At 34.9% G+C, this 57,671-nt stretch carries 56 protein-coding genes and 1 tRNA gene; 37 read left to right on the top strand and 20 right to left on the bottom strand.

Features of this window, described 5'->3' with window-relative positions; all coding sequences use genetic code 11:
- Nucleotides 1-63 precede the first annotated feature (63 nt).
- From BT156_RS17530 to BT156_RS17520, 3 genes are all read left to right on the top strand, one after another.
- A complete protein-coding gene (locus BT156_RS17530; RefSeq protein WP_072412067.1) occupies nucleotides 64-975 on the top strand; it encodes a sialate O-acetylesterase in 912 nt (303 codons plus the stop codon).
- 90 nt (nucleotides 976-1,065) lie between these two features.
- Nucleotides 1,066-2,424, top strand: coding sequence for an oxygen-independent coproporphyrinogen III oxidase (gene hemN, locus BT156_RS17525; RefSeq protein ID WP_072412129.1), 1,359 nt, complete (start codon nucleotides 1,066-1,068; stop codon nucleotides 2,422-2,424).
- Between the two features lie 3 nt (nucleotides 2,425-2,427).
- The gene (locus tag BT156_RS17520) at nucleotides 2,428-3,633 is read left to right on the top strand and encodes a hypothetical protein (protein WP_072412065.1); all 1,206 of its coding nucleotides are present in this window, start codon (nucleotides 2,428-2,430) and stop codon (nucleotides 3,631-3,633) included.
- 14 nt (nucleotides 3,634-3,647) lie between these two features.
- On the opposite strand, the gene BT156_RS17515 is transcribed toward BT156_RS17520, so the two are convergent.
- Nucleotides 3,648-5,018 (bottom strand): PQQ-dependent sugar dehydrogenase, encoded by a 1,371-nt coding sequence (locus BT156_RS17515; RefSeq protein ID WP_072412063.1) that lies wholly within the window; start codon nucleotides 5,016-5,018, stop codon nucleotides 3,648-3,650.
- A 217-nt stretch (nucleotides 5,019-5,235) separates the two neighbouring features.
- Between BT156_RS17515 and secD the strand changes: the two genes are divergently transcribed.
- From secD to BT156_RS17470, 9 genes are all read left to right on the top strand, one after another.
- Nucleotides 5,236-8,148 carry a protein translocase subunit SecD gene (gene secD, locus BT156_RS17510; protein WP_072412061.1) on the top strand — a complete coding sequence of 971 codons (2,913 nt, stop codon included), beginning with the start codon at nucleotides 5,236-5,238 and terminating at the stop codon, nucleotides 8,146-8,148.
- A 161-nt stretch (nucleotides 8,149-8,309) separates the two neighbouring features.
- Nucleotides 8,310-9,530, top strand: coding sequence for a TCR/Tet family MFS transporter (locus BT156_RS17505; RefSeq protein WP_072412059.1), 1,221 nt, complete (start codon nucleotides 8,310-8,312; stop codon nucleotides 9,528-9,530).
- A 147-nt stretch (nucleotides 9,531-9,677) separates the two neighbouring features.
- Nucleotides 9,678-10,445 carry a YHYH protein gene (locus BT156_RS17500; RefSeq protein WP_072412057.1) on the top strand — a complete coding sequence of 256 codons (768 nt, stop codon included), beginning with the start codon at nucleotides 9,678-9,680 and terminating at the stop codon, nucleotides 10,443-10,445.
- 100 nt (nucleotides 10,446-10,545) lie between these two features.
- Nucleotides 10,546-10,989, top strand: coding sequence for a toxin-antitoxin system YwqK family antitoxin (locus BT156_RS17495; RefSeq protein WP_170857339.1), 444 nt, complete (start codon nucleotides 10,546-10,548; stop codon nucleotides 10,987-10,989).
- A complete protein-coding gene (locus BT156_RS17490; protein ID WP_072412055.1) occupies nucleotides 10,961-11,605 on the top strand; it encodes an SCO family protein in 645 nt (214 codons plus the stop codon). The genes BT156_RS17495 and BT156_RS17490 overlap by 29 nt, the downstream gene beginning before the upstream one ends.
- A 77-nt stretch (nucleotides 11,606-11,682) precedes the next feature.
- Entirely contained in the window at nucleotides 11,683-12,018 is a 336-nt protein-coding gene (locus BT156_RS17485; RefSeq protein WP_072412053.1) for a Sec-independent protein translocase subunit TatA/TatB, read from the top strand.
- A 3-nt stretch (nucleotides 12,019-12,021) separates the two neighbouring features.
- Entirely contained in the window at nucleotides 12,022-12,588 is a 567-nt protein-coding gene (locus tag BT156_RS17480; RefSeq protein WP_072412051.1) for a phosphatase PAP2 family protein, read from the top strand.
- Complete coding sequence (locus BT156_RS17475) at nucleotides 12,585-13,406, top strand: tetratricopeptide repeat protein (protein WP_072412049.1); 822 nt, start codon at nucleotides 12,585-12,587, stop codon at nucleotides 13,404-13,406. The genes BT156_RS17480 and BT156_RS17475 overlap by 4 nt, the downstream gene beginning before the upstream one ends.
- Before the next feature lie 49 nt (nucleotides 13,407-13,455).
- Nucleotides 13,456-13,911 carry a tRNA (cytidine(34)-2'-O)-methyltransferase gene (locus BT156_RS17470; RefSeq protein WP_072412047.1) on the top strand — a complete coding sequence of 152 codons (456 nt, stop codon included), beginning with the start codon at nucleotides 13,456-13,458 and terminating at the stop codon, nucleotides 13,909-13,911.
- Between the two features lie 22 nt (nucleotides 13,912-13,933).
- On the opposite strand, the gene BT156_RS17465 is transcribed toward BT156_RS17470, so the two are convergent.
- Entirely contained in the window at nucleotides 13,934-14,407 is a 474-nt protein-coding gene (locus BT156_RS17465) for a 23S rRNA (pseudouridine(1915)-N(3))-methyltransferase RlmH (RefSeq protein WP_072412045.1), read from the bottom strand.
- Between the two features lie 31 nt (nucleotides 14,408-14,438).
- On the opposite strand from BT156_RS17465, the gene BT156_RS17460 reads away from it, so the two are divergent.
- Entirely contained in the window at nucleotides 14,439-15,395 is a 957-nt protein-coding gene (locus tag BT156_RS17460) for a YihY/virulence factor BrkB family protein (RefSeq protein ID WP_072412043.1), read from the top strand.
- A gap of 24 nt (nucleotides 15,396-15,419) precedes the next feature.
- Entirely contained in the window at nucleotides 15,420-15,794 is a 375-nt protein-coding gene (locus BT156_RS17455) for a hypothetical protein (protein ID WP_072412041.1), read from the top strand.
- Here BT156_RS17455 and nhaA read toward each other — a convergent pair.
- From nhaA to BT156_RS17395, 12 genes are all read right to left on the bottom strand, one after another.
- On the bottom strand, nucleotides 15,791-16,966 hold the full coding sequence (gene nhaA / locus BT156_RS17450; protein ID WP_072412039.1) for a Na+/H+ antiporter NhaA: 1,176 nt from the start codon (nucleotides 16,964-16,966) through the stop codon (nucleotides 15,791-15,793). The two genes, BT156_RS17455 and nhaA, sit on opposite strands and share 4 nt — an antisense overlap.
- Nucleotide 16,967: 1 nt before the next feature.
- Nucleotides 16,968-19,178, bottom strand: coding sequence for a RelA/SpoT family protein (locus tag BT156_RS17445; protein ID WP_072412037.1), 2,211 nt, complete (start codon nucleotides 19,176-19,178; stop codon nucleotides 16,968-16,970).
- Between the two features lie 114 nt (nucleotides 19,179-19,292).
- Nucleotides 19,293-19,658, bottom strand: coding sequence for a hypothetical protein (locus BT156_RS17440; protein ID WP_072412036.1), 366 nt, complete (start codon nucleotides 19,656-19,658; stop codon nucleotides 19,293-19,295).
- Between the two features lie 274 nt (nucleotides 19,659-19,932).
- A complete protein-coding gene (acs, locus tag BT156_RS17435) occupies nucleotides 19,933-21,870 on the bottom strand; it encodes an acetate--CoA ligase (protein ID WP_228430179.1) in 1,938 nt (645 codons plus the stop codon).
- 31 nt (nucleotides 21,871-21,901) lie between these two features.
- The gene (locus tag BT156_RS17430; RefSeq protein ID WP_072412125.1) at nucleotides 21,902-23,788 is read right to left on the bottom strand and encodes an AMP-binding protein; all 1,887 of its coding nucleotides are present in this window, start codon (nucleotides 23,786-23,788) and stop codon (nucleotides 21,902-21,904) included.
- A gap of 145 nt (nucleotides 23,789-23,933) precedes the next feature.
- Nucleotides 23,934-24,296, bottom strand: coding sequence for a response regulator transcription factor (locus BT156_RS17425; RefSeq protein ID WP_072412034.1), 363 nt, complete (start codon nucleotides 24,294-24,296; stop codon nucleotides 23,934-23,936).
- The gene (locus tag BT156_RS17420; protein WP_072412033.1) at nucleotides 24,293-27,004 is read right to left on the bottom strand and encodes an ATP-binding protein; all 2,712 of its coding nucleotides are present in this window, start codon (nucleotides 27,002-27,004) and stop codon (nucleotides 24,293-24,295) included. The genes BT156_RS17425 and BT156_RS17420 overlap by 4 nt, the downstream gene beginning before the upstream one ends.
- A complete protein-coding gene (locus BT156_RS17415) occupies nucleotides 26,997-27,191 on the bottom strand; it encodes a hypothetical protein (RefSeq protein WP_072412032.1) in 195 nt (64 codons plus the stop codon). Before BT156_RS17415 ends, BT156_RS17420 begins: the two co-directional genes overlap by 8 nt.
- Nucleotides 27,192-27,271: 80 nt before the next feature.
- Complete coding sequence (locus BT156_RS17410; RefSeq protein WP_072412031.1) at nucleotides 27,272-27,499, bottom strand: DUF6814 family protein; 228 nt, start codon at nucleotides 27,497-27,499, stop codon at nucleotides 27,272-27,274.
- Nucleotides 27,500-27,542: 43 nt separating this feature from the next.
- Nucleotides 27,543-29,123: an MFS transporter gene (locus BT156_RS17405; protein WP_072412030.1), complete on the bottom strand. Its 1,581-nt coding sequence runs from the start codon at nucleotides 29,121-29,123 to the stop codon at nucleotides 27,543-27,545.
- 281 nt (nucleotides 29,124-29,404) lie between these two features.
- The gene (locus BT156_RS17400; protein WP_072412029.1) at nucleotides 29,405-30,784 is read right to left on the bottom strand and encodes a porin; all 1,380 of its coding nucleotides are present in this window, start codon (nucleotides 30,782-30,784) and stop codon (nucleotides 29,405-29,407) included.
- 250 nt (nucleotides 30,785-31,034) lie between these two features.
- The gene (locus BT156_RS17395; RefSeq protein ID WP_072412028.1) at nucleotides 31,035-31,451 is read right to left on the bottom strand and encodes an IS1/IS1595 family N-terminal zinc-binding domain-containing protein; all 417 of its coding nucleotides are present in this window, start codon (nucleotides 31,449-31,451) and stop codon (nucleotides 31,035-31,037) included.
- A gap of 158 nt (nucleotides 31,452-31,609) precedes the next feature.
- Here BT156_RS17395 and BT156_RS17390 point away from each other — a divergent pair, with 158 nt between their 5' ends.
- The 8 genes from BT156_RS17390 to argH all read left to right on the top strand — a co-directional run bounded on the left by BT156_RS17390 (nucleotide 31,610) and on the right by argH (nucleotide 40,623).
- Nucleotides 31,610-32,209, top strand: coding sequence for a GNAT family N-acetyltransferase (locus tag BT156_RS17390; RefSeq protein WP_170857338.1), 600 nt, complete (start codon nucleotides 31,610-31,612; stop codon nucleotides 32,207-32,209).
- A complete protein-coding gene (gene argG, locus BT156_RS17385) occupies nucleotides 32,181-33,374 on the top strand; it encodes an argininosuccinate synthase (RefSeq protein ID WP_072412027.1) in 1,194 nt (397 codons plus the stop codon). Before BT156_RS17390 ends, argG begins: the two co-directional genes overlap by 29 nt.
- Before the next feature lie 59 nt (nucleotides 33,375-33,433).
- Entirely contained in the window at nucleotides 33,434-34,420 is a 987-nt protein-coding gene (gene argC / locus BT156_RS17380) for an N-acetyl-gamma-glutamyl-phosphate reductase (RefSeq protein ID WP_072412025.1), read from the top strand.
- A gap of 291 nt (nucleotides 34,421-34,711) precedes the next feature.
- A complete protein-coding gene (locus tag BT156_RS17375; RefSeq protein ID WP_072412123.1) occupies nucleotides 34,712-35,851 on the top strand; it encodes an aspartate aminotransferase family protein in 1,140 nt (379 codons plus the stop codon).
- 235 nt (nucleotides 35,852-36,086) lie between these two features.
- Nucleotides 36,087-37,046 carry an N-acetylornithine carbamoyltransferase gene (locus BT156_RS17370; RefSeq protein WP_072412023.1) on the top strand — a complete coding sequence of 320 codons (960 nt, stop codon included), beginning with the start codon at nucleotides 36,087-36,089 and terminating at the stop codon, nucleotides 37,044-37,046.
- A gap of 7 nt (nucleotides 37,047-37,053) precedes the next feature.
- The gene (gene argB, locus BT156_RS17365; protein WP_072412021.1) at nucleotides 37,054-37,848 is read left to right on the top strand and encodes an acetylglutamate kinase; all 795 of its coding nucleotides are present in this window, start codon (nucleotides 37,054-37,056) and stop codon (nucleotides 37,846-37,848) included.
- Nucleotides 37,823-38,905, top strand: a complete 1,083-nt coding sequence (locus tag BT156_RS17360) for a M20 family metallo-hydrolase (protein WP_072412019.1) — start codon at nucleotides 37,823-37,825, stop codon at nucleotides 38,903-38,905. Before argB ends, BT156_RS17360 begins: the two co-directional genes overlap by 26 nt.
- Nucleotides 38,906-39,318: 413 nt before the next feature.
- The gene (argH, locus tag BT156_RS17355; protein WP_072412017.1) at nucleotides 39,319-40,623 is read left to right on the top strand and encodes an argininosuccinate lyase; all 1,305 of its coding nucleotides are present in this window, start codon (nucleotides 39,319-39,321) and stop codon (nucleotides 40,621-40,623) included.
- Nucleotides 40,624-40,642: 19 nt separating this feature from the next.
- On the opposite strand, the gene BT156_RS17350 is transcribed toward argH, so the two are convergent.
- Nucleotides 40,643-41,188 carry a hypothetical protein gene (locus BT156_RS17350; RefSeq protein WP_072412015.1) on the bottom strand — a complete coding sequence of 182 codons (546 nt, stop codon included), beginning with the start codon at nucleotides 41,186-41,188 and terminating at the stop codon, nucleotides 40,643-40,645.
- Nucleotides 41,189-41,272: 84 nt separating this feature from the next.
- Nucleotides 41,273-41,734 (bottom strand): Lrp/AsnC family transcriptional regulator, encoded by a 462-nt coding sequence (locus tag BT156_RS17345; protein WP_072412013.1) that lies wholly within the window; start codon nucleotides 41,732-41,734, stop codon nucleotides 41,273-41,275.
- A 244-nt stretch (nucleotides 41,735-41,978) separates the two neighbouring features.
- Between BT156_RS17345 and BT156_RS17340 the strand changes: the two genes are divergently transcribed.
- From BT156_RS17340 to BT156_RS17310, 7 genes are all read left to right on the top strand, one after another.
- Entirely contained in the window at nucleotides 41,979-42,869 is an 891-nt protein-coding gene (locus BT156_RS17340; protein WP_072412012.1) for an aspartate carbamoyltransferase catalytic subunit, read from the top strand.
- Between the two features lie 89 nt (nucleotides 42,870-42,958).
- A complete protein-coding gene (locus tag BT156_RS17335) occupies nucleotides 42,959-44,032 on the top strand; it encodes a carbamoyl phosphate synthase small subunit (protein ID WP_072412011.1) in 1,074 nt (357 codons plus the stop codon).
- 107 nt (nucleotides 44,033-44,139) lie between these two features.
- Nucleotides 44,140-44,586 (top strand): IS200/IS605 family transposase, encoded by a 447-nt coding sequence (gene tnpA, locus BT156_RS17330; protein ID WP_072412010.1) that lies wholly within the window; start codon nucleotides 44,140-44,142, stop codon nucleotides 44,584-44,586.
- Between the two features lie 179 nt (nucleotides 44,587-44,765).
- The gene (gene carB / locus BT156_RS17325; protein WP_072412009.1) at nucleotides 44,766-47,945 is read left to right on the top strand and encodes a carbamoyl-phosphate synthase large subunit; all 3,180 of its coding nucleotides are present in this window, start codon (nucleotides 44,766-44,768) and stop codon (nucleotides 47,943-47,945) included.
- Nucleotides 47,946-48,065: 120 nt separating this feature from the next.
- Nucleotides 48,066-48,284: a hypothetical protein gene (locus tag BT156_RS17320; RefSeq protein ID WP_072412008.1), complete on the top strand. Its 219-nt coding sequence runs from the start codon at nucleotides 48,066-48,068 to the stop codon at nucleotides 48,282-48,284.
- A gap of 123 nt (nucleotides 48,285-48,407) precedes the next feature.
- Nucleotides 48,408-49,022 carry a hypothetical protein gene (locus BT156_RS17315; RefSeq protein WP_072412006.1) on the top strand — a complete coding sequence of 205 codons (615 nt, stop codon included), beginning with the start codon at nucleotides 48,408-48,410 and terminating at the stop codon, nucleotides 49,020-49,022.
- A gap of 94 nt (nucleotides 49,023-49,116) precedes the next feature.
- Nucleotides 49,117-49,698: a hypothetical protein gene (locus BT156_RS17310; RefSeq protein WP_072412005.1), complete on the top strand. Its 582-nt coding sequence runs from the start codon at nucleotides 49,117-49,119 to the stop codon at nucleotides 49,696-49,698.
- Between the two features lie 12 nt (nucleotides 49,699-49,710).
- Here the strand turns inward: BT156_RS17310 and BT156_RS17305 are convergent, their stop codons facing one another.
- Nucleotides 49,711-50,559 carry a pepsin/retropepsin-like aspartic protease family protein gene (locus BT156_RS17305; protein ID WP_072412003.1) on the bottom strand — a complete coding sequence of 283 codons (849 nt, stop codon included), beginning with the start codon at nucleotides 50,557-50,559 and terminating at the stop codon, nucleotides 49,711-49,713.
- Nucleotides 50,560-50,723: 164 nt separating this feature from the next.
- On the opposite strand from BT156_RS17305, the gene BT156_RS17300 reads away from it, so the two are divergent.
- Genes BT156_RS17300 through BT156_RS17285 form a run of 4 tightly spaced genes read left to right on the top strand, consistent with a single transcriptional unit; the run spans nucleotide 50,724 to nucleotide 52,805 of the window.
- Complete coding sequence (locus BT156_RS17300; RefSeq protein WP_072412001.1) at nucleotides 50,724-51,236, top strand: methylated-DNA--[protein]-cysteine S-methyltransferase; 513 nt, start codon at nucleotides 50,724-50,726, stop codon at nucleotides 51,234-51,236.
- A 29-nt stretch (nucleotides 51,237-51,265) separates the two neighbouring features.
- Entirely contained in the window at nucleotides 51,266-51,871 is a 606-nt protein-coding gene (locus BT156_RS17295; RefSeq protein WP_072412121.1) for a DUF2911 domain-containing protein, read from the top strand.
- A 50-nt stretch (nucleotides 51,872-51,921) separates the two neighbouring features.
- Nucleotides 51,922-52,449, top strand: coding sequence for a GNAT family N-acetyltransferase (locus tag BT156_RS17290; protein ID WP_072411999.1), 528 nt, complete (start codon nucleotides 51,922-51,924; stop codon nucleotides 52,447-52,449).
- Nucleotides 52,446-52,805, top strand: a complete 360-nt coding sequence (locus tag BT156_RS17285; RefSeq protein ID WP_072411997.1) for a cupin domain-containing protein — start codon at nucleotides 52,446-52,448, stop codon at nucleotides 52,803-52,805. The genes BT156_RS17290 and BT156_RS17285 overlap by 4 nt, the downstream gene beginning before the upstream one ends.
- An 85-nt stretch (nucleotides 52,806-52,890) precedes the next feature.
- On the opposite strand, the gene BT156_RS17280 is transcribed toward BT156_RS17285, so the two are convergent.
- Together BT156_RS17280 and BT156_RS17275 are read right to left on the bottom strand one after the other, a co-directional pair.
- On the bottom strand, nucleotides 52,891-53,634 hold the full coding sequence (locus BT156_RS17280; protein WP_072411995.1) for a dienelactone hydrolase family protein: 744 nt from the start codon (nucleotides 53,632-53,634) through the stop codon (nucleotides 52,891-52,893).
- Nucleotides 53,635-53,847: 213 nt separating this feature from the next.
- Entirely contained in the window at nucleotides 53,848-54,276 is a 429-nt protein-coding gene (locus tag BT156_RS17275; protein WP_072411993.1) for a type I restriction enzyme HsdR N-terminal domain-containing protein, read from the bottom strand.
- Between the two features lie 9 nt (nucleotides 54,277-54,285).
- On the opposite strand from BT156_RS17275, the gene holA reads away from it, so the two are divergent.
- From holA to BT156_RS17255, 4 genes are all read left to right on the top strand, one after another.
- Nucleotides 54,286-55,323 (top strand): DNA polymerase III subunit delta, encoded by a 1,038-nt coding sequence (gene holA / locus BT156_RS17270; protein WP_072411991.1) that lies wholly within the window; start codon nucleotides 54,286-54,288, stop codon nucleotides 55,321-55,323.
- 205 nt (nucleotides 55,324-55,528) lie between these two features.
- A complete protein-coding gene (gene trxB / locus BT156_RS17265) occupies nucleotides 55,529-56,470 on the top strand; it encodes a thioredoxin-disulfide reductase (protein ID WP_072411989.1) in 942 nt (313 codons plus the stop codon).
- 52 nt (nucleotides 56,471-56,522) lie between these two features.
- Nucleotides 56,523-56,891, top strand: a complete 369-nt coding sequence (gene crcB, locus BT156_RS17260) for a fluoride efflux transporter CrcB (RefSeq protein ID WP_072411987.1) — start codon at nucleotides 56,523-56,525, stop codon at nucleotides 56,889-56,891.
- Nucleotides 56,892-57,034: 143 nt separating this feature from the next.
- A tRNA-Ser gene (locus BT156_RS17255) sits at nucleotides 57,035-57,119 on the top strand.
- A gap of 245 nt (nucleotides 57,120-57,364) precedes the next feature.
- On the opposite strand, the gene BT156_RS17250 is transcribed toward BT156_RS17255, so the two are convergent.
- The coding region (locus tag BT156_RS17250) for a transposase (RefSeq protein ID WP_072411985.1) at nucleotides 57,365-57,671 on the bottom strand (307 nt) is incomplete at its 5' end.

Here is a 57,671-nt window from a genome sequence, read left to right as displayed (position 1 = left end):
CATATCTCTTTAAAAACGTCTTATTAAAACTTTCTTCAACTTAATTTTGGTTAAAATTTTCGCATGAAAAACTTTAAAATATTCTTTCTTTTACTAATTCCAGCTTTATTTTATACACAAAAAATTAGAGTTTTTATTCTGGCCGGACAATCCAATATGAATGGTTTCGGTTACAGTAAAGATCTTCCGAATGATTTGAAAAATTTTAAAGACGTCTATATTTTTCAGGGAAATTCAGTTCCGGACGGAGATTTGAATGGCGGAGTCGGAAAATGGGATGTTTTAAAACCCGGACATGGGACCGGATTTAAAACAGATGGGAAAACCAATGCGCTTTCAGACCGATTCGGTTTAGAAATCACTTTTGCGAAAAGAATGAAAGAACTTTTCCCGAATGATAAAATTGCCTTAATAAAGTATGCAAGAGAAGGAACTTCCATCGACAGCCTCGCAGCTGCTAATTTCGGATGCTGGGATGCAGATTTTAACGGAAAAAATGGAATCAACCAATACGATAACTTTTTAAAAACCGTGAAAAATGCTTTATCTGAAGCGGATATCGACGGAAACGGCAAAAAGGACGAATTGATACCTTCCGGAATTCTTTGGATGCAGGGTGAAGGTGATGCAAGTTTCACAGAAGAAATTGCCAATAAATATTACGATCACCTGAAAATATTGATGAATCAAATGAGAGCAACTTTATTAATCGATGATCTGCCTGTTGTGATCGGGAAAATCTCAGATTCCGGGAAGAATGAAGTCGGGAAAGTTTGGCCGACAGGGGAGTTGGTGCAATATGCTCAGGAAAAATTTGTGAAGAATGATAAAAATGCTGCAATCATCCGATCAACGGTGAAATATAATTACGGAAATGACCCTTGGCACTATGACAGTGCAGGTTACATCGATTTGGGAAAGAATTTTGCGGATGCGGTATTTAGACTCATTATAAATTTCGAAAAGAAACCCTAATATAATTCATGATTTAAAATTCATAAGTTATATTTAATTTTGCAATATGAAATTCCTTTTGGAGTTCCTTTTTTTAAATTTACATTTTCAATGAATTCTTTAATAGATAAATATAATATTCCGGGACCTCGTTATACTTCTTATCCTACTGTTCCTTATTGGGACGAGAGTACTTTTTCACCTGAAAAGTGGAAGGAAAGCGTTGTAAGGTCATTTAAGGAAAGCAATGCAGCGGAAGGAATTTCTATTTACATCCATTTGCCTTTCTGTGAGGCTTTGTGTACGTTTTGTGCGTGTCACAAGCGTATTACAAAACAGCATAGCGTAGAAACACCTTATTTGGAGAGTGTTTTAAAAGAATGGAAGCTTTATCTGGAGCTTTTTAATGAAAAGCCAAAATTAAAAGAACTTCATTTAGGCGGAGGAACACCAACATTTTTTTCTCCTAAAAACTTAAAAACTTTATTGGAAGGTATCTTTGAAAGTGTGGAAATTGCAGAACATCCTGAGTTTTCTTTCGAAGGTCACCCGAATAATACAACGAAAGATCATCTTCAGACTTTGTATGATCTAGGTTTCAGAAGGGTAAGTTTTGGGGTTCAGGATTACGATCCTAAAGTTCAGAAAGCGATCAACAGAATTCAGCCTTTTGAAAATGTAAAAAATGTGACGGAATGGGCTAAAGAAATTGGCTACAGAGGGATCAGTCACGATTTGGTTTTCGGACTTCCGCATCAGACTTGGGAAGCGATGGAACATACAATTCGTAAAACAATGGAATTAAAACCTGACAGACTTGCTTTTTATTCTTACGCGCACGTTCCGTGGGTAAAAGGAGTTGGACAAAGAGGTTTTGATGAAAATGACCTGCCAAGCGGAGAAGAAAAACGCCGTTTGTATGAAGATGGTAAAAAATTATTGGAAGATCTAGGATATATTGAAGTGGGAATGGATCATTTCTCTTTGGAGCATGATGATTTGTACCAATCATTAATTCAGAAAAAGCTTCACAGAAACTTCATGGGATATACTTCGAGCAACACTCAATTGATGGTTGGTCTTGGAATGTCTTCTATTTCTGATTCATGGTATGCTTTTGCTCAGAATGTAAAAACGGTTGAAGAGTACCAGAAGACGGTTGAAGAGGGTGAAATCCCTGTGGTAAAAGGGCATATTTTAAATGAAGAAGATCTGACTGTAAGAAGACATATTTTGAATTTAATGTGTCAGCTTGAAACAACTTTCGATGCTCAAAACTCTTTCCCTGAGCTGGAAAATGCTTTTGAAATGCTGACAGAAATGGAAAAAGACGAGTTGGTTGAAATTCATGATAATCAGATAAAAATTACCGAAAAAGGTAGAGCATTTACGAGAAATGTTGCGATGGTTTTTGACCTTAGAATGATGAGAAACAAACCTGAGACAAGAATTTTCTCAATGACGATCTAGTCTATGAAGGGGAAGGTTCTGCTTGCTTTACTTTATTTGTATGCACTGATTTTCAGTGTTCTTAAAACGATAAGATTTCCGAATGAGTGGTCAGAAGCGCATTGGCTGATCGATTATCGGTTCGGATTTATTAAAAGAGGTCTTGCAGGACAAATATTTGGTTTCTTTTTTCAGAAAAATGAATTTAATATTCTGTTGGTTTCAGCAGTAATATTGTTGATTCTTTATGGATGTATATACTTTATTGTCTTAAAACAGACGAATAATCTTTCGAAAAATATCTATCAAGTAGTATTTTATTTAGTTTTCTTTCTGTCGCAGTATATGGTTTTAAGTGCCCATATCATTGGTTACTTTGACCATATTGTTTTTTTATTGACGATATTGATTATTTATTTAATAAGAAAAAATCTGATCTTTCTTTCATCAATATTGGTCTGCATAAGTTTGCTGATTCATGAAATATCTTTTTTCCTGACAATTCCTATTTCTCTTTTTGCTTTAATTGTCGCAGAAATGTCCGATGAAAAATTTTCTTTCAAAGAAGCTTTTAATATAAAATTAGTCAAGAAAAGTGTTTTATTTCTGACGCTTCCTGTTGTTTTGATGTTCTTTTTGTCTTATTATCAGGAACTTTATGGAAAGGAGAATTATTTAAATTTGTTCAATTATCTTAATGGTTCAGGGTTTATTAAAAAAGATATTGCAGATCTGGTTGCAACATCGTACACTGAAAAATTTACACATTATTTAGAAACAGAGAGTAAAAGTTTTATTATAAAAATGATTTATCATAAATCTTTCGCTTTTAGTATTCCGATTTTGTTTTTACTGTTTATTGTTTACAGAGAATACCAAAGAATAGGTTTGCCTTTATTTTTTCTATTCATGATCGCTGTTTTTTTCCCACTATTACTTCATTTCGTTGCATGGGATACGTATAGAATCTGGGCTTTTCCTTATATGACGATGTTTTTGGGATATTGGATCTTGAATTTGAAATTTAAAAATAATGCAGATAAGCCGAAACAATTTCCTGTTGTATTAATGATAATTTCAGCGTTGGTAATGGTTTTCTTAGCAATAACTCAACCCGAATTATTTGATTTTGAAGTGGCAAGATTTTCTTTAATTGAAAGAATATTGATGGTAATTCCAATTCTTGCTGGATTTTGGTATTTTATAAAAGCCCCAAAAAGAATATTCTGAGGCTTTTAATTTTTTTATTTGATAATCAATTTCTGACTATAAGATTTAAGCTCCCCGGATTTTAAATTAATATAATAGACTCCTGCAGGAATTCCAGTAATATCAATGCTGTTATCGCTGTTGATCTTCGCATTTTCAAGAACTTTTCTACCTTCTGAGCTTATAATTTCGGCGGAAATATCTTTATCTTTCAAACCGTCAATAAAAACTTTTTTAGAAGCAGGATTCGGATATACTTTGATTTGCTTCAAGCTATTGTTTTCCTGTGTAGATAAAGACGTTTCTGTTTTAATTTTATAAATTTTTCCATTATTTACAGCCGCAACATAAAGTTCTTTTTGGTTGTCTTCCCCAAAAGTTGAGAAATTATTGCCCGCAAATGAGGTTGTCCATGTAATTGAATTTCCAGAATCTAAAACTCCAATCTGTGGAGTACAATAATCTGAAAAAAGATACTTCCCTTGAAGAGTAGGATAGGTCGTTCCTCTGTAAACGTAACCTCCGGTTATGGAGCATCTTCCCCCCGAATGATCATAAACGGCAACTGGGAAAGTCATTGTTGAAGCACTCTGACAGCCTGTCGTGTTGTAGGCTGTATTTCCTTCATAACAGCGCCATCCGTAGTTGATTCCGGCCTGTGTGAGCGGCATTCTGTTGATTTCTTCAATCTGTCCCTGTCCAACATCTGCAATCACCGCATTTCCTGTTGTAAGGTCAAAAGACCATTTCCAGGCATTTCTGAGTCCGTAAGCCCAGATTTCGTCTAAGCCATCAACAGTTGAGCCAATAAAAGGATTTCCTGACGGGATATTGTATGGTCCCGTTGCATTAACATCAATTCTCAACATTTTCCCTAACAGAGAATTTTTGTTTTGAGCATTGTTGTTGGGATCTCCACCGCTTCCGCCATCTCCGGTGACGATCCATAAATTTCCGTCTGGGGCAAAATGAATACTTCCGCCATTGTGATTGTCGAATGGTTTTGGAATATTCAGTAAGATCTTTTCAGAATTAGGATCTGCAACATTCGCATCGGAAGTTACGGTGTATCTCGCAACGATAATATTTCCTGCCGTGTTGTTGTAATACACAAAAAAATACCCGTTTGTCGAGTATTGTGGATGAAATGCCAAGCCTAAAAGTCCTCTTTCGCCGCCATAAAGAATTTTAGAACTGATATTTAAAAAATTCGTGGCGTTAATTGTCCCGTTTGGTTGAATAATTTTAATCATTCCGTTCTGCTGCACTACAAAAAGCCTACTGTCATTAGCATTTGTAATCTCGACCGGAGCCGTAAGTCCGGTGGCAAATTCTTCCAAAATAATTGTTTGAGAATTAAGGATTAAGGAAGAAAAAATACTTGCCGTAAAAAGTAATTTTTTCATAATATTTTGATATTTAGTGTGTTGAATTAAGTGAATGAAAATTTCGTACCAATCAAATTTTAGATATCATCATAATATAACAGAAAAATTGATAAATCTTAAATAGAAGTGAAATAGCCGATATATCTGAAAATAAACGATTTCTGTTCTTAAAAATTCATAAAATATCAAGAAAATCATTATATTTGCCGACTTAATTTAACGTAGTTATAACAAAATGCAAGGAAAAGGACTTATTACAATTGTTGCTATTGTACTAGGGTTAATTTGCTTAAATGAGCTATTACCAACTTGGTACGCCAGCAAAATTGAAAAGCAGGCGACTGCTGTTGCAGGAGACAATCCGGAAAAGTATCAGAAAGAAATTGCAAGACTTTCTAAAGATACGCTGAACCTGGGATTCACAAAACTTTATTACACTAAAGCCAAAGACAAGGAAATGAAACTTGGTCTTGACTTGAAAGGTGGGATTAACGTTCTTTTGGAGATCAACCAAAGAGATTTGGTAAACGATCTTACAAATTACTCTACAAATCCTGTTCTTATCGAGGCTTTAAATAAAACTGATGAAGCTCAGAAGAATTCTACAAAATCTTATATCGACAATTTCTTTGTTGAGTTTGATGCTGTAAACAAAGCAAAAGGAACAAATCTTAAACTTGCAGATCCGGAACTTTTCGGAAATACCAATTTATCAGAAATCAAGTATAATACTTCTGATGAGCAGGTAAAAAGCATTATCAAAAGAAGAATTGACCTTTCTGTAGGAACAGCTTTTGAGGTAATCAGAACCAGAATCGATAAAATGGGTGCGGTGCAGCCAAACGTTCAGAGAGTACCTGGTACGGCAAGAATTTCTGTTGAAATGCCTGGTATGAAAGATATCGATAAGGTGAAAAAAATGCTTCAGACTTCTGCAAAACTTCAGTTCTGGGAAGTACAGCAAGCTCCTGAAGTTTATCCTTATTTCCAAACATTAGCTACAATGATCGCTGTAAAAGGTGATTCTATGGGAGTTGCCAAGAATGTCAACTTCATGAACATCATGCAGGGAGGTAAGTCTATGAGTCAAAGCGCTGTTGGAAGTGTAAAATTATCTGATACAGCTACTGTAAACAAGATCTTGAACAGCAAAGTAGCGCAGTCTTTACGTCCTTCAAATATTAAATATACACAGTTCCTTTGGGGTTACAAGCCTGAAGCTACAGATACTGAAAGCTTAGTATTGTATGCAATCAGAGGTAACATTAGCCAAAAAGCTCCTGTAGACGGTGCCGTTGAAACTGCAAGCATTAGCTATGATGAGCTAAGCAGAGTAGTAGTAGACATGCAGATGGATTCTAAAGGTGCTAAAGAATGGAAAACATTAACTGAGAAAAACGTTGGTAAACCGGTTGCTGTAACATTGGATGGTAGAGTTTATACTGCGCCAAACGTTGTAGGTGCCATTCCGAACGGTAGAACTCAAATCTCGGGTAACTTCTCTCAGGAAGAAGCTAAAGAATTGGTTGACGTTCTAGGAGCGGGTAAATTACCTGCAGGTGCAAAAGTGGTTCAGGCTACTGTTGTAGGACCATCATTAGGACAAGAGTCTATTGATGCCGGGGTTATTTCATTTGCTATTGCATTCTTGATTATTATCGTTTATATCATTTTCTATTACGGTGGTGCAGGTGTATACGCTGTAATTGCAATGATCATTAACTTATTCTATATTTTCGGAATCATGGATTCCGGAGACTTTACATTAACACTTCCTGGTATCGCAGGTATCGTTCTTACAATGGCTATGGCCGTCGATACGAACGTAATTATCTACGAAAGAACGAAGGAAGAATTATTTGCAGGAAAGAGCATTTTAGAAGCTTATAAAGATGGTTTCAAACATGCATTAAGTGCGATTGTTGATGGTCACTTAACGACATTATTAACGGCAGGTGTATTATTCTTATTCGGAACAGGTCCTATTAAAGGATTTGCTTTAACGTTAGGAATTGGTATCTTGATGACATTCTTTACTTCAGTATTACTTTCAAGAGTAATGATCTTCTCTAGATTGAATAAAGGAAAACAACTTTCTGTTTGGACGGCTCCAACGAAAAACCTATTCAGAAATACTTGGATCGATTTTATAGGGAAAAGAAAATATGCTTATATCATTTCTGCTGTATTAACAGTTGTTTGTATTGGCTCAATTGCAATCAACGGATTCAAATACGGAATCGATTTTACAGGTGGTAGAAACTACGTTGTAAGATTTGATAAAGCGGTAAATGCTGAGGATGTTGAACAGAACTTAGTAAAAATATTCAAAACTGAAGACGGTAAAAACTCTTCTGTTGAAGCTAAAACTTTTGGTAACGACAAGCAATTAAAGATCTCTACAGATTACCTTATCGAAGACGAATCTTTAAAAGCTGACCAGACTGTAGAACAAAAATTATATGAAGGTTTAAAATCAAGCTTACCGGCAAATGTAACATTACATGATTTCAAATCTGCAGATAAAGAGCATGCAGGAATTATTTCTTCTGAAAAAGTAGGACCTACGGTAGCAGATGATATTAAAACTCACGGTGTTCTTGCAGTAGCTGCTGCTTTGGGAGGTATTTTCTTATACATCTTATTAAGATTTAGAAAATGGCAATTCTCTTTAGGTGCTGTTGCAGCATTGTTCCATGATGCGGTTATTATCTTGGGAGCTTATTCGTTGCTTCACAAGTATATGCCGTTCAACATGGAGATCAATCAGGATTTCGTTGCAGCGATCCTTACTGTATTGGGTTACTCAATTAACGATACCGTTATTATCTTTGATAGAATTAGAGAGTATTTAAGAGAGAAGAAATCTCTGACGTTAGCAGGATTATTTGATGACTCTATTTCTAGTACATTAGGAAGAACATTCAACACTTCATTTACAACGATCCTTGTAATTTTAGCGATCTTCATCTTTGGTGGAGACAATCTAAGAGGATTTATGTTTGCGATGTTGATCGGTATTGGATTCGGTACTTATTCATCCATATTCATTGCTTCGGCAATTGCGTATGACTTCCTTAAATCTGGAAAAGAAGATGAAGTACACGGAAAAACGACTACTTCTAAAGAAGTACTTGCTTCAAAATAAGTATTACTACAATAAATAAGAAAAAGCCTTTCAATTTGAAAGGCTTTTTTTGCATTAATATGGTATTATTTTAAAACTAATATCTAGCTTCTAAGATCTAACAACTAATTAATACAATTTAGAACCATTATTTTTCTCAATTTGATTATTTTTGCAGGATTATGGAAAATTCAAGGAAAAAAGCGGCCATAGGCTTTATATTTATAACGCTGTTGATTGACATTACAGGATGGGGAATCATCATTCCTGTTGTTCCCAAACTAATTGAGGAACTAATTCATGCAGACATCAGTGAAGCCGCTAAATATGGTGGCTGGTTGGGATTTGCGTATGCTTTTACTCAATTTATATTTTCACCGGTTGTAGGAAACCTGAGTGATAAATATGGGCGGAGACCTATTATTCTGATCTCCCTCTTTGGTTTTGCGGTGGATTATATTTTCCTTGCGTTGGCACCAACAATTTGGTGGCTCTTTTTAGGGCGGATCATTGCCGGACTCACCGGTGCCAGTGTCACAACGGCCAGTGCCTATATCGCAGATATTTCCACGGATGAAGATCGAGCGAAAAATTTTGGATTAATTGGAGCGGCTTTTGGCTTAGGGTTCATTATCGGACCTGTTCTTGGCGGTATTTTAGGTCACTATGGGGCGAGAGTTCCTTTCTATGCAGCAGCAGGTTTATGTTTGCTTAATTTCCTTTACGGATACTTCATTCTTCCGGAAAGTTTAGATAAAGATAAGCGTAGAGAATTTGATTGGAAACGAGCAAATCCCGTAGGTTCATTTAAGTTTTTAGGAAAGCATCCGGAAATTTCAGGATTGATTGTTGCCTTGATTTTAATTTATATTGCAGGACATGCCGTACAAAGTAACTGGAGTTTCTTTACCATGTATAAATTCAGCTGGACAGAAAGAATGGTTGGGATTTCCCTCGGAGTAGTCGGATTATTGGTTGGACTGGTTCAGGGAGTTTTAATTCGATGGACGACCCCGAGATTGGGTGAACATAAAAGTATTTATTACGGATTGGCATTATACGCACTCGGAATGTTACTATTTGCCTTTGCTACAGAAGGGTGGATGATGTTTGCTTTTTTAATTCCTTATTGTTTAGGAGGAATTTGCGGCCCGGCTCTTCAGTCCGTGATCACGAAAAGTGTTCCTGCAAACGAACAGGGTGAGCTTCAGGGAGCATTAACGAGTTTGATGAGTGCAACTTCTATTGTCGGCCCTCCAATGATGACGAATTTGTTTTATTATTTTACCCATGATGAAGCACCTTTTAAGTTCTCGGGAGCACCATTTTTCCTGGCATTTTTATTGATGGCAGCGAGTGTAGTTGCTACCTATTATGCTTTTCAAAAGAATAAAATAAAGTAAAAAGTATTAAAAAAATAAAGAAAAGGTGAATCAAGTTAATTGTTTCATCTTTTTTTTATTTAAAAAAGTGATATTTTATGTAAAATATTAAGTTAAATCTAATTTTTGTTGTGGTATTTTTATATATTTAGCGAAAATAACATAAATATGAAAATTTGCAGAATATTTTTAGGCTTAATTACAGTAGCCGTATTTGTTGGATGCAGTAATAGCGATGATTCAACGAGCCAGGAAAGTACTGATAATGGGAATAATTCGGAAGTTCCTGCGATTTATAAAAAGATTTACGGAGCATCAAGTATTACCTCAGACGGCACTTATGTTTACATAAAAACGAATGGAACGCCAGATCATAAAAGCGTTTATTATGCTACAAGCAATAGTCTGTATGAAAATTTTTCGGGAACAACTTTTGGAGGATATGTATTTTCAAAAAACCCGAATTCTATTTCAACAAAAAATTATACATTTAAAATTCCAATAAATCCTGCTTTGAATTCGGCACATTCAGCAACACCGCTTGGTCCGATTGGAGTCTCTCTGAACGGAGTTCCTTTTTTCAATCAATACGCGGGTCCAAATCAACCTTTATCCGGAGAAATTGTTTCTTTTGATCAATGGTGGGGACATCCTGCTCCGGGCGGAGATTATCATTATCATGTTGAACCAAAATATCTTACAACGGTAAAAGCATCAAAATCTGCATTGTTAGGCTTTTTATTGGATGGTTTTCCGGTGTATGGTCCTGAAGAAAATGGTTCTGCAGTTGCAAGTGCTTCATTAGATGCTTATCATGGGCATACTTCTGTGACAGCAGATTATCCGAGCGGAATTTATCATTATCACATCACAAGTACAGATCCTTATATCAATGGAAATGGATTTTATGGGACGCCGGGAACTGTTAGTAATTAGTTTTTTATTTCTTCTTTTAATTTCCTGTAAATCTTCTAATGAGAAACCGAAATATTTTAATTTCAAAGAGATTAATGTAGAAAATAAGAATGGCTTATTGATGAGTAATAATATATTATTCACGGGGGTTATTTACTCACTTTATCCTGATACAAAAGATACTGCGGAAGTAATGGGTTTTAATAATGGAAAAGAAAATGGAGAATGGAGAAGATTTTATCCAAATAAAAAATTAAAAGAACAACGGTATTTCGAGAACGGAATAAAAGTGAAAACGTTAAAAGAGTGGTGGGAAAACGGGAAAATGAAAATTTCAGGCTCTTTTCTTAAAGGTGAAAATAATGGAGAATTTAAAGAATGGAACAGGGAAGGAAGACTCATAAAACTCATGAATTACAAATTAGGATACGAAGAAGGAAGCCAAAAACAATTTTATGACAACGGAAAGATAAGATCAAATTACGTGATCAAAAACGGAAAACGGTACGGATTGTTAGGAACAAAAAATTGTGTAAATGTTACAGACAGTATTTTTCAGAAGTAGTTTTTTTGTATTATTGATCCTGTTTTCCTGTCAAAAACAGGAAGATAATTCTTTGCCATATTTTAATACTCCGGATTTTAGTCCACAATTTTTATCGAAAGAAGATGCTTTGAAGAAAATTACTCATGCAATTGCACCATTTTCGTTTACTGATCAGGATAATAAAATAATTACTGATAAAACAATTGATCATAAAATACATATTGCGAGTTTTATTTTTACTTCTTGTGGAAGTATCTGTCCAATAATGATTAAAAATTTAAGTGCTGTAAATAAAAAATATGAAAAAGATCCCAATGTGGTTTTCCTGTCTTTTTCTGTTACTCCTTGGATCGATACTCCAAAAAAACTGAAAGATTTTAAAAATTTAAATAAAATAAACAATCCAGACTGGCATTTTCTGACAGGAAAGAAAGGAGAAATTTATAAACTTGCCCGTCAATCGTATTTTGCGGAAGAAGATCTCGGTTTTACGCGTGACAGCACAGAGTTTTTACATACGGAACATATTATTCTTACAGATAAAAACAAGAAAATAAGAGGAATTTATAACGGAACTTTACAGACTGACATGGAGCAACTTATAAAAGATATTAAAGAACTGAAAGCCGAGTAATGATATGAAAAGCTTAATATTTTATTAAAACTTAATATTTCATATTCAGTTTCACATATCTTTTGTAATTTTGTAACATGGAATTAAGCTTTGGAGAAATGGCACTGATCGCAGTTGCGATTGTTGTATTATTCGGACCGGATAAACTTCCTTCGATAGCACGTGACTTAGGCTCGGGCATAAGAAAAATGCGTGGCGCAGTGGAAGATATCAAAACTGAGATAATGAAGGAAACGGATAACCCTGTTTCTGAAATAAAGCGTGAAATAGAGAAGGTAAAAGATGCCGCAAAAGAGTACAATCCAATGAAAGATATGGAGAAAGACTTCTTACCGAATCCTACCGAATCTAATGAACCAGCTAAGCTAAAGCCTGTCGATGACGAAACTCATGAAGGGCCTGTAAGCAGATAATCCATGGAAGAAATTATTCAGGAAGATAAGAAGGCTTTTTTGTTTCTCAATAATTTGGGAGATTCTTCTTTTGATCAGTTCTGGATGCTGATCTCCAGCACTTGGATCTGGGTTCCGCTTTACATTATATTTCTTTACTTTTTATATAAAAATTACAAACTAAGGTCTTTAGTTTTTATTCTCATATTCATAGTGATTGGAGCTACGGTTTCCGATCAGTTGGCTAGTGTTTTCAAATTCGGTGTGGCAAGATTAAGACCCTGTCATGACCCTACTTTAGAGCATCACATGAGAATCGTGAAATGTGGAGGGCAGTTTGGTTTCTATTCTGCGCATGCCTCCAACACCTTCTTTTTGGCAACTTATTTAAGTATTTTATTAAAAAAGAAACTCAATTGGTTTCCTTATGCTATATTTGTGTGGGCTGTGGTGGTAGCATACAGCCGAATATATTTAGGTGTACATTTCCCGATAGATATTTTGGTGGGGGCGTTTGTTGGACTTTTATTGGGAGTGATATTTGGTGCACTTGCCAAAAAAGTAATCAATAAACAAAATATAACCTCATGAAAAAACATTTATTAATTCTGGTATCAGCCTTTTCCTCATTGAATTTTTATGCTCAGGATGCTAAAATAGCTGAAGAATGCTTTAAAAAAGCAGACTACAAATGCGCAGAAGAGCAATATGCTAAACTTGCTGAAAAAGAACAGATTCAGAAATTTCAATCTGATTATTATAACAATTTAGGAACGTCACAGAGAAGACTAGGAAAGACTGCTTTGGCTTTTAAATCCTATGAAGCTGCTTTGAGAGCAAATCCTTTATCCGCTTCTGTTTATTCAAATCTGGCTTCATTAAACAGCCAGAGAGGAAGCAAGGCAAAAGCTCTTGAATACATTGATAAAGGGCTCCAGATAGAGCCTGAAAATGTTGACATGTATTTAACGCGTTCTAAAATCTATGAAAGTCAGGGGAAAAAAGAGCTGGCTTTAAAAGATTTAAATCAGATTTTAAGTTTTGCGGCAGATAATATTTATGCAAAAACAGGATTAGCCAATCTGAAAAAGAACAGCGGTGATCTGGAAGGTGCTTTAAAAGATTATAATCAGTTAATTTCCGAAAAGCCCGAATCTCTTTTGTACAACGGAAGAGCTGATGTTTATCTTAAAATGAAAAAATCTAAAGAAGCTCTTGTTGATGTTAATAAAGCGATTTCAATAGATCCTAAATTTTCTCAATCTTATGTTACAAAAGCTTTGATTTTGTTTGATACTGCAAAGCCAAAAGAAGCATGTACAACACTGGATAAAGCCGTAAGTTTAGGCTACGAAAAAGGTCTTCTCGCAGATTATTATGCAAAATGTACGGCAGCACCTGCAAAATAATTTACCCATTATGATAAGGTTTTCTCTGAAAAACCAGTAAAAATTAAATATGTTAAACATTGTTCTCGTAGAACCCGAAATACCAAATAATACAGGAAATATCGGACGTTTATGTGTAGGTACGGAAAGTAAATTACACTTAATTCATCCCTTTGGATTTGTAATTAATGATAAAAACCTGAAACGTTCCGGTTTAGATTATTGGGTTCATCTTGATGTTTCAGAATATGCAAACGTTGATGAATGGATTCAGCAGATACCGGATAAATCCCGCGTTTTTTTGATGAGTTCACATGCTGAGAAATCCTATTTGGACACTGATTTTCAGGATGGCGACTGGCTCGTTTTCGGAAAAGAAAGTGTGGGGTTAAATGAAGATGTTTTATCTCGTTTTGATAATCATTTAACGATTCCGATGTCAAATTTAATCCGAAGTTTTAATATTGCAAATTCTGTAGCCTTTGTGGTGGGTGAAGCAAAAAGACAAATTGGTTTAAAAGTTTAATATTTAATTAAATATCTGTAATTTAATCATTATGATAAGGTTTTCCCTGTAAAATCTGGTCTGCACGATACAACTGTTCAACGATAAATAACCGGATCATCTGGTGCGTGAATGTCATTTTAGATAATGACATTTTTTCGTTTGCTCTGGTGTAAATTTCTTCTGAAAAACCATACGCTCCACCAATTAAGATGTGAACTTTTTTCACCGAAGAGTTCATCCAGGTATCTATTTTTTGTGAAAACTCTCTACTTGTAAACTGTTTTCCTTTTTCGTCTAAAAGAACGACCAAATCATTTTTATCGATATGATTAGAGAATAGCTTGGCTTCTTCTTTTTTTAATAAATCCGGAGAAAGGTTTTTGGCATTTTTTACATCCGGAATTTCAATAATTTCAAAATTCCAGTGTTTGGGGAGGCGGGTAAGGTAATAATTGATCAAAGAAGTGATTTCTTTATCATCCGTTTTGCCAATGCAGAGTAAATTGATACGCATTTCTTATATTTGCTAGGCGCAAATATACTTTATGAATCTTAAAATTCCCACATTCATCCTAAAAATTCAAAAATTCTTTGATGATATACACATTCCCGTGTTGGGTATTTCGCTGTGGCAGATGTTTCAGATCTATATTACGGGAGTTTTTAAGGGTAAGATTGGACGAAAAGCGGCATCAATTTCATGGAGTTTTACATTAAGTTTATTTCCGTTTCTTCTCTTTTTGCTATCGGTTTTGCCGTATATGCCTCACTATGATAAACTTCAGTTTTATATTTTTGAAGTATTGATTCATAATATTTTTCCATCACATATGGAAAATGAAGTGAGAGGGTATATTGAAAATAATATTATTCCTAATATGAAGGGAATAAGTAATTTGACAATCGTTTTAGCTTTGATCTTTGCTACGAACGGAACTTTTTCCCTGATCAATGGGTTTAATGAAAATTCTGACGAAAAATTAACGGATGTAAAAGAATTTATCCTTTCATTTTTCATTACAATAGGCTTCATAACGATTGTTTTTCTGTCGCTTTTCGGGGTTTATTATGTGGAAGTTGTTATGAAATTATTCACTCCTGATGTTAATATTTCGTGGTTGGTAGAAAACCTCTCGAGCATCATTGGATTTGTTTCATTTCCATTATTTTATTTTATCCTTTTGACATTATTTTACTGGCTGGGAACCGTGAAAATTGCGAGATTCAGACAGGCTGTTCCTGGTGCAATTCTTACGACTGTTTTGTTTGTGGTTACGACTTACTTTTTTGCATTGTATGTTAAAAATATCGCCAGATATAACGTCTTATACGGATCGATCGGAAGTATGATCCTGCTGATGGTCTGGGTAAATGTAAACGTCTATCTTCTGTTGTTTGGGAATGAATTAAATATGGCTCTTAGAAAACTAAGAGTGGAGAAGTTGCTGTCTGATGAGCTTAAAAAGGAAGATTCACGTTGTTATTCTAAAGATAATGATTAAAAAACAGATGAAAATATAAAAACTATGAAATTAAAAATTAAATACCTACTAATCATGTTTCCATTACTATCGGTCTTTTCATGCCAACATGTTCTTGACGAAATAGAGCGGGATAAGCAGGAAGAAAACTATACCTCTCCTTACATGGGAAAATGGAGTGGAACCTATTCAGGAGATCAAAGCGGAACTTTAATTTTAAATATAAGTAAAAGCGGAACAATAGAAGGAACTAAAATTTCCCAAGGACACCAAGAGACCTTTCATTCAGGACTTATAGGCTCGTCGATAAATAGTGCCACATCTAATTCCGGATTTACTTTATATGGAAATTTAGAAAGTAAATCGGGAACATGGAAAATGGGTAGTTTAAACGGAACCTGGTCGGTAACAAAAAATTAATTCTCTATAACTTCTTTCTTTTTAGACCCCAAATTTAAAATAAGGTATCCTAAAAAAGCTGCCAAAAAAGAAGCAATTAAAATAGCAAATTTAGCATGATCCTGAATTTCAATTTCTCCTTTAAATGAAAGAAGTGCGATGAAAATAGACATCGTGAAACCAATTCCGGCTAAGAAACCTACGCCTATCATTTGGGTCCAAGAACTGTTTTGAGGGAGTGAACTTAGCTTAAATTTAATGGCGATTAGTGAGAATAGATTAATTCCTATTAATTTTCCTATAATCAATCCTCCAATTATTCCTAAACCTAAAGTGCTTGTTAAACCTTCGATCATTCCCTTATTAAAAGCAATATTGGTATTGGTTAAAGCAAATATGGGCATGATCAGAAAGCTTACAGGGAAATGCAATGTATGTTCTAATTTTTCCAAAGGTGAGATTTCTACGTTGGAAGCATTTGTCGGAATTGAAAACGCTAATAAAACTCCCGCAATGGTCGAATGAATTCCTGAATGATGTAAGAAATACCACAAAAATAGTCCCGGAATAATATAAAATATAATTTTGGTGACTTTTAAGAAATTTAATAAAAATAATAAAGCGGTTACTCCAAAAGATAGGAATAAATATGTCCAGTGAATTTGTTCTGTATAAAAAATTGCAATAACCAAAATTGCTCCCAAATCATCAACAATCGCTAATGCAGCAAGGAAAATTTTAATCGAATTCGGGATTTTGCTTCCCAACATGGAAATAATCGCCAATGAAAAAGCAATATCCGTTGCCATGGGTATTCCCCAACCGTTAGCGTAAGCTGTTCCTGCATTGAAAATACTGTAAATTGCTGCAGGAACCACCATCCCTCCGATGGCTGCGAAAATAGGAAGCGAAGCATTTTTAAAAGATGAAAGTTCACCTTCTACCATCTCTCTTTTAATTTCCAACCCAACCAAAAGGAAAAAAACAGCCATTAAACCGTCATTGATCCAAATGCTGACAGGGTATTTTAAATGAAAAAGACCGATACCGATTTCATTATCCAAAAAATGCTGAAAACCTTCTCCAGCCGAAGAATTTGCAATCAGTAACGAAATTAATACACAAAAAATAAGTATAATTCCTGATGACTGACTGTTGTTGAAAAATTTTTTAAAATATACAGATAAATTCATATTATGATTGTAATCGTCTCACTCGTGAAACTCCGTTAATATCTTTCAGTTTTGTGAATGTTTCTTCAAGCTGACTCTTGTTTTTAACCTCAAGGTTAATATTTCCTGTAAAGATTCCGTTGTTGGATTCAATAGACATACTTTTCATATCCATTCCCATAGAACCGCTTATGACAGCTGTAATATCGTTGATCATTCCCATTCTGTCGAGACCTTCGATCTCAATTTTCACTCTGTTCTGGAAGCTTTCAGCATTTACCCACTTCGCAGGAATCACCCTGTAGTCGTATTGCGCTCTAAGATTGATTGCGTTTGGACAATTGTCGCTATGAACTTTTATACCTTCCGAAATAGTAATAAATCCGAAAATTTTGTCTCCCGGAATTACCGTACAGCATTTTGCATAGGTATAATTCAGCTTTTCTTCATCTTTTCCGAAGACGATCATGTCAAGATTCTGCTCTTTTGGCTCTATATAAGCCGTATTTTTTGTCGGAGATTTTCTGAATCTTGAAAGTAAATTATTAAATACATTCTTACTTTCAATGTATTTTCTTAAACTGCTTGCATCCAGTTCGTTCGTCTGGAATTTCAGGAATAATTCCTGAGAAGTTTTTAAGTTAAAGAATTTTTGAAGTTTGTTGATTTCTTCATCATTAAAATTAATTTTTGCATGACGAAGTTTTCTCTGTAAAGTCTCTTTTCCTTCATCAACCAACTGATTTTTTTGAGAATTCAGATAACCTTTGATCTTTGATTTGGCCTTTGAAGTAACAACAAATTCTAACCAGTCAAATTTTGGTTTTTGATTCTGAGAAGAAAGAATATCAACCTGATCTCCATTTTGAAGAACATAAGAAATAGGAACCAATTTGCCATTGATTTTTGCGCCTAAACACTTCATTCCCAGATCGGAGTGAACTGAAAATGCAAAATCTAAAGCCGTTGCATTGGTCGGTAAGATTTTAATTTCCCCTTTTGGAGTGAAAACGAAAACCTCTTTTGAATATAAATTAAGTTTAATATTATCTAAAAGTTCAGACGTGGAAAGATCCTGCTGCTGCTCAAGAACATCACGGATTTCCGTTACCCATCTTTCAAAATTCTTATCGTCAGAGCTTTGTTTGTAACCTTCCTTGTATTTATAATGTGCTGCAACCCCTTTTTCTGCAATTTCGTCCATTCTTTCGGAACGAATCTGCACTTCAATCCATTTTTTATCAGGACCAAGAACGGTTAAATGCAAACTTTCATACCCGGTAGAGCGGGGCTGGGTGATCCAGTCACGCATTCTTGATGGATTACTGTGATAAACGTCTGTTACAATAGAATAAATTTTCCACGCTAAGAACTTTTCGTTTTTAGCATCAGATTTATAAATAATTCTAATCGCATAATTGTCAAATACTTCCTCGAAGGAAACTCCCTGTTTCAGCATTTTTCTGTAAATGGAAGAAATGGCTTTCGCGCGGCCTTTAATGGTGAAATTTAATCCTTCTTCCTTTAATCTCTCGGAAGCTTCTTTTTTAAATTCATCAATATATCTTTCACGGTTTTCTTTGGCTAGCTCTAATTTTTCCGTGATTTCGTTAAAAACTTCGGGATTATTATATTTTAAAGAAAGATCTTCAAGTTCAGATTTAATGTTATACAAACCTAAACGGTGCGCCATCGGAGCATAAATATAGACCGTTTCAGAAGCTATTTTCTTCTGTTTGTCGGGCGCCATGCTTTCCAACGTTCGCATATTGTGAAGCCGGTCGGCAATTTTGATCAGAATAACCCTGAAATCCTCAGACAAAGTAAGCAAAAGCTTTCTGTAATTTTCAGATTGTACGGAGATATTCTGATGATTCATGATGGATATTTTGGTTAATCCATTCACAATATTGGCAATTTTTTCTCCAAATATCTTTTTGAGATCTTCGTAAGTGTAATCCGAATCTTCGATTACATCGTGCAACAAGGCACAGGCAATGGAAGTTGCTCCCAAACCAATTTCTGTCGCTACGATTTTCGCAACGGCAATGGGGTGATAGATGTAAGGTTCGCCGGATTTCCTCCTTTGATCCTTGTGGGCATCTAATGCGATATCAAATGCCTTTCGGATAAGTTTATTATTTTCCTCATCCAAAGTTCTGTAGGTGTTCGAAATCAGATCCTTATATCTAGCAAGAATCTCTTTGTTTTCCTGTTCTAAATCGTAACTCATTTGTGTAAAAGCCTATATTTAAACGAAAATACGAAAATTTTCCGACTTTTCAAAGCATTAAAAAATCCGCAGAATGTTCTACGGATTTTCGGTTATTAGTATTTAATTTTGTTACTAGAATTTTACTTCAGAGTCAATACCGTGGCTTGAAGCTTTTATTTTTACATCAGGACTATTGTGTATTTCCGCTCTGTTTCTGGCGTCAATGAGCCTTTTGATATTGTTATAATCTGCCTGTTCTATATTTATATTTTCAAACAAATAAGTTTTTACTGCAGAATTCTGACTAAAAATGCTCTTTGCGTTGTCTATTTGATCTTTATCTTTTACACAAACACTCGTCATGTATTGAGGGTGATGATGTGTATCATTGAGATATACAATGTAATCCGAATTTCCAAATCCTGAATTTTCCAGATCAGTTTCGAGTTGTTTGTAATCGCTGTGATGTTCAAATAATCCAGCTAATATATTTGACATAAGCAATAGTTTTTAAATTGTACTTAAAGGTAATAAATAAATTTCATATATGTTGTATTTAATTTAATAAAATTAATATTATATTATTTTATCTATATTTAATTGTTAAAATTTATGAAACTGTCTATTGAATGTGCGTTTAAATTTTTGTTAATTTATAATTCAGGTTTTGGCTAAAGCCAATTGACCGGATTCTTAAAAAAAACGGGCTAAAGCCCGTTCCTATGGATGTTTTCGGTTAACTTTTATCTACCTTTAAAATCTCAATCTTAATTTATATTTTTTCGTTCTTAATTTCCTCCACAATTTCAGGATTTAGCAATGTTGAAATATCTCCAAAACTATTAAAATCACCTTCCGCAATTTTTCTCAAAATTCTACGCATGATCTTTCCTGAACGAGTTTTAGGAAGCCCGGAAACAAACTGAATTTTACCCAACTTAGCAATCGGGCCAATCTGATCTGAAATTAACTGATTGATTTCTTTTTTCAGATTTTCTCTCTGGCGGCTTTCTCCTGTTTCTTTTAAAACAACATAACCGTATAAAGCATTTCCTTTGATGTCGTGAGGGTAACCAACAATTGCGGATTCTGCAACAGCGGGATGTTGGTTGATACTGTCTTCAATCGGAGCTGTTCCTAAATTGTGCCCGGAAACAATAATAACATCATCCACACGGCCTGTAATTCTGTAATATCCAACTTCATCTCTCAAGGCACCATCACCAGTGAAATATTTCCCCGGAAAAGCAGTGAAATAAGTTTCTTTATATCTTTGGTGGTCGCCCCAGATCGTTCTTGCAATTCCCGGCCATGGAAAACGGATACAAAGATTTCCGGTAACCTGATTTCCTGTGATTTCATTGCGTTTATCATCCATTAAAACGGGTTGAACACCAGGAAGAGGTAGAGTAGCATATGTAGGTTTTGTCGGAGTGATGAAAGGGAGTGGTGAAATCATAATTCCGCCTGTCTCTGTCTGCCACCAGGTATCTACAATAGGACATTTTTTTCTTCCAACATGATCATTGAACCAATGCCAAGCTTCGTCATTAATAGGTTCACCAACAGATCCGATCACTTTTAATGAACTCAAATCATGTTTATCAACCCATTCTGCGCTTTCTTTCGCTAATGAACGAATGGCGGTTGGAGCGGTGTAGAATTGCGTAATTTTATGTTTTTCAATAACTTCCCAGAAACGGTCGGGCTCAGGATAAGTTGGTACACCTTCAAAAATTACGGTGGTAGCTCCGTTACAAAGCGGCCCGTAAAGGATGTATGAGTGTCCGGTGATCCAACCGATGTCTGCGGTACACCAGTAAATATCATTTTCCTGATAATTAAAAATATTTTTAAAAGTATAGGCAGTGTAAACCAAGTATCCTGCGCAGGTATGAAGCATTCCTTTTGGTTTTCCTGTTGATCCTGAAGTGTATAGGATGAAAAGCGGATCTTCTGCATCCATAATTACGGTTACAAAATCCGGAGAAGCTTTTTCGTAAAGATCAGCTATCCAATGATCTCTGCCTTCTTTCATTTTGATCTCGTTGTGAGTTCTTTTTACAACTAAAACAGACTCAATCGTTGGCGTTTTTTCCAACGCTTCATCAACAATACTTTTTAGATCTAAAACCTTGCTTCCTCTATAACTTCCGTCTGATGTGATGATCATTTTTGCTTCACAATCATTAATTCTGGACGCAACTGCGGCTGCCGAAAACCCTGCGAAAATTACAGAATGTACCGCGCCTAATTTTGCACAAGCCAACATTGTAACTGCTAATTCAGGAATCATTGGAAGATAAATGCAGACTCTGTCTCCTTTTTCGATGCCCATATCTCTTAAGATATTGGCTGTTTTGTTGACGCGAGTGTATAATTCGTTGTAAGAGATATGCTGTGCTTCTTCTTTCGGATCGTTGGGTTCCCAAATGATTGCGGTTTTTTCGCCTCTTTCATTTAAGTGCCTGTCGATACAGTTTTTAGTGATATTTAATTTGGCATTTTTAAACCAGATGATTTTTGCTTCATTCATATCGTACTTCACAACCTTACTCCATCTTTGATACCATACGAAGTTCTGATCTGCTATTTTGTCCCAGAATTTTTTAGGATTTTTAATAGAGTTTTTATACTCTTCAAAATATTGCGGAAGATCTTCTATTAAGTAATTTCTCATATCCCTTTCGTTTTTGAAATTTGAATTTATTTATAATTTAAATGTATGCTTAATTTCCTGTTTAAGCCCTATATCCCTCGATTTTTTGTTGAATTTCTTCAATGATTTTTTCATCATCAATCGTTGACGGAATCTGAAATTCCTTACCGTCTAATAATGTTCTGATGAGCTTTCTTAAAATTTTTCCGGAACGTGTTTTCGGCAAACGTTTGACAATCATCACATTTTTAAGACAGGCAACGGCACCGATTTTTTCACGAACCGTTTTTACAATATCTTTTTCTACTTCTTCTTCTAAAATTGTTGAACCATTCTTTAAAACAACCGTTGCAAAAGGAATCTGACCTTTCAGATCATCATCAATTCCAACAACGGCGCACTCTGCAACATCGGGATGTGACGAAACAATTTCTTCCATTTCTGAAGTTGAAAGTCGGTGCCCTGCTACATTGATCACATCATCAACCCGACCTGTGATGAAAATATAACCGTCTTCATCTTTTATGGCTCCGTCGCCAGAGAAATAATAACCTTTATATTGTGACAAATAGCTGTCCTGAAAACGCTCATTATCATTCCAAATTCCCAATAATGAACCTGGCGGAAGCGGAAGCTTTATAATTAAATAGCCTTCCTGATGAGCATCCAATTCGTATCCGTTTTCATCAAAAATTTTAATATCGTATCCCGGAATTGGTTTTCCGGCAGCGGCTCTTTTAATTTTATAATTATCATCAAACGTCATTAAGCCTAACATCGGCCAGCCTGATTCTGTCTGCCACCAATGATCGATTGCGGGAACTCCGATATGTTTTTCAAACCAATCCAAAGTGGCTACATCACATCTTTCTCCTGCCAAAAACTGTTTTTTGAAATGGCTTAAATCATATTTTTTCACCAGTTCTCCGTTCGGATCTTCTTTTTTAATGGCTCGAATCGCTGTTGGAGCCGTAAACATCGCAGAAACTTTATACTCGGAAATTATTCTCCAAAATGTTCCTGCATCGGGCGTCATAATGGGTTTTCCTTCGAAAATAATCGTGGTATTTCTATTAATTAAAGGTCCATAAACCGAAAAACTATGACCAACCGCCCATCCAAAATCCGAAGCTGCCCAAAAAGTTTCTCCCTCTTCAATTCCATAAATATATTTCATGGAAAATTTTAAAGCCGTGGCGTAACCTCCTGTGTCACGAGTAATACCTTTGGGTTTTCCTGTTGTTCCTGATGTATACAACAAATAGAGTGGGTGAGTAGATTCAACAGAAACACAGTCAGCAGGCTCTGATTTTTGAACCAATTCTTCATAATCAATTAGTCCATCAAACATTTCGTGTTGATTATCAATTAATTTTCTGTTGTAAACAATAATATTTTCAACTTTGTCCTGAGCGAGTTCAATTGCTTTTTCAACCAATGGTAAATAAGGAATTCTCTTGGTGATTTCTACTCCGGCTGTTGCTGTAATTAATGCTTTTGGTTTGCAATCGTCAATTCTTACCACCAATTCGTGAGGTGCAAAGCCTCCAAAAACAACATTATGAATCACTCCGATTCTTGCACAAGCCAACATTGCAAAAAGCGTCTGCGGAATCATCGGCATATAAACAACGGCTGTATCCCCTTTTTTCAATCCCAGAGAAACCAAACCTCCTGCCAATTTTGAAATTTCCTCTTTTGCCTGATTGAAAGTGTACTGTATTTTTTGTTTGGTAACCGGAGAGTCGTAAACAATGGCAATCTGTTCTCCAAAACCGTCTTCAACGTGTTTATCAATACACAAATAGCATATATTGAGCTTTCCATCGGAGTACCATTGGGTGTAATCATTTTGGTCTTTAGAAAGAATTTGTGTGGGAAATTCAAACCAGTTGATTTCCTGAGCCTGTTCCTTCCAGAAATTCTCTTTGTCTTCTATGCTTTGTTTAAATGAAATATCTGGGTTCATATTGATTTTTGTATTATTGTGTTTGTCTTTGCGAGGAGCGAAGTGACGAAGCAATCTCTTAATAATTTTAACTTCTGAATTTAAAACTTAATGGTTTAAATTTTGAGATTGCTTCACTTTGTTCGCAATGACGATGTGTAAAATTCTACTCAAACATTTCCTCAATCTGCTGCATCAGTTTTTTAATCGAATAAGGTTTCGTTACATAAGCATCAGCTCCCATTTTCAGACCTTTTTCAATATCTCTCGGATTGTTTTTCGCACTTAGAAAAATGACTTTTGTATCTTTTAATTTTTTGTCTTGTTTAATAATATCCAACGTGCTGTAACCATCTAGATTGGGCATCATGATATCGAGTAGAATGACGTCGGGAATCATTGTTTTTAAAAATTCCAAGACTTCTGTTCCGTCTCTTGCGATGTAGACATCATAGCCATTTTTCTTGAAACTGTATTCCAGCGACATTAAAATTTTGTGTTCATCATCTGCAATGATTATCTTTTTCATATTGTGTTTTGATTTTGTTCAACTTCATTTTTAATCTCTTTTATTTTTTTGGGAAGGGTGATGGTGAAAGTTACACCCAGTCCGCTGTTTTCTGCTTTTATGGTTCCGCCTTGAGCTTGAACTATTTTCTTCGAAATAGCCAATCCAAGTCCGCTTCCTGTCGGTTTTAGGATATTTTGGTTTTTCGACTGATAAAATTTATCAAATATCATTTCCAGGTCTTCTTCAGGAATATGTTTTCCTGTGTTGAAAATGGTGATGATCAATTGACTTTCCCTTTCAGATAATTTAGTTTGTATTGTTCCCTGGTCGTCTGTAAATTTTAAAGCATTTCCTAAAATATTCTGAAATAATTGAATCATCCTTGCTTCGTCATATTCATATAAAAACTGGTTCAGAAGATTGACCTCACTTATATGGATATCTTTCTGTTGAATTAAATGGAGAAGCGGATTTAAAGCTTTTTTATACGTTTCAATAATATTGTTTTGCCTGATATGTAAGGTGATTTCACCATGCTCCAATTTGTCCAGGTACAAAATGTCATTAATAATTTCACTTAATCTGTCGGATTCTGTGATAATATTATTTAAAAACTCTCTTTTAATGTCTAAAGGAATATCGTCGTCGTCGGCTAAAATTTCTCCGGCCGAACGAATCGCGGTAATTGGAGTTCTTAATTCATGAGCCACGGAATCCAGGAAATCGTCCTTCTGATGGTCTTTAATGATTAAACTTTCATTCGCTTTTCGCAAATCATCCGATAGTTTTTGGAGTTCATCCGACTGTTCGGTGAGCTTTTTATTTAAAGTAATATTTTCTTTAGATTCCTCTAAAATGTTTAAAACTTCCTTTAAAGATATTTTATCTTCTTTGGTTACACCTTCAATTAAAATTTTTGCGGAAGCTGTTCCGATTCTTCCTGCCAAAAGATTTTCAGAGAATTTAATGAACCTTGAATCGGCTGTTTCTGTCTGAGAATCAATATTATATTTTAAATTGAAAATTCTCAAAGCCTGCTCCGTTTTATTTTTACCTAAAAATCGTTCCAGAATATTTTTAATATCCGAAACATAAGCTGTTCCGCGCCAGATGAAAGCATTTTCGTGATTTTGAATGTATTTATCAATATCAACATATAACTCGGCGAAATTTCTTTCACGATAATTCCCCTTCACACTAACAGAAATGATGGCAAATAAAGCGGTATTTACAAGCATTGACCAAAAGAAAATCTGCGGAATTTTACTTAAAAAAGAGATGCTGAAAAAATCAAAAGCATTATATATTTCTCTCAAAGCTCCCTTTAATTCTTGATTATAGGAGAAATAATATTGTGGAATAATTAATCCAAAATAACAAATTGCTAATCCTGCCAGCAATCCGATAACTGCGCCTTTATAGGTTCCTCTTCTCCAGAATAATGCGCCGAAAAATGCGGGTGCCAATTGCCCGATCACGACAAATGAAATCAAACCAACAGAATCCAGTGAAGTTTTTAAAATAAAATATTTATAAAAGCCAAACGCCATGATAATCAATGCGAAAATGCTGAATTTCCTGATGTTGGTAATGTTTCTGGTATTCTGAATTTCATTTTCTGATTTAAATTTTCCCAACAAACCGTAAGGAATAATCAAATTGTTCGAAAGCATGATGGATAAAGTAATTGCCGAAATAATGATCATTGAAATACAAGAACTTAACCCTCCAAGAAAAACCAAAACAGTAATTAAAGTATTATCAAAATGTTGCGGTATTAAAATAGAGTAGAACTCCGGATTAACGTTTTGCCCGGCAAAAATCAATCTTCCTCCCCAAGCGATTGGGAAGATAAAAATGGTGAAAATCAATAAATATAAAGGGAAGAACCAAATAGCTGTTTTGATATGTTTTTCCTGTCTGTTCTCAATAATTGCTGTGTGAAATTGTCTCGGAAGAATACAGATTGCTGTTCCTGAAATCAAACAAAGAACCATCCAGTTCATTGCGCCTTCGATTCCGTTGAAGGTATTTTTTTGTTTAAAATCTTCAAATTTACTCGCCTTTTCATAAATGTCCGAAAAACCATCAAAAGCATAATAAATTACGAATAATCCCAAAATAATAATGAAGAATAATTTTAGAAAGCTTTCCAATGCAATAGCTGAAATAATTCCTAACCGTTTTTCTGAAGCATCAACATATTTCGTTCCGTAATAGGATGAAAATAAAGCAATTAAAATAACAACAAAGGTTGCATTGTCCGTCAGAATATTTTGTGACATAGCAGTTTCTGTCACCAAGTGAAAAGTTTCTGATATCGCTTTGATCTGTAACCCAATGTATGGCACAATCGCCAAAAGACAGACGATTGTAATAATTGCACTGAAACTTCTGCTGTTACCATATCTCAACGAAATAAAATCTGCCAAACTGCTTATTTTATTAACCCTTGAAATTCTTACAATTCGTGTATTAATGTAGATCCATGCAGGAATTACCATGATGGGGCCAATATAAATGGGAAGGTAATTGAGTCCGCTTGTAGCTGCAACGCCAATGCTTCCGTAGTACGTCCAGGCCGTGCAGTACACTGCTAAAGACAGCGCGTAGATGTAAGGATTGTTGATCCAGACTTTGCTTTTTTTCTTCTCCGCCAAATGAGCGACTAAGAACAAAAGTGCCAGGTAGATCAAAACAACGATAAATAACGCAAAACTACTCATCATATTTTTTTACGATTACAAAAGAAATAATAATGGAAATCATCCAGACTGCGAACACATAAATCAAAATCATCGGATAGCCCAAAACTTCCTTTTCACTGTTGAACAGCAATGAAATAGGAATGCTGAATGCAATCAAAAGTCCGATGCTCAGGAGGATTAATTTTTGTTCGTGTCTCTTTTTCATAAGTGATAATTAATAAATGATAATTGATAAATCGACGGTGCTTAACTCATCATTTATCAATTATCATTCATGATTTATGGTTAGACTTTATCGTCAGAATATTCTCCTGTTAAAGAATAGTAGCCGAAAATTGCTAATCCTCCGGAGATAATCGGCATCAAAACAAACAGAATAATGATCCCGAATACCAGATCTTCCTGCTTTCCTGAAGTGATCTTTGGGATTCCCATGACCGTTATTCCGAAATATCCCACTACAAGAGCAGCTACGATCCAGATAACGCCAAATATTTTTTTTAGTGTGTCCATTTTAGTAGTATTAAAATTAATAAAAAATTGAGTGATTCAATGCTTAATCGTGAATATTATTGTTCTTATTTTTAAGATATATCATTCCGATGATCAGGCAGACTGCAGCAACCCCGATCGGATACCAAAGTCCCTGAAGATACCAGGTCGGATGTCCTGCATCTTTCCCGACGGTTACTAAATAGGTTGCAACGGCAGGAAGAAGTCCTCCAAACACCCCGTTTCCAATATGATACGGCAAAGACATCGATGTATAACGGATTCTCACCGGGAACATTTCTACTAGGAAAGCGGCAATCGGGCCGTAAACCATCGTTACAAATATCACCTGAATGAATACCAAAAACACCAAATACCATTTTGTATTGTCGGCTAATTTCACGGTTTGAGAAACTTTTGGTTCTTCAGCTTTTCCGTCTTTCATCGCAACACCACTCGGTGCCCAATGAACAACACTGTCTTTTTTAATTAAAGTTCCGTCTGTGTACAATATTTCTTTATGGAAAGTGACAAGACTGTCTGAAGCGATATCTTTATGAATTTTCGCAGTTCTTTTTTCTGTAATTCCGTTGGCTGCGACAGTTTTGGCTTCAAGATTTACACTTTTAAACATAGCATCATAAATCGGTCTGTAGGCTAAGATTGCCACCAGCATTCCGGTCATCATTATGGCTTTTCTTCCTATTTTATCTGAGAGCCAACCGAAAAATACGAAAAACGGTGTTCCCATCAATAAGGCGGTTGCCATTAAAGAATCGACCTGTGAAGATTCTACATTCATTACTTTTTGAAGGAAACTCATGGCGTAAAATTGTCCCGTGTACCAGATTACCCCTTGTCCCATTGCAGCTCCGAATAATGCCAATAAGACAAATTTGAAGTTGTATTTATTTCCGAAACTTTCTTTTAAAGGGTTTTTTGAAGTTTTTCCTTCACTTTTAGCTTTGGCAAAAAGCGGAGATTCTTTCATGTTTTTTCTGATGACATAAGAGACTCCCACCATTAAAATCGAGATCCAGAAAGGAACTCTCCATCCCCAACCATCAAATTCTTCTGCAGAAAGGGTGTTTTTAGTAATTAAAATTACAATTAAAGAAATGAAAAGCCCTGCTGTTGCAGTGGTTTGGATCCAAGAAGTCCAATAACCTCTTCTGTGTGGTTGGGCGTATTCTGCAACGTAAGTCGCTGCACCTCCGTATTCTCCACCCAATGCTAATCCTTGTAATAATCTTAAGATTAAAACTAAAACAGGCGCAAGATATCCGATGGTTTCAAAACTAGGGATACATCCGATGAGGAAGGTTGAAAATCCCATAATTAATAAAGTAACCAAAAACGTATATTTTCTCCCGATAATATCTCCTAATCTTCCGAAGAATAGAGCTCCGAAAGGTCTTACCACAAATCCGGCAGCAAAAGTTGCCAATGTAGATAAAAATGCTGCGGTTGGATTGTCTGACGGGAAAAATTTCGTAGCTAAAACAACTGCCAAGCTTCCAAAAATGTAGAAGTCGTACCATTCTATCAATGTACCGAGTGATGAGGCAGTGATCACGCTCCAAATGGTGCGGTTTTTCTGCTTTTCGGTCATGTTTTCGTAAGTATCATGATGATTTTCGCTCATATTGCTTGATTTTGATGTTAGTTAAAATTGATATTGAGTTTTATAATTTATTTTTAATTTAACCACAAAAGAGACAAAAGATTAACACATTAGTTATTTTTAAGTTTATTATTAAACTGTCAATAAGAAGAACACATGAGTTTAAAAAATCTTCTTGTATTGAGCGGAGTCGAAATATTATTCTTTTGTAATAAACCTTTGTTTTCTAAATAGACGAATAGCTTTTGTATCTTTTGTGGTTAAGATTTTATTAGTTTTAAATTATATTAAGCTTGATAGTTTTATAAATAAATTTGAAATTGCACAATAAATTCTCCTTTAGAAGATGGACTTTCTGTCGGACTCGTATAAACAGGTCGTGTTGAATATTGTGTTGTAATTTTTGCGTGATGTCCGTCAATAAACCAGTTGGCTCCGACATCGAACTGTGAAGATGATTTTTCTAGAGCATCGAAACTTTTATGTGTGTAAGCTGCAAAAGGCTGAATTCTTACTTTAGGTTTTTCTGCCTGATTGGGTAACAGTAAACCAGCCTGTGCGTAGATAATATTACCTGTTCCGATGGTTGGCTGTAGGTTTCCTGTTCCTGCAATAGCTTTATCACCGATAAAATTAGGATCGGAAGCTGCGATATTCATAATGCCTAAATTTCTGATATAATTCGAACCGAATTGATAGTTGTAATAGCCTGCATAAGCTGAAACTGCCATTTTATTTTTAGCATTTCCCAAAGGAATATCTGCGAAAGCATCGACGGCAAGAAGCGTGATATCGTGTTTCTCTATGGTTGAATTAACGGAAGTTCTTGTTCCGTCCTTCTGGTGATAAAAGCCAGCTCCCAAATTGAAAACTTTTTTAGTCCCCAAATAAGAACCTACTTTAAAAGGAAGCGTATTTGATTCTTCATCAAGGAATTGATATTCAACATAACCTGCTTTTGAAAAATTAGGATTTCCGTTATTGTCAACTGCTACGGCTTTTGCGGGATCAGTTACATTTGCAGGAATTAAATCTGTTGCAAAAGGTTTATTTAAGCTAAAACGATATTCTAATTTGCCGTATTTTCCTTTGGCAAACATTCCTAATTGCCTTGCAAACTGATCAGAATTATCTATCAAAGGCCATGTGAAAATAGGGGAATCAACCGTCAGGAAATTCAATGTAGAAGCCATTGTCATACGAGAAAGTCCCATATAATAATGAAGTCCGGCTCCTAAAGATAAACTGAATTTTCCCGCTTCTCCAGGTAAAATAACTGCGTATTCGTTCCAGGCGTCATGAAAAAACATTTGAGGCTTTTTGCCGTTTCCATAACCTCCAGTTCCGGAAGTTCCCGAACCGCCTCCGTTGATAAATGTTTGATTATTAATCCCAAAATGAGCCAGAATCATATATCTTTTGGAAATCTGAGCGTATGCTAAAACACGTAATCGTCTGTTTCCTAAGCTCCAGGAATTGTCTGTTGGTTCGCCTCCAACCATGCTTCCTGGATTCATTTGGGTATTTCTTAACCAAAATTGATCCCATAAGATAAACCTGACGTATTTGTCGCCTTGAGGATTGAGGTTTAATTTAAGTCCGCCTCCGTAATCGTGGGAGCCTTGTGAGTATAAAGAATTACTGATTAGAGCTAATCCAATAAATGTGAGTATTTTCTTCATAAATTATCAATTTTTGGCGTTGTTTTTTGTGAAAGCCAAATTGTAATTAATAATTTGTTTACGAAAATTTAATATATATTAGTGGTAAGTTTATAGTTATGAGTTTTAAATTATGAATTATGAGTTCTGGAAGTGTTAAAATTTTTAATTATATTTGTTTTTAATATTTTGATTAATAATTTGTTATGTATTTAATATGATTGTTTGAAAAGCTTATAATTCATAATTTAAAACTCATAACTCTTTAACCTTATTTTTTAAAACGCTCCCATTTGATCAACATATATTTATCTGCAAACTGAGTAATAATAATTCCTGAATTTTTAAGATTTTCTTCCTTAGACATGTATTCAATCAATTCATTTTGTTTTAAAATTTTATATACAGGATGGAATTCAGAATGTGGTGGCCTTGTAATGTTATACTTTTTAATCCATGAACTAATTGTAACATGGGAAACACCAATAATTCTTTCTATTTCACGGAAACTTAAACCTTCAAGATAAAGCTGGAGTGCTTTTGTTACATAGTAATCGTCTATTTTTTTTCCTAATTTTTTTACGGTAAAATAATAATTACATTCCTTACAGAGGAACCTTTGTTTCTCATTGATGATTCCGCTTTTTACAATTTTATTGCTGTTGCATTTGGGGCAATTATTTTCCATATATAGTATTTTAGCAAATATATAATAAATTAGCAAAATTATATTTTCTTATAAAGATAATTTTACCTGCTAATTCTATTTAAACAAAAATAATATCTTTTTTATTTGGATTTTAAAGTTATTATGCTTTAAATTTGCCAAAAAATTCAGATAAATAAATGGAAATAGAAATTTCCTCATGCGAACATTTAATGTATGTGAGTGAAATACAGCAGGAAATGTATGATTCTGCACAGCGACGGGGAACGGGCATCGCAAAACGTTCCATAGAATATTTAAGTAAAAAGATTTCAGATGGTAATGCTGTAATAGCCACTGAAAACGGCGAATGGGTGGGGTTCTGTTATATAGAAACCTGGTCACATGGTCAGTTTGTGGCCAACTCAGGGTTGATCGTTTCTCCCAATTTTAGGAATAGAGGAGTGGCAACTTTGATAAAAAACAGAGTTTTTCAATTGTCTAGAGACAAATATCCGACTGCGAAAGTTTTTGGGTTGACAACAGGTCTTGCGGTAATGAAAATCAACAGTGATTTGGGTTACAAACCGGTAATTTATTCTGAATTGACACAAGATGAAGAATTCTGGAACGGTTGCAAAAACTGTGTGAATTATGAAATTTTAATGAAAAAAGAACGTAAAAACTGTCTTTGTACAGCAATGCTTTTCGTTCCTGAAAATAATAAAGTAAATGGTGTTGTAAATAATCAACCCGAAAATCAATATCAAAATGAGCAAGAAAGTAATCTTAGCGTTTAGCGGAGGTCTAGATACCTCTTACTGTGCCAAATATTTGAGTGAAACACTTGGATACGAGGTGTATGCAGTAACTGTAAATACCGGAGGTTTTTCTAAAGAAGAGGAAAAAGAACTGGAGAAAAAAGCCTTTAATCTTGGGGTAAAAGAATACAGGTGCGTTGATGCTCAGGAGGATTATTACAATTCTTGCGTAAAATATTTGATCTTTGGTAATGTCTTGAAAAACAACACGTATCCGTTGTCTGTAAGTGCTGAACGTACGATCCAGGCGCAGGAAGTTGCAAAATATGCCATTGAAATCGGTGCTGATGCGATTGCTCACGGAAGTACAGGTGCAGGAAATGACCAAGTTCGTTTCGACTTGATTTTTCAGGTAATGTGCCCGAATGTAGAAATTATTACGCCGATTCGTGATATGTCCTTATTTCGTGAAGAAGAAATTGAATTTTTGAAAAACCACGGCTATGAAATGGAATTCCAGAAAGCGCAATATTCTGTCAATAAAGGACTTTGGGGAACTTCAGTTGGCGGAAAAGAAACGTTGACTTCAAGAAATTATCTTCCGGAAGAAGCTTTTCCATCTCAAATTAAAGAAACTCAGCCTTCAGAACTGGAAATTGAGTTCAAAAATGGTGAAGTTGTAGCGGTAAACGGTGAAAATTTTGAACATTCAGTATATGCAATTCAGAAAATTGAAGAATTGGCTTCTGCGTACGGAATCGGTCGTGATATCCACGTTGGAGATACGATTGTTGGAATTAAAGGAAGAGTCGGTTTCGAAGCAGCAGCAGCGTCTGTGATCATCAAAGCGCACCATTTATTGGAAAAACATACGCTTTCAAAATATCAGCAGATGATGAAGTCTCAATTGTCTGATTGGTACGGAAACTGGCTTCACGAAGCACTTTTCTTAGATCCTGTGATGAGAAATATCGAGTCTTTCTTAGTTGATTCTCAGAAAACGGTGAGCGGAAAAGTTTTTGTAACGCTTCATCCCTATAGATTTATTTTAAACGGAATTGAATCTAAGCATGATCTAATGTCTGATAAATTTGGAAGTTATGGCGAAGCAAACAGAGCGTGGACGGGCGAAGATGTGAAAGGTTATACGAAAATCGTAAGCAATTCTTTAAATATATATCATCAGATTAATTCTGGATTTTAACAGAGAACCCGAAGGGTTCAATAACAGTAGCCATAGGTGAAACCTGTGGTAAAATAAAAATGATTGCGATTAATCAAAAAGAAATAAAAACAGCAGGAATAATCGGTGCCAACGGCTACACAGGAAGCGAATTAGTTCGTCTGTTGGCTTTTCATCCCAATGTGACTTTGAGTTTTTTATATAGTCGTTCGAATTCGGGGACAAAGATTTCAGATTTGTACCCGGATTTAGCGACGGTTTGTGAAATGGTTTTAACAGATCATCCTGAGGATGTTGATATTTTATTTTTATGTCTTCCTCACAAAGAAAGTCAAAATTGGCTGACTCAAAATGCTGTAAAAGAAGAAACGTTGGTAATCGATTTAGGAAATGATTTTCGTTTAGATGGGAATTTTGAAAACAGAAATTTTATCTACGGATTACCTGAAATCAATAAAAAAGATCTTTTAGGAGCGAAAAGTATTGCAAATCCGGGATGCTTTGCGACAGCGATTCAACTGGCCTTGTTTCCATTAGCTCAAAAAGGTTTGTTGAATGAGGTTTACACAACGGGAATTACAGGTTCAACAGGGGCGGGTCAGTCTTTACAGCCGACTACGCATTTCACTTGGAGAAACGATAATGTTTCAGCGTATAAAACTTTGACACATCAACATGTAGATGAGATTTTACAGCAGTTAGTTTCTTTTAATACGAATGAAATCAGTCTGAATTTTGTTCCATGGAGAGGGGATTTTGCGAGAGGAATTTTTACGAGTTCCACGGTGAAAACAGATTTAGAACTTTCAGATATTGAGCAATTGTTTAAGGATTTTTATGCAGATGAGCCTTTTGTAAAGGTAAGTGAAAAAGCAATTGATTTAAAACAGGTTGTCAACACCAATCGCTGTGTGATTCATATAGAAAAGAGTGGAAATGTCGCGGTTATTCACTCAGCGATTGACAATTTGTTGAAAGGAGCTTCAGGACAGGCAGTTCAAAACATGAATATTGCAATGGGTTGGGAAGAAAATTTAGGATTGAATTTGAAGCCTATAGCGTTTTAAATGTGAATGGTCAATAAGTCAATAGTGAATTTTTAAACTCAAAATAAAACCGACTTAGGAAAATGGAGCGTTAAGAAAATTGAAATTTAATCCGTTAAAAAATTCCCACTGTTTGAGCACGAGACAAATTCTCAATCAAAGAACAAATAGTCAATTCGTGCGAGTTTTGGGGATTTTAGAATTTAATTTAAATTTTTAGCGGAATTTTCCAGTCTTGAATTTTTGTTTCTTTTGTTTGACTACGTCGAATCTTCGATTTCAAGACAAAAGAAATTAATTAAAACAAAAAAAATGAATTTATTCAACGTATATCCATTATTTAACATAAATCCGGTAAAAGCTCAAGGATCATTTCTTTGGGACGATAAAGGAGAAAAATATCTTGATTTTTACGGAGGTCACGCGGTAATTTCTATCGGGCACAACCATCCGCATTATCAAACTCAATTAAAAAGCCAATTAGATAAAATATCTTTCTATTCAAACTCGGTTCAGAATGAATTACAGACTGAATTGTCGGGAAAATTAGGAAAACTTTCAGGTTTAGAAGATTACAATTTGTTCTTGTGTAATTCAGGAGCTGAAGCGAACGAAAATGCTTTAAAACTGGCTTCTTTTCACAACGGAAAAAGCAAAGTGCTGTATTTTTCAGGTTCATTTCATGGCAGAACTTCAGCGGCAGTTTCCGTGACAGATAACCCGAAAATTGTAGCTCCGGTAAATTATGACGAAAGATTCATCAAATCTGAATGGAATAACATAGAACAGCTTGAAGCAATTTTCGAAAAACAGGGAAGTGAAATTTCATCTGTAATTATTGAAGGAATTCAGGGAGTTGGCGGAATTATGATTCCAACGGTTGAATTTTTAACTAAAATTAAAGAATTATGTGAAAAACATGATGCTGTTTTGATTTTAGATGAAGTTCAGTCAGGTTACGGAAGAAGCGGATATTTCTTTGCTCACCAAGAGTTTGGTATTGAGGCTGATATCATTACAACCGCAAAAGGAATGGGGAACGGCTTCCCAATCGGCGGAGTGTTGATTCACCCTAAATTTCAGGCAAGCAACGGTTTGCTGGGGACAACTTTTGGCGGAAATCACTTAGCTTGTGTCGCTGCGATTGCTGTATTGGACGTGATGAAAGATGAGAATCTCATCGAAAATGCTCAAAAAATGGGCGAGTATATTGAAAACGAAATTAAAGATTTTCCACATATCAAAGTGATCCGAAGGAAAGGGCTGATGATTGGAATTGAACTCGACAGGGATTGCTCGGACGTGAGGAATAACTTGTTGTACAATCATCATATTTTCACAGGAAACTCCAAAGATAAGGCTGTGTTGAGGATTCTTCCGGCGCTTAACATTAAAAAAGAAGAAACCGATATTTTTATTAATGCTTTGAAAGAAGTATTGGAGCAAATTTAAACTTTGAAAACATTACGGTCTGTCGTTCTGAACGAAACGAAGTGTAGTGAAGAATCTCTTTTATAATATTAATAGATTCTTCCTTCGTCAGAATGACAAATGCAACTTTCAATTGCTGAGTGAAACGCCCTTGCGAACGTAAAAAATTTTTGTAGTTAAAAAAAGCTTTGCGACCATTGCGTTAAAAAACTCACCACAAATATGTAAGATAAAAAATCTTTAAAATCAATTCAAAATGAAAAAATTTACCTCTGTAAGCGATGTTGAAAACTTACAGGAAATCATAAAAAAAGCTTTACAAATTAAAGAAAATCCTCTTTCGGAAACCGAGAAAGGAAAAGGAAAAACAATCGGACTTGTATTTTTAAACTCAAGTTTGAGAACACGTTTAAGCAGTCAGATTGCAGCACAAAATTTAGGGTTAAATGTGTTAACTTTAAATGCAGCACAAGAAGCCTGGAATCTGGAATTCGCAGACGGAGCCATAATGAACGGAGATACCGTAGAGCACATCAAAGATGCGATTGAAGTATTAAATCAATATTGCGACATCATTGCAGTTCGTTGTTTTGCAGGAATGAAAAGCAAAGAAGATGATGTTAACGAAAGTATTTTAAGTCAATTTAAACAACATGCGAAAGTTCCGGTAATTTCTCTGGAATCGGCTACCCGTCACCCTTTGCAAAGCTTGGCAGACTGCATCACGATTACCGAAAACTGGAAAAAAGAACATAAGCCAAAAGTGGTTTTAACTTGGGCGCCTCACATCAAACCGATTGCTCATGCGGTAGGAAATTCTTTCGCAGAATGGATGCAGGAAATGGATGTGGAATTGGTAATCGCTAATCCTGAAGGATATGATTTAGATAAAAACTTCACAAAAGATGTAAAAGTAATCCATAATCAGGATGAAGCGTTGAAAGATGCGGATTTTATTTATGTGAAAAACTGGTCGTCTTTCGATGATTATGCCGCAATGCCTGAAGTAAAAGAAAGCTGGATGCTGACGAATGAAAAATTGGCTAATACCAATCATGCAAAAGTGATGCACTGCCTTCCGGTTCGTCGTAATGTAGAATTGAGTGATGAGGTAATGGATGGTGAAAATTCTATCATTTATCAACAGGCAAAAAACCGAATTTTCTCTGCGCAGGCTGTTTTCTCTGAAATTTTAGATGAAATTAATTCAAAATAATTAAATCATGCAAGAAAAGCTTTTTGTTGTAAAAATCGGCGGTGCTTTAATTGATGATGAGGAATTATTGAACGAATTTCTGAAGCAGTTTTCTGAAATTAAGGAAAAGAAAATTTTAGTTCACGGAGGCGGAAAATTAGCAACCACATTGGCGGATAAATTAGGCGTTGAACAAAAAATGATCAACGGACGAAGAATCACAGATAAAGATACGTTGGATATTGTGGCGATGGTCTATGCGGGGGGAATCAACAAAAATATCGTGGCTAAACTTCAGCAGAAAAAATGTAAAGCAATAGGATTTTCGGGAGCTGATGCAAATTTAATTAAAGCTAAAAAAAGAGAACACGCAGAAATAGATTTCGGATTTGTAGGAGATATTGAGAAGAAAAGTGTGAACAGGAAATTGATCTCAAAATTAATTAAACTTAAACTTGTTCCTGTATTTTCAGCAATCACTCACGACAAAAAAGGAAATCTCTTCAATACCAATGCAGACACGATTGCTTCGGTAATTGCTCAGGCTTTGTCTTCAAAATATGATGTTGAATTATTGTATTGTTTTGATAAATCAGGTGTTTTGGAAGATGTCGAAAATCCTGAATCTGTTATAAAAAATATTTCTGAAGAAGAATTTTCAACCTTAAAAAATGAAGGAAAACTTCACAAAGGAATTCTTCCCAAGTTGGAAAACGCTCTTGGAGCCGTAAAAAATAATGTAAATAAGGTATTCTTAATTAAAGAAACTGAATTGAAAAACCATATAGAAAACCATCATGCAGGAACTGAAATCTGTTTATAGTAAAGAAGAATTACTGAATAACGCAGTGGATTTGCTGAAAAAACTGATAGAAATTCCGTCATTCAGCAAAGATGAATATAATACGTCTGTGGAGATTGAAAACTTTTTTAAAAAGAACAATATTCCGACAAAACGTTTTAAAAATAACATCTGGGCGGTGAACAAAAATTTTGATGTTTTCAAACCGTCGATTTTACTGAATACGCATCACGACACGGTAAAACCGAATAAAGCTTACACTTTAGATCCGTTTTTAGCCATTGAAAAAGACGGAAAGTTATTTGGATTGGGAAGCAATGATGCAGGCGCTTCTCTGGTTTCGATGGCGCAGGTTTTTTTACATTTTTATGATAAAGAAGATTTACAATATAATTTAGTTGTTGCTTTGACGGCTGAGGAGGAGATTTCAGGTTTTGACGGAATTGAAGCTTTATTTCCCCAACTACCAAATATCGAGCTTGCCATTGTAGGGGAACCAACGCAGATGAATCTGGCAATCGCGGAAAAAGGACTTTTGGTTATTGATGGGGAAATGAAAGGCACTCCTTCTCACGCCGCTCATCCGAATAATGATAATTCGATTGTAAAATGTATGGAAGATTTACAGCAAATTTTAAGCTTTAAATTTTCTAAAGTTTCAGATTATTTGGGTGAAGTTAAAGTTACATTGTCTGGAATTCATGCCGGAGTTCAGCATAACGTAGTTCCGGAATCGTGTGCTTTTACTTTAGATGTTAGGGTTACGGATGAATATTCTAATGAAGAAGCGTTTGAAATCATTCAATCACAGATGAAATCAACTTTAACGGCAAGATCTTTCAGATTAAATTCATCAAAAATCGAAATGGATCATCCGTTTGTAAAGGCAGGTTTGGAAATTGGGAGGACAACTTACGGTTCACCAACTTCATCTGATCAGGCAATTATTCCGTGTACATCGGTAAAAATCGGTCCCGGTGACAGTAGGCGCTCGCACACTGCGGATGAATACATATATATAGATGAAATAAAAGAAGGAATTGAGATTTATATCCAGATTCTAGAAAGAGTTTTATAAAACGACTTCGGAAAATTAAGCGTAAAGAAAATTAGTTCTGTGAACGTTAAGAAAATTCTACTGTTTGAAGCGCGAGACAAATATTAAATTGAAAAACAAATATTGAATTCGCGCAAGTTTTAGAATTTTTAGAGAACAGAAATAATTTTTAGCGAAAGTTTCCAGTCTTGAAATAACATTCGCCGACTTTATGGAGGCAATTTTTGTTTCTTTTGTTTCAAGACAAAAGAAAATAAAGAATTTGATTTTAGTTAGTTTTTTACTGTTTTGACTACACTCAGCAGGCAATGAAGTTTGAAATATTTTTAATAAAGATTTATGCAAAAATTAAATTAGAAATGAAAGACTTGTACAAAATAATAATATTGTCCTGTTGAGTTGTCAGAACAAACTAAATTTTTAAAGAAAAAAATATGAAAAAGATATGGCAGAAGGATGACCTGGCCACCAATATATTAGTCAATAAATTTACAGTCGGGAAAGATCTTGACTTTGATGAACGTTTAGCAAAATACGATGTTAAAGGTTCTATGGCGCACTGTAAAATGTTGGCAGAAGTTGGAATTATTTCCAATGAAGAATCAGAACAGATGTTATCTGTTTTGGAAGAAATTTTGAAAGATATCGAAAACGGAACTTTTGAAATTGATAAAACTGCGGAAGACATTCACTCGCAGGTAGAGTCTGTCTTAATTGAAAAATTAGGCGATACAGGAAAGAAAATTCATACCGCAAGATCTAGAAATGATCAGGTTTTATTGGATATAAAACTGTATTTAGTTGATGAAATCCGTGAAATTACAGCGTTGACAGACGAATTCTTTCAAATATTAATCAAACTGGCGGATCAGCATAAAAATGTTCTGCTTCCGGGATATACACACTTACAAATTGCCATGCCTTCATCTTTCGGATTATGGTTTGGCGCTTATGCTGAAGCTTTGTTGGATGATGTTGAAATGCTTTTCTCGGTTAAAAACATCATTAATAAAAACCCGTTGGGTTCAGCCGCGGGATATGGTTCGTCTTTCCCGATCGACCGTGAGAGTACAACGTATAATTTAGGCTTCCAGTCGATGAATTATAATTCGGTTTACGCTCAAATGACGCGCGGAAAGTCTGAAAAAATGCTGTCGATGGCAATGGCAACTTTGGCAGGAACCTTGGGGAAATTTGCTTATGATGTTTGTTTATATTTAAGTCAGAACTTTGATTTTATAAGCTTTCCAAAGGAATTTACGACAGGAAGCAGTATTATGCCGCACAAGAAAAATCCGGATATTTTTGAATTGGTTCGTGCACGTTGCAATAGAATTCAATCACTGCCGAATGAGTTTATTTTATTGACGAATAATCTTCCTTCAGGGTATCACCGAGATATGCAGTTGACAAAGGAAATTCTTTTCCCTGCTATCGATTCTTTGAAAGAATGCCTTGAAATTTTAAGTTATACATTACCCAATATTCAGGTAAAAGATGGAATTTTGGAAGATGAAAAGTATAAATATCTTTTCAGTGTAGAAAAGATCAATGAAGAAGTGAAAAACGGAAGTTCATTCCGTGATGCCTATGTAAAAGTAGGGCAGGAGATTGAAAATAATGAGTTTGATTTTGAAATAGGAAACCTAAACCACACCCATCAGGGAAGTATCGGAAATCTTTGTTTGGAGAAAATAGAATATCAGTTTAATAAACTGAAAAATAAATTATTGGGTTGATTTTGACTAAGCGAGAGATTTATTTTTTACTTGAAATATATAATGTTCCAATTTGTGTAGATTTATCATAATCAAATAAACGTTTTTCAACCTGTCTTGGCGTTATATTCAGACTATTAGAAATTTGTCGTATAACTTCTAAATATTTTGCCCACTGTGTTAAAGTAAAGTTTTGCCCTTTAGGATTTTCTGTTACAAGTTGGTTTTTATAAAGTTGTCTCCAAACTCTTATGTCAATAACGGGATACTTTAATGGATTAGAAAACATTAAAATTGCAGATGCACTTGGATAATTTACTCCATTCAAAGCCGTCAGAATATGAATTTTTATTTTCTCATCTTCTTGCATTAATGCATATTTAGTAATTGTTTCAAAATCAGCGTTTGTATTTTTATCGTAATGTTTAAAAGGTCTTGGTGATTTCCAGTTTAAAATTTTCATTCCAAGTTCTTTTGTTAGAAATCCGTTTTTATTTATTGAATGAGCGAGATTAAAAATTTGTTCAGTCTTATTGTCTGATGTATCTGGAATTTCTGAAATGATTTGTATTAAATCTTCTTGCATTATCATTTAAATTGAAATTTTTGATTAGATTATATAGTAGGATATCTAATAATAAGAGGTGACTACGATTTGTAATTTAAATATTTATCCCAAATCAATCTTAAACTTAGTAGATTTTTTAACTTCGTGAAGAACAATAGAACTGTGATATTGCCCGATATTAGGGATATTTGAAATAATATTGACCGCAAATTCATTATAAGAGTTGATATCCTTTGCAATGATTTTCAGCATATAATCGTATTCGCCGGAAAGACTGATAATTTCCTGAACTTCATCATACTGCATGATGTTTTTCTCGAACGTTTCCAATACTTTTTTAGACTGTTCCTTGAGACGCACGTTGCAATAAACAACAATATTTAAACCCAGTTTTTCGCGGTTCAAAAGCCCTACATATTTCTCGATAATTCCTTGTTTCTCTAATTGTTTGATTCTTTCATAGGTCGGAGTGAAGGTAAGACCAATCTTTTCTGAAATGTCTTTCACAGAATAAGTAGAGTCCTCCTGAATGATGCTGAGAATCATTTTGTCTTTTAAGTCCATAAACAAGGTTTGAGTTTTAACAAAAATAGTATTTAAAAATGAAAAGTAAAGAATGATTAAAGTTTTTTAATTTATTTGAAACTTTGGTTTTGTCAGTTTCAGAATTTATTGTATCTTTGCACCTAATGAATAACACAGTATTTATATCATTAGAATTACCGGGCGTAGACGCCCTTTACGATATTTATTTATAGTAAGCGAAGATATTTTCTTCGCTTTTTTTTTGTGAAAAATTTAAGATATTATGTTTACTATTACAGAACTAAGCACCGAGAGAATCAACAGTATACTGGCTGAAGCGATGGCTTTTGCGAATGGAAAAACTGCCAAAATTGAAGGAGAAGTTTTTTGCTCAAATCTCTTTTTTGAGGACAGTACAAGAACGAAAACAAGTTTTGATATTGCCGAAAGAAAATTAGGATTGCAGGTGGTTCCCTTCGATGCATCTCACAGTTCGGTAAACAAAGGGGAAAGTCTTTATGATACGGTAAAAACAATTGAAAGTTTAGGAATAAACCTAGTTGTAATAAGAGACAAGAAAGACAGATATTTTGATGAATTAGAAAACATTAAAATTCCTGTCATCAACGGAGGAGACGGAACAGGAAATCACCCATCTCAATGTATGCTGGATTTGCTGACAATTTATCAGGAATTTGGAAAATTTGAAGGCTTAAAAGTAGGGATCGTAGGTGATGTAAAACACAGCCGGGTTGCCAATTCAAATGCTGAAGCATTAAGAAGATTAGGCGCAAAAGTTTACTTCTCTGGACCTGAACAATGGTTTGACGAAGGCGCTTTAATTAATGGAACATATCTTTCTGTAGATGAAATGATAAAAGATGTTGATGTTTTAATGTTGCTAAGAATACAGCACGAAAGGCACGATGCAAAAATGAGTTTCTCCGCTTCAGATTACCATAGAAAATATGGTTTGACGAAAGAAAGAGAAAAAGCGATGAAAAAAGAAGCCATCATCATGCATCCGGCACCTATCAACAGAGGAGTTGAGATTGATACAGACTTAGTAGAATGCGAACGTTCAAGAGTTTTCAAACAAATGCAGAACGGAGTCTTCGCAAGAATGGCCATTTTAAAAGAAGCCTTAGAAAAAGAAGGATATACTTTTAAATAAGCTAAATAAAATTAAGAAAAAAATAAATAAAATAACAGAATGCAGAAGTCTGACTTCTAATTTCTAAAATCTAATATCTAATTTAAAAAATGAAGAAAAAGTTAATACTGGAATCCGGTGAAGTGTTTCATGGAGAAGGTTTCGGAACAGAATTGGAGACTGCAGGAGAGGTGGTTTTCAATACCGGAATGACGGGTTATCAAGAATTGATTTCTGATCCATCATATTGCGGTCAGATTGTTTGTATGACTTATCCGCTGATCGGAAACTATGGAATTAATAGAGATGATTATGAGAGTATTGAGCCGGCTATCAAAGGTCTTATTGTAAAAGAAGTTTGTGATTTGCCTTCAAATTTCCGTACTCAGATTACTTTAGATGAATTATTTAAAAAGAAAAACCTTTCAGGAATTTCAGGAATTGATACAAGAAGACTGACCAGAATTCTACGTAATTCCGGAGTAGTAAAAGGCAAAATTGTAAATGCTGATGCCGACGAAAATGCAGTTGTAGCAGAATTAAAAGGCACAACATTCCCAACAAATCAAGTGGAAACAGTTTCTACAAAAACTTCTTATGCAAATCCGGGTAGAGGTTTGAAAGTTGTGTTGGTAGATTTTGGATCTAAATTAGGGATTATCAGAGAATTATCTCAAAGGAACTGCGACATCACCGTTGTTTCTCATAATACAACAGCAGAAGAGATTTTATTAATGGATCCGGACGGAATCATGTTGTCAAACGGGCCTGGTGACCCTGAAGACAATCAACAAGCGTTGGAAATGATCCGCGGATTATTAGGAAAAGTTCCGATCTTCGGAATCTGTTTAGGACACCAATTAATCGGGTTGGCTTGTGGAGCGAAAACTTTCAAGTTAAAATTCGGTCACAGAGGAGGAAATCACCCTGTTTTAGATTTAGAGAAAAACAAAGTAGCAATCACTTCTCAAAACCACGGTTACGCTGTTGATCAGGAAAGTTTGAAAGGGACAGATTTAATTGAAACACATATCGCGCTGAATGACAGAACAAACGAAGGTCTGAAACACAAAATTCACCCTTGTTTTTCAGTTCAGTATCATCCGGAAGCTAGTCCAGGTCCTGAAGATGCAAACTACTTATTTGATGATTTCATCACTTTAATGGAGGATTTCAAAAAGTAAATAAAGGAGAACCACGAAGTGGTTCAACAATAATAGCCATAGGTGAAACTTATGGAATGAAATAAAAATAACATGGATTGAAATCCGTGGAAAGAAAAATAAGAAAAATGTCAACATTTCGCCAAATATATTATCAGATTGTATTTAGTACGAAGCATAGAAAACCTGTGTTGAATATTGAACATGAAGATCAATTATATAAATATATTTGGGGAATTGTCAAGAATAAAAACTGCAAACTTTATAGGATTAATGGAATGCCGGATCATATTCATTTATTTACAGATTTACATCCATCAGTTTCTTTAAGCAGTTTTGTAAAAGATATTAAGGTTTCAAGCAACTTGTGGATAAAGCAAAGCGGACTTTTTCCTGATTTTGAAGAATGGCAAAGTGGTTACGGTGCATTTACTTATTCGGAAAGAGAAAAAGATGTGATCATGAATTATATTAAAAATCAAAAAGAGCATCATAAAACTGAATCTTTTGAGGATGAATATAAGAATTTGCTAAAATCTCATGGAGTTGAACTTGATGAAAAATATCTGTGGTAAATAATATTCAACCCATTTTATGGGTTGTTGGAATGATTTAATTATCCAATCCATAGGTTTCACCTACGGCTATTAAAATTCAGCCACTTCGTGGCTGTGCAAAGAGAAAACTGAACCATGAAATGGTTCAATAATAATAGCCACGGATGCAATCCATGGAATAATAAAAAAGAAAAAAAATGAAAAGAAACGACATAAAAACAATTTTAGTAATCGGTTCAGGACCAATCATTATAGGTCAGGCAGCAGAATTCGATTACGCGGGAACGCAGGCTTGTCTGTCTTTGAGAGAAGAAGGGTACAAGGTGATTTTGATTAATTCAAACCCTGCAACGATTATGACGGATGTTGAAATCGCTGATAAAGTATATATCGAGCCGATTTCACTTCAGTTTGTAAGTCACATCATCAGAAAAGAGCGTCCGGATGCACTTTTACCGACACTTGGTGGGCAAACGGGGTTGAATATGGCGGTAGAATTGGAAAAATCAGGAATTCTTGAAGAATGTAAAGTTGAGGTTCTTGGAACTAAACTTTCTGCGATCAACAGAGCGGAAGACAGAGATTTGTTCCGTGAATTAATGAGAGAATTAAATGAACCCGTTCCTGAATCCGACATCGTAACAACAGTTGAAGGAGCAATTAATTTTGCAAATGAAATTGGTTATCCGGTAATTGTTCGTCCTGCCTTCACAATGGGTGGAACAGGAGGTGGTATCGCTGCCACTGAAGCTGAGTTAAAAGAAATTGCAGAATTAGGACTAAAATATAGCCCGGTTACTCAATGTCTTATCGAAAGATCAATCGCAGGTTTCAAGGAAATTGAGTATGAAGTAATGCGTGATGCAAATGACAATGCGATTGTGGTTTGTAACATGGAAAATATAGATCCGGTTGGAGTTCACACAGGTGACTCGATCGTTGTTGCGCCTTCTCAGACACTTTCAGACAGAGAGTATCAGTTATTGAGAAATGCTTCATTAAAGATCATCAGAGCATTAGGAATTGAAGGAGGATGTAACGTACAGTTGGCTCTAGATCCACATTCATTCGAATATTATATCATCGAAGTTAACCCGAGAGTTTCTCGTTCATCAGCTTTAGCATCAAAAGCAACAGGATATCCGATTGCTAAAATTGCTGCTAAAATCGCAGTTGGATTAACTTTAGATGAAATTATGAATCCGGTTACAGGTAAAACATACGCTTGTTTTGAACCGGCTTTAGATTATGTAGTAACTAAATTCCCAAGATTCCCATTCGATAAATTTGAAACGGCTGACAGAAGATTGTCGACTCAGATGAAAGCAACGGGAGAAGTAATGGCAATCGGAAGAAATTTTGAAGAGTCTTTACAAAAAGCCGTTCGTTCTCTGGAAACAGGCTTGAGACATTTAGGCTTAAAAACAAAACAGGCTGCAGCTTTAACAGACGAGGATATCGAAAGAAGAATCAGAGTTTGTGATGACGAAAGATTGTTCATCATTTGTGACGCTTTAAGAAGAGGTTACGACTGGGAACAAATCGTAGAATGGAGTAAAATTGATAAATTCTTCATCTGGAAATTAAAGAAATTAGTTGATTTCGAAAAAACAATTGCCGCTCATAAATTCGACAAAGAAATTTTAATTCAGTCTAAAAAATTAGGTTTCTCGGATCAGAATATCGCTCACTTATGGGAGTCTACTCAAAGAGAAGTGTACAACTTCAGAAAAGAGAACGGCGTAATTCCGGTTTACAAAATGGTAGACACTTGTGCTGCTGAATTTGAAAGCGAAACCCCATATTTCTACGGAACTTACGAAGAGGAAAACGAAAGTATCGTTACAGATAAAGAAAAAATCATCGTTTTAGGTTCCGGGCCTATCAGAATCGGGCAGGGAGTTGAGTTTGATTACGCAACCGTTCACTCGGTTTGGGCGATCAAAGAATTGGGTTATGAAGCGATTATCATCAATAATAACCCTGAAACAGTTTCTACAGACTTCTCAATTTCAGATAAATTATACTTCGAACCTTTAACGGAAGAAGATGTAATGAGCATCATCGACCTTGAAAAACCAATGGGAGTTGTTGTTCAGTTCGGTGGACAAACAGCGATCAATTTAGCTGATAAATTGGCAAGTTACGGAGTGAAAATCCTAGGAACTTCATTGGAAGATCTTGACAGAGCTGAAAACAGAGATAAGTTTGAAAAAGCCCTTCAGGAAATGGGGATTCCTCAGCCTTTAGGAAAAACTTCAACTTCAAAAGAAGAAGCGATAAAAATTGCTAACGAAATTGGATATCCGGTTTTAGTTCGTCCAAGCTACGTTTTGGGAGGTAGAGCAATGGAAATTGTTTACACTGAAGCAGAATTAGCTCACTATATGGAGTTCGCTGTAGATGCAAGTCCTGATCAGCCGGTTTTAGTAGACCGTTATATCACAGGAAAAGAGGTTGAAGTAGACGCAATTTGCGACGGTGAAACAGTTGTGATTCCGGGAATTATGGAGCATATCGAAAGAGCCGGAGTTCACTCTGGGGATTCAATCGCAGTATATCCGCCACAAAATGTTACTCAGGCAGAAATCGATACTTTGGTAGATTACACTCAAAGATTAGCTAAAGGATTGAATGTGATTGGATTAATGAATATTCAATATGTTTTATTGGATGGTAATGTTTACGTGATCGAAGTAAATCCACGTTCATCAAGAACAGTTCCTTTCTTATCTAAGATCACGGAAGTTCCGATGGCCAACCTTGCTACAAAAGCTATTTTGGGTCAGAAACTGAAAGATTTAGGGTACAAAAACGGATTGGTTCCAAACAAAGAAGGAGTTTATGTAAAAGTTCCTGTATTTTCTTTCTCTAAATTAACGAAAGTTGATATCTCCCTAGGCCCAGAAATGAAGTCTACAGGAGAGGTTATGGGGAAAGATACAACGTTGGAAAAAGCATTGTACAAAGGATTGGTTGCAGCCGGAAGAAAAGTTCCGATGCACGGATCAATTTTGTTCACGGTAGCTGATAAACACAAGCAGGAAGCAGCTGATTTGGCAGCAAGGTTCCATGAAGTTGGTTTCAGAATCTGGGCAACGGAAGGGACCGCAAAATTCTTTGCAGAACAGGGGATTCCTTGTAAGATCGGATACAAAATCGGAGAGGACAGCGTTAACTTAATTGATCTTATCCAAAAAGGAAAAGTTCAGTATGTTGTCAATACCATGACGAAAGGAAAACAGTCTGAAAGAGACGGTTTCCAGATCAGAAGAATGAGTGTTGAAAACGGAGTTCCTTGTTTAACATCAATGGATACGGTGGAAGCAATTCTTAAAGTGATTGAAAGTATGAGTTTCAAAATGGAGACGATGTAATTTTCGAAACTAAAATATAAATTTAATCCTCGTAAGTTTTCTTGCGGGGATTTTTGTTCGATGAGAATTAAATATATAAATGTTTTTGTAAATTAGGTGGCATTAAAATAAAACTATATCATGAATGACAAAAATAATAAAGAATTATCACCTTGTATTATTTCATGGGGAAAATTTGCTTTGGATATAAAGTTAATTAAACCAAAAAATTCTAAAAAATGTACATTGGAATATTGGCAAAAGACTATAGATACAATTTTATCACAACCAAAATATCAATCCTTTGTGAAAAATAGAAATAAAGCAATTCAGAAATTTGGCTTTGTATGTAAATTATAATTATTGTTTTCAAGTAAATTCGAAGCTTTAAAAGATATAAATACTTAAAACGGCAATATGGGGTAGGTTTGAAAAACAAGATGAAAAAGGTAATCTAGTTAATTAAAATTTTAAAAAAACTATATGAAACAATATTTATTATTTTCTATCTTTTATTTTTTGTGTTCATGTAATAATTCTAGCAAAGAAAAAATTGTACATAAAGCTCAAGAAAAAGAAATAATTGTTTATGAAAATATATATATCAATGATTCAATTGCAAAAAAAATATTTTTAAAAGGTTTGAATTTACTTGAAAACAATAATTATAATGAAGCTTATACATATTTTAGAGAAGCAAATAAAAGACAACCAAATAATGTTATTATTTTAAATGCTTTAGCAAATATTGAAAATATAAAAGGAGAAAAAAGTGAAGCAGAAGCTAAATATAAAAAGAGTATTTCAATTGATAGTTCTTATGTAATAAGTTATGTAAATTATGGCAAGCTTCTGAATCAAAAAAAACTTTATGATGAAGCAAATAGTATTCTCATCAAAGGATTAAAACTAAATCCAAGTAAAGCTGAAAGAACAGCTTTGTATTATAATTTGATTTTCACAATGGTGAATACAGGTAAATGTGAAAAAGCAAAACACTATGCAATTTTAGCCAAAGAAAATTCGGAATTTGAAGATCAAAAAAATGAAATTGCAGACATAATAAAAGGAATTGAACTTTATTGTGAAAATCTATAAATTGTCCATAATATTGGGTTAGTAAGATATAGATATTATAATTGAACTTTTCATAACTTTAAAGACAATATTTTTCCTTACTATAAAAAACTATATGAAAACCAAATTATTACTTTTTTTTATATTCATTTTTATTAAATGTTCAAGTCAATCTATAGCTGATATTTATAAAATTGATACAGATTTGATTATTACCAAAATTATTGAACGTAATAGTGCAAAAGTTCAAAAGAACTATGCTAATAAAATTGTACGACAATTCAAAAAACCGGAGATGCCTTTAATCAATACAACACCAAATGAATTTGAGGGTTTGTTAGTTTCTATGGGAGCTGATGGGATGCCAAATTTTAAATTAAAGAAAATAATTACAAAAGATGATTATGAATATTTTTTATTGCAATCTCAAAATGCTGATCCAACAGAAATTAGTGATGCTTTAAAAAAGAAATATAATTTTGATTTGCTAGAAAATATCTTGCGTGACAGAGAGAAAGAGAAACGCTATGAATATTATCAATTTACAAAACCCTACTTCTCAAAAGACCATCAAAAAGCATATATTGAAGTAGAGTATTATTCTGCCGGAATGTATGGTGATGGGATGGCATATATTTTGGAAAAGATTAATGGAGAATGGGTAATCGTAAGGGGATTGAACTTATGGATTACGTAAGAAAAATTTGATTTATTTAATCTTATAATAAGGTTCAGAAAAATACTTACTCGGTTTAAAATATGCCGTTTTCCTTTCCGCATCAAAAATCCAGTTAAATCTTCTCAGCAAATCGGCTCCGAAATAATTTGTTTTTTGAGTTTTAAGATCGCCTGCAAAAAATCCTGCCGAAACATCTTTCAATACGATGTTTCCTAACTTTAAAAAGGGTAGAACTCCTTGTTTGGTTACGATGCTTTTTCCTGCAGAATTTTTTAATGTTTTTTCGCCTGTGACGGTTAATTTTTTGTCTAATTCTTTTCCGTCTGCGAATTCGTTGCTGTAAAGAATTCCGCCTGAATATCCTGATTGTAAAAGAAAATAAACTTCCTCCTGTTTACCGCCAATAACGTTATCTGCAACAATATAAAACTGTCCGTTTTCAGAAAATAAAGGTGTTGATTCGTAGCCTTTCAGCTCAGGCATTTTATCATAAATAAGAAATTGATTGTTATCATAATCAATTTTAAAAGCTTTTCCTTTGAAAATTCCCGTTCCAATTTTTCCGTCAGCTTCATGACCTGTCAATTCATTATCATAGAATTGAATGTTTTTCTGGGTTAATTTTCCGATTTTTATGGTATTATTTTCGCTGATTTCATCTTTAAAAACAATATGATCGGCTTTTCTTTTACGTTCAGGAGAGATCGAAGCATCTTCCATTGCGATTTGAAACATTAGATCCAGAGAATCTTTATCGTTCACCAAAGCCTTTACAATGATATTATTATGTTTGGTTATTCTAAACGGAATTTTTTCTTGGGCATTTACAAGTAAAAAATTGATGAAAAGAAGAACGAAAAGACTTATTTTTTTGAACATGTATGATTGGGTTATTTTAAAGGAAGTAAATTACCTTTTATTTTTGGAACTTAACAGAAAATGATCAGTCTTAATTAAGACAGAATACTTTATATTCTACAAACGGAATTATTCATTCAAAATAAACAGATAAAAAATGCCGGAATTTTATTATTTTTAATTCGATGGAAAATATATATCGCAAAATAATAAAAACACCTCTTGGCGAAATGTTTGCGTGCGCTGTAGATGAAGGTATTTGTCTGCTTGAATTTACAGACCGAAAGAATATGGAAAAGCAATTCACTTCGTTATCTAAAGCTTTACATGCAGAAATTGTACAAGGTGAAAACAAGCATTTCAAGCAGCTTGAAGAAGAATTAACAGAATATTTTGAAGGAAAAAGACAACAATTTGACGTTCCATTATTTGTAACAGGAACAGAATTTCAGAAAAATGTTTGGAATCTTTTGCGTGAAATTCCGATAGGAGAGACCAGAACCTACAAACAGCAGTCCGAGTTTTTGGGAAATCCAAAAGCGATCCGAGCGGTAGGAACGGCTAACGGAATCAATAAAATAGCTATTTTAATTCCCTGCCATCGGGTAATTGGCTCAAACGGCGAATTGGTAGGCTACGCAGGCGGAATCTGGAGAAAACAAAAATTATTAGAATTGGAGAAGGCTATTTTGTTTTGATTTTCGTATTTTTAAACAAAAATTTACACGTGAAAAAGTTACTATTTGCACTTTGCATATCAGCTTCAGCTTTCAGTTTTGCACAAGACTACTCGGTACCGGCAGCAAGTCCGCGTCAACAGGTAGAGCAGCAGTTTTCAATGTCTAAAATTACCATCGATTACGGAAGACCGGGAGTGAAAGGTCGTAAAATCTTCGGAGAACTGGTTCCTTACGGGCAGGTCTGGAGAGCGGGAGCAAACTCTTCTACAAAAATTACATTCGGACAGTCGGTTAACTTCGGTGGAAAAATCGTTGCTGCAGGAACTTACGGATTGTTCATCGTTCCTACAGAAAAAGAATGGAAAGTGATCTTAAACAAAGATTTCCAACAGTGGGGAGCATATACTTATGATCCAAAACAGGATGTTGTAGACGTTACAGTTCCGGTTAACAAATTGTCAGACAAGCAGGAGTGGTTTGAAATTACATTAAACCCAACAGATGAAAATTCTGCAAATTTAGTATTGAAATGGGATCTTGCTCAGGCAGAAGTGGCTTTGAAACCGGCAAAACCGGAAGCAGTAACCAAAATTGCTGAAAAACTGAAAGAGATCAAGAAAATCGAATCAGACGCTGCAAAAACAAAAAGCTAAGAATGAAATCGTAAGATTACATCTGACCTTAAAAAAATAAATATTTACAGATGAACTTTTCTATTCAACCTATTTTAGAAAATCAAGAATATCAATTAATCCCCTTACAGCAAGGGGATTTTGAGTCTTTATACGAAGTTGCTTCTGATCCTAAAGTTTGGGAACAGCACCCTAATAAAGATCGTTACCAAAGAGAAGTTTTTGAAAACTTTTTCAAAGGTGCGATAGAAAGCGAAGGTGCTTTTAAAATTATAGATAAAGGTTCCGGATATTTCTTGGGAAGTACGCGTTTTTATGATTTTGATGAAAATAAAAATGGTATTTTCATTGGCTATACTTTTTACGGGACAAAATCTTGGGGAAAAGGAATCAATCCAAAGGTCAAAAAATTAATGCTGGATTATATTTTCCAGTTTGTAGACAACGTATTTTTCCATATTGGTAAAGAGAATTTCCGTTCGCAGATTGCTTTGGAAAGGCTTGGAGGAGAGAAGATTGCGGAAGAGGAAGTTGCTTATTTCGGAGAACCTACAAGAACTAATTTTGTATACGAAATCAAAAAAGAAAATTGGTCATGAAAAAATTTAAAATCCAAAAATCACCGTTTGTAGTTCCTACCACAGACGGAAAACTAATTGAAGAACATTGGGGAAATTCTACCCAAAATTCTAATATTTCAATTGCTCACATGGTCGCTCCGCCGGATTGGAGTGAACCGCATCAGACTCCTCAATTTGATGAATATACCGTAATTATTTCCGGTAAAAAACAATTTGAAATAGAAGGAGAAGTTATAATCCTTGAAAAAGGGCAAAGTATTTTGGTCGAAAAAGGAGCGAGAGTTCGTTACAGCAATCCGTTTGCTGAACCTTGTGAATATGTTGCAATTTGTCTTCCTGCCTTTTCAATGGAATTGGTGAATAGAGAAGAGTAAAATAAATGTAACAATCTAACAGTGTAAAAATGTACCAATTAATAGCTGTAAAATTGTTACACTGTTAGATTGATAAATTGTTACACTATTTAAGGATTTCCTTCAAAAACATCAACGTGTGGTTCCAGGCTCTTTTGGCCATCACTTCATTATAATCCGGTGATTTCGGATCAGTAAAAGTGTGTTTTGAATGCGCATAAGTGATAATCTGCCAATCCGCATTTCCTTCATTCATTTCTTTGATCAGATTATTGTAATCTTCCGGAGTCACACCTTTGTCATCCGCAGGATTTTCAACTAAAATTTTAGTAGAGATTGCTCCGTTTTTTCGGGTTTGGTCTTTCCCAATACTTCCGTGGATGGAAACAACTCCCACAACAGGCAGACTTCCTCTCGCAGACTCTAAAGCTCCCGTTCCTCCGAAACAATAGCCAATCACAGCAATTTTATCTGAAATAGCACCGTTTTTCTTTAATTGTTCCAAAGCCAGCGAAATTCGTTTCTGATACGCTTCATAATTCTTTTTGTAATATCCTGAAGTTTTTGCAGCAGAATCACCGTCAGCCGGAATATTTCCTTCGCCATAAATATCAGCAACAAAAGCAATGTAGCCTTGTTTTTCCAATTCAGCGGCAGCCGTTTTTGCTTCATCATCAATTCCTTTCCATGCAGGAAGAATCAGAACTCCGGGAAGCTTTTTACCGGCATTGGAAGTTACCAAACCGTTAAGTTTTTGCGAACCGTCCTGATAAGAAACCGTTTTAAGATTCTGACTGAAAATTGTTCCTGAAGTCATTAGAAATGCTGTTAGTAAGATTGAACGTATCATATTTTGTAATTTATTTTTTTAGGAGCTTAATCCCGCTTTCCGTTGCAATCTTTTTTTTCAAAAAAGGATTTTCACTGCAATCGGGGCTAGGGTATTTGTCGGATTTACAGATGTTTGTCATTGCTTCGTCGCTTCGCTCCTCGCAACGACGAAATCCTCATCTAAATTAATAAAAATAACTTACAACATCGATTAATAGAATGTTATAACGTATTAAGGTTTATAAAATTGGTATTCTTCATTTTCATAAAACGCATGAATGTGCTGCAAACCATTCGTCAAAACAATTTCTTTTGCTCCGATAATAGAGTTATATCTTGCAGTTTGCTCAAATGTTTTTTCCGTTAATTTAATTTGCGGAGCTTTACATTCGATCAGGATTTTTGGCTGTGCTTTTTCGGTAACCAAAAGGTCAATTCTTTTCGTCAAACCATTTAAAACAATCTTTTTTTCGGTAATTAAAGCGGATACAGAATAGGATTTCACGGTGAGATAATAATGTATCCAATGCTGCCGCACCCATTCTTCGGGGGTGAGCAAAAGGTAAGTTTTACGAACGACATCATAAATAAAAAACTTATCTTTGTCTTTCTTGAATTTAAAATCAAAAGTTTCCTGAAAATTCAGTTTTGGGAGTTCCATTATAGTAAGATGAAAGAATTAGATTTAATCCTCAAAAATATTAAAAATAAAGAAGTTTTACCTATTTATTTTTTCCACGGAGATGAACCTTATTTTATTGATTCAGCAGTAAAAGCTCTTGAACACGACTTTTTGGAAGAAGACGAAAAAGCTTTCAACCAGACTGTTACCTACGGAAAAGATACTACTTATCAGGAAATTCTTTCGTTAGCGAGGCAGTTTCCGATGATGGGAGACAAGCAGGTAATTATCGTAAAAGAAGCGCAGGATTTAAAGCTGAATGAAGAAGAAGGAAGAGCGTTAGAAGCTTATGTTGAAAATCCTGTTCCGTCAACGGTTTTGGTTTTTGCTCACAAACACAAGAAGTTAGACAGTCGAAAAAAGGTTACGAAAGCTTTAGATAAAGCAAAAGCCCTTTTTCTGAGCGAATCTATCAGGGAAAATAATCTTCCAAAATGGATCGCTGATGAATGTCTCAAATTAAAAATAAAAACGGCTCCGAATATTTCAAATCTCTTGGCAGAATACCTTGGAAACGATCTTTCCAGAATTGCCAATGAACTGAATAAATTAAAAATAATCCTTAAAGAGGGAGAAGTGCTTGACGGAACAATTATCGAAAACCACATCGGGATCAGTAAAGAATACAATGTCTTTGAATTACAGAAAGCTTTAGGAACAAAAAATGCCAATGCAGCTTTTAAAATTGCACATTTTATGGGCAAAAATCCTAAAAATAACCCTTTCGTAATGATGTTGGCTAATTTGTACAGCTACTTTTCCAATGTTATCATTTACAATACGATGGCTGGTCAGCCGCCACAGGTTATCGCTTCACAGATGGGAATTAATCCTTATTTTGTAAAAGATTATGCCGAAAGTGCAAGATTATATCCTTTAAAACATGCCACAAGAGTGATCTCAATTTTGAGAGAATTTGATATGAAAGGAAAAGGTCTTGGAGCGGTAAATATGAGCGAAGCGGAATTGATCAAAGAATTGGTTTACAAGATTATCAATGTTGATAAGATTAAGATGAAAGTTTAGAAGGTGAATTGTGAATGGTCAATTCGTTTCACGTGTCAATTTTTACGTGATAAAAAATTCACTATTGACAATTGATTTATTGACAAAAACTAATCGACTATTCACATATTAAATATTGACAAGTATCATTAAAATAACTTTAATTACATATTAAAAATTCCGAAATTAGCAGTCGGAAATTTTTAAATTTTTTGAAAAGCAAATTATGGAGCAAAACATTTTAGATTGTGTGATCGTTGGATCTGGACCTTCTGGTTTCACAGCGGCAATTTATGCAGCAAGAGCAGACTTAAAACCTGAATTATACACAGGTTTGGAGCCGGGCGGACAATTAACGACAACCACAGAAGTTGACAACTTTCCAGGATATCCGGCAGGGATTACAGGCCCGGAAATGATGATGGATTTGCAAAAACAGGCAGAAAGATTTGATACTAAAGTTCATTACGAAATGATCACTAAAGTTGAATTCTCTAAAGAAGTTGGAGGAGTTCATAAATTATATGCCGGAACTAAAGAGATTTTTGCTAAAACAGTAATTATTTCAACAGGAGCTACAGCAAAATATTTAGGTCTTGATGACGAGAAAAAGTACAATGGAGGAGGAGTTTCAGCTTGTGCTACATGTGACGGATTTTTCTACAGAGGGAAAGATGTTGTGGTAGTTGGAGCAGGTGATACGGCGGCAGAAGAAGCAACTTACCTTGCTAAATTGGTCAATAAAGTTACGATGTTGGTGAGAAAAGGGGAGTTCAGAGCGTCAAAAGCAATGATCCACAGAGTTCAGAATACACCGAATATTGAAGTGAAATTTTTCCACGAATTAATTGGTATCGAAGGTGAAAACAATTTGGTAGAAAGAGCGGTTGCTATCAACAACCAAACTCAGGAAAAATCTACAATCGATGTTCACGGAATTTTTATCGCAATCGGTCACAAACCGAATACCGATATTTTTGCAGGACAAATCGACCTTGATGAAAACGGATATATCGTAACTGAAAAAGGTTCTACAAGAACCAATCTTCCTGGAGTTTTTGCAGCAGGAGATGTTCAGGATCATATCTACAGACAAGCTATTACAGCGGCCGGAAGTGGATGTATGTCTGCAATGGATGCTGAAAAATATTTAGCTGAATTACATTAATAATTAATTTTAAAATATAAAACGCACCTTTTTGGTGCGTTTGTTTTTTACGATGAGAAATCTTTTTTACATATTTATTGGCGGCGGTTTAGGGAGTATTTTGAGGTATTTGATATCAAATTATACCCAAAAACTTTGGAATATAAATTCATTTCCAATGGGAACTTTTTTGGTGAACATTACAGGATGTCTTCTCATTGGTTTTCTGACTTCTTATTTTATGAGGAGCGACAATTCATTAAAACTTCTTTTAATTACAGGACTTTGTGGAGGATACACTACTTTTTCTACTTTCTCTGTGGAAAATTATTCTTTGTGGCATAATCAACAATTCGGAATCTTATCTTTATATGTTTTATTAAGTCTGGTTTTAGGATTTGGAGCTGTAATTTTAGGAATGAAAATTCAAACTTCACTGTAGCAGTCGATGTTTGTGAAAAATAATTAAGTTGATTTCTAGGTGATTATTGTTTTTTGATTGAAATTCTTTTGAAAATGTTTTGACAGAATTGAAAAACTTTCTATATTTGCACCACTGAAAACAACGATACGATCGGAGTTTTTGGAGAGATGGCAGAGTGGTCGATTGCGATAGTCTTGAAAACTATTGACTGTAACAGGTCCGGGGGTTCGAATCCCTCTCTCTCCGCTGGTTGAGAAACTAAAATAAGCTAAAACGCTGTAAACATTGATGTTTACAGCGTTTTTTGTTTTGCGCTAGAATCAAAAAAAATTAAAATAGGTCACGATTTATATGACCTATTCCGTGACCCATCTTGAAAATTTGAAAATGGGTCACGAAAAATTCAGGGAAAGCCGACTAACAGGCAGTCTAACGATTGTACATCTTGCAGAAAGTGGTAACAAAAAGGGATCAATCTCAAAACTTGGGGACTAGGCAAAAAGTTTAGACAACCTGAAGAGGAAAAATGCTTTATCCCGCACGCCTCTTAATTGTACTCTGAAGTTTTTTATTTTAGCATTGAAAGACTCGGCGGAAGCATTCGTGCTTCTTCTTTCAAAATAATTGAGAATCTCATTGTAATGATTCATTATGGTTTTTCTGAGCACTGAGAAAGCTTTAAATCCTGATTCTTCCACCTCTTTAAACCAATGTGCCAATTTCAACAGTGCAACGGATTTTTGAATGTTTTGATTGTAAATTTTCCTCAGGCCATCAGATAAATTGTACGCTTTTTCT

Source organism: Chryseobacterium limigenitum (assembly GCF_900114875.1).
Classification (GTDB): domain Bacteria; phylum Bacteroidota; class Bacteroidia; order Flavobacteriales; family Weeksellaceae; genus Chryseobacterium; species Chryseobacterium limigenitum.
Note: the sequence above shows the minus strand (reverse complement) of the source record. Positions and strands in the feature narration are given on the sequence as shown.

Coding starts and splice junctions, on each gene's coding strand:
- BT156_RS17530 (WP_072412067.1), top strand. CDS start 64: ATGAAAAACTTTAAAATATTCTTTCTTTTACTAATTCCAGCTTTATTT.
- hemN (WP_072412129.1), top strand. CDS start 1,066: ATGAATTCTTTAATAGATAAATATAATATTCCGGGACCTCGTTATACT.
- BT156_RS17520 (WP_072412065.1), top strand. CDS start 2,428: ATGAAGGGGAAGGTTCTGCTTGCTTTACTTTATTTGTATGCACTGATT.
- BT156_RS17515 (WP_072412063.1), bottom strand. CDS start 5,018: ATGAAAAAATTACTTTTTACGGCAAGTATTTTTTCTTCCTTAATCCTT.
- secD (WP_072412061.1), top strand. CDS start 5,236: ATGCAAGGAAAAGGACTTATTACAATTGTTGCTATTGTACTAGGGTTA.
- BT156_RS17505 (WP_072412059.1), top strand. CDS start 8,310: ATGGAAAATTCAAGGAAAAAAGCGGCCATAGGCTTTATATTTATAACG.
- BT156_RS17500 (WP_072412057.1), top strand. CDS start 9,678: ATGAAAATTTGCAGAATATTTTTAGGCTTAATTACAGTAGCCGTATTT.
- BT156_RS17495 (WP_170857339.1), top strand. CDS start 10,546: ATGAGTAATAATATATTATTCACGGGGGTTATTTACTCACTTTATCCT.
- BT156_RS17490 (WP_072412055.1), top strand. CDS start 10,961: ATGTTACAGACAGTATTTTTCAGAAGTAGTTTTTTTGTATTATTGATC.
- BT156_RS17485 (WP_072412053.1), top strand. CDS start 11,683: ATGGAATTAAGCTTTGGAGAAATGGCACTGATCGCAGTTGCGATTGTT.
- BT156_RS17480 (WP_072412051.1), top strand. CDS start 12,022: ATGGAAGAAATTATTCAGGAAGATAAGAAGGCTTTTTTGTTTCTCAAT.
- BT156_RS17475 (WP_072412049.1), top strand. CDS start 12,585: ATGAAAAAACATTTATTAATTCTGGTATCAGCCTTTTCCTCATTGAAT.
- BT156_RS17470 (WP_072412047.1), top strand. CDS start 13,456: ATGTTAAACATTGTTCTCGTAGAACCCGAAATACCAAATAATACAGGA.
- BT156_RS17465 (WP_072412045.1), bottom strand. CDS start 14,407: ATGCGTATCAATTTACTCTGCATTGGCAAAACGGATGATAAAGAAATC.
- BT156_RS17460 (WP_072412043.1), top strand. CDS start 14,439: ATGAATCTTAAAATTCCCACATTCATCCTAAAAATTCAAAAATTCTTT.
- BT156_RS17455 (WP_072412041.1), top strand. CDS start 15,420: ATGAAATTAAAAATTAAATACCTACTAATCATGTTTCCATTACTATCG.
- nhaA (WP_072412039.1), bottom strand. CDS start 16,966: ATGAATTTATCTGTATATTTTAAAAAATTTTTCAACAACAGTCAGTCA.
- BT156_RS17445 (WP_072412037.1), bottom strand. CDS start 19,178: ATGAGTTACGATTTAGAACAGGAAAACAAAGAGATTCTTGCTAGATAT.
- BT156_RS17440 (WP_072412036.1), bottom strand. CDS start 19,658: ATGTCAAATATATTAGCTGGATTATTTGAACATCACAGCGATTACAAA.
- BT156_RS17430 (WP_072412125.1), bottom strand. CDS start 23,788: ATGAACCCAGATATTTCATTTAAACAAAGCATAGAAGACAAAGAGAAT.
- BT156_RS17425 (WP_072412034.1), bottom strand. CDS start 24,296: ATGAAAAAGATAATCATTGCAGATGATGAACACAAAATTTTAATGTCG.
- BT156_RS17420 (WP_072412033.1), bottom strand. CDS start 27,004: ATGAGTAGTTTTGCGTTATTTATCGTTGTTTTGATCTACCTGGCACTT.
- BT156_RS17415 (WP_072412032.1), bottom strand. CDS start 27,191: ATGAAAAAGAGACACGAACAAAAATTAATCCTCCTGAGCATCGGACTT.
- BT156_RS17410 (WP_072412031.1), bottom strand. CDS start 27,499: ATGGACACACTAAAAAAAATATTTGGCGTTATCTGGATCGTAGCTGCT.
- BT156_RS17405 (WP_072412030.1), bottom strand. CDS start 29,123: ATGAGCGAAAATCATCATGATACTTACGAAAACATGACCGAAAAGCAG.
- BT156_RS17400 (WP_072412029.1), bottom strand. CDS start 30,784: ATGAAGAAAATACTCACATTTATTGGATTAGCTCTAATCAGTAATTCT.
- BT156_RS17395 (WP_072412028.1), bottom strand. CDS start 31,451: ATGGAAAATAATTGCCCCAAATGCAACAGCAATAAAATTGTAAAAAGC.
- BT156_RS17390 (WP_170857338.1), top strand. CDS start 31,610: ATGGAAATAGAAATTTCCTCATGCGAACATTTAATGTATGTGAGTGAA.
- argG (WP_072412027.1), top strand. CDS start 32,181: ATGAGCAAGAAAGTAATCTTAGCGTTTAGCGGAGGTCTAGATACCTCT.
- argC (WP_072412025.1), top strand. CDS start 33,434: ATGATTGCGATTAATCAAAAAGAAATAAAAACAGCAGGAATAATCGGT.
- BT156_RS17375 (WP_072412123.1), top strand. CDS start 34,712: ATGAATTTATTCAACGTATATCCATTATTTAACATAAATCCGGTAAAA.
- BT156_RS17370 (WP_072412023.1), top strand. CDS start 36,087: ATGAAAAAATTTACCTCTGTAAGCGATGTTGAAAACTTACAGGAAATC.
- argB (WP_072412021.1), top strand. CDS start 37,054: ATGCAAGAAAAGCTTTTTGTTGTAAAAATCGGCGGTGCTTTAATTGAT.
- BT156_RS17360 (WP_072412019.1), top strand. CDS start 37,823: ATGCAGGAACTGAAATCTGTTTATAGTAAAGAAGAATTACTGAATAAC.
- argH (WP_072412017.1), top strand. CDS start 39,319: ATGAAAAAGATATGGCAGAAGGATGACCTGGCCACCAATATATTAGTC.
- BT156_RS17350 (WP_072412015.1), bottom strand. CDS start 41,188: ATGCAAGAAGATTTAATACAAATCATTTCAGAAATTCCAGATACATCA.
- BT156_RS17345 (WP_072412013.1), bottom strand. CDS start 41,734: ATGGACTTAAAAGACAAAATGATTCTCAGCATCATTCAGGAGGACTCT.
- BT156_RS17340 (WP_072412012.1), top strand. CDS start 41,979: ATGTTTACTATTACAGAACTAAGCACCGAGAGAATCAACAGTATACTG.
- BT156_RS17335 (WP_072412011.1), top strand. CDS start 42,959: ATGAAGAAAAAGTTAATACTGGAATCCGGTGAAGTGTTTCATGGAGAA.
- tnpA (WP_072412010.1), top strand. CDS start 44,140: ATGTCAACATTTCGCCAAATATATTATCAGATTGTATTTAGTACGAAG.
- carB (WP_072412009.1), top strand. CDS start 44,766: ATGAAAAGAAACGACATAAAAACAATTTTAGTAATCGGTTCAGGACCA.
- BT156_RS17320 (WP_072412008.1), top strand. CDS start 48,066: ATGAATGACAAAAATAATAAAGAATTATCACCTTGTATTATTTCATGG.
- BT156_RS17315 (WP_072412006.1), top strand. CDS start 48,408: ATGAAACAATATTTATTATTTTCTATCTTTTATTTTTTGTGTTCATGT.
- BT156_RS17310 (WP_072412005.1), top strand. CDS start 49,117: ATGAAAACCAAATTATTACTTTTTTTTATATTCATTTTTATTAAATGT.
- BT156_RS17305 (WP_072412003.1), bottom strand. CDS start 50,559: ATGTTCAAAAAAATAAGTCTTTTCGTTCTTCTTTTCATCAATTTTTTA.
- BT156_RS17300 (WP_072412001.1), top strand. CDS start 50,724: ATGGAAAATATATATCGCAAAATAATAAAAACACCTCTTGGCGAAATG.
- BT156_RS17290 (WP_072411999.1), top strand. CDS start 51,922: ATGAACTTTTCTATTCAACCTATTTTAGAAAATCAAGAATATCAATTA.
- BT156_RS17285 (WP_072411997.1), top strand. CDS start 52,446: ATGAAAAAATTTAAAATCCAAAAATCACCGTTTGTAGTTCCTACCACA.
- BT156_RS17280 (WP_072411995.1), bottom strand. CDS start 53,634: ATGATACGTTCAATCTTACTAACAGCATTTCTAATGACTTCAGGAACA.
- BT156_RS17275 (WP_072411993.1), bottom strand. CDS start 54,276: ATGGAACTCCCAAAACTGAATTTTCAGGAAACTTTTGATTTTAAATTC.
- holA (WP_072411991.1), top strand. CDS start 54,286: ATGAAAGAATTAGATTTAATCCTCAAAAATATTAAAAATAAAGAAGTT.
- trxB (WP_072411989.1), top strand. CDS start 55,529: ATGGAGCAAAACATTTTAGATTGTGTGATCGTTGGATCTGGACCTTCT.
- crcB (WP_072411987.1), top strand. CDS start 56,523: ATGAGAAATCTTTTTTACATATTTATTGGCGGCGGTTTAGGGAGTATT.